Genomic DNA, 42,005 nt, shown 5'->3' with positions numbered 1-42,005 from the left:
GCTCGGACGTGATCGAGCCAAAAAGCTCAGGATCACGGTCAGACAAGGACTGGGTGAAAAATCCGGTGTCACGAAGATTGGCGTTCATGGGCGCTCCACATGGCTGGGTAAGATTCTTGCGGATTTCCTATCGGAAACGGCACATCCGAGAAAGGCTGTAAAGCGACGAATTGGCCCGCTGCGGCGTCAAGTCTGGCCTATCGGGGAAAGGTATGTTTGTTTCGGAACCAAATGCGCAGCACCGGAAACGCAAAACATGACTAAGAGAATCGCCTTCCTCGCCAGCGAAGTCGAAGTGGCCCAATCCGCGCGGGAAAGCTTGGTGGCGCTGTATGGTAATGCGGCACCAAGGGACGCAGATGTCATCGTGGCACTGGGTGGTGATGGCTTCATGCTGCACACGCTGCACAATACGCAGCATCTGAATATACCCGTCTACGGCATGAACCGCGGAACCATCGGCTTTCTGATGAACGAGTATGGGCAAGCCGATCTGATCGAGCGACTGAACGCTGCTGAGGAAGAAGTTATCAATCCGCTGGCCATGACAGCCATGGATCAATCCGGAAAAACGCACCAAGCGCTTGCGATCAACGAGGTTTCGCTACTGCGAGCAGGTCCGCAAGCTGCACGTTTGAAGATCAGTGTCGATGGCCGCGTACGGCTGGCCGAGTTGGTTTGTGACGGTGCGCTGCTGTCCACCCCAGCGGGCTCAACGGCCTACAACTATTCTGCGCATGGACCGATTCTGCCGATCGGTTCAGACGTTCTGGCATTGACGGCCATTGCCGCATTTCGCCCCAGACGCTGGCGCGGTGCTTTGCTGCCCAAAATAGCGCAAGTGCGCTTTGATGTACTTGAGGCTGACAAACGCCCGGTCATGGCAGATGCCGATTCGATATCATTTCCCGATATCGACTGGGTTGAGATTCGCTCGGATTCTTCGGTTCAGCATCGAATACTGTTTGACCCGGGGCATGGGCTTGAAGAACGCCTAATATCAGAACAATTCACATAATTTTCTCAGAAATGCGGGAAATTGCATTGGTTATGTGAACTGGTTCACATGCGCAGGCTTAACAATGAGTTACCGTGATCTTGCCCGGAGAACACGCCAAGGTGGGAGTGAGTGGCCACCAAACGGCGTTTTCGGATGATTGCGCAGTTTTCGTGCTGGCGAGGGTGGGTGGTGCTACGCTCGTTATCTAATCTGGGCATATTTTATTATGCGGACCCCGGGTACAAAAAACCCGGGGTCAATTTTGTTTAGCGTCTTTGTCTGCAGATCAGGATTGGCGGTTTACTCAGTCTTGTCCATTTTGTTCCAAAGCGCCGGTGCCATCTGGCCTATGCGTTCTTCGATCACCAAAGCGGCATCGACAGCCAGGTCCTCGCGCCAGCGTTGAGCTGCGATTTGGACGTTTATGGGCTGCTGCCCCAGGGGCAAATCCGCCAAGCGTGATGGAACGCATGCTGCAGGCAGCCCAAGGAAGTTCATTGCGTAGGAGTAGACTGCGCATCCGAGCACTTCATGCACACCTTCTGCCCCCTCGGTATCTCTGTCCGGTCTAAAGAAAGGCTGCGGCAGGAAGGGGGACAATACCAAAGGGTAGTCCTGCAGGAACAATGACCACTCACGAGCATAGTAGCTTCGTTGCGCCATCATCCGCAGCAGGTCAGTTTCCAGAATGGGTGGGAACTCCTGAAAGTAGACGTCAAAGACATCGCGGATCGTTTGCGATCCGGCAGCTTCGATATCACCCTTCATCATGGTCAGGACTTCACCCATCAACGCGCGATACCCGTTGCGGCCGCACTCGAATACATCGGGTGGGTCAATTTCCTCGACGTGATAGCCCGCATCAACCAACGCCTCGCGCGCCGTGTCCAACGCTTTTTCGACTTCGGGATGCAGGGCATACCCGAATGTGTTTTTGGTGAATGCAACCTTGATCGGCTCCTTCACTGCCTCACCTCGCCAAGGCATGGGCACATGAAACGGGTCGCGTGGGTCAGCAGTAATGAGGCTAGGCATAGACAAATGCAGGTCGGCTGCGGAACGTGTGATCAGCCCCTGCACAGACATGGATTGTGCAAGCAATCCGCGTTCAGCTTTCTGGCTCGGATTCCAGGCCGGGACACGGCCCAGTCCGGGTTTGACGGTAACGGCGCCGTTCGCGGCGGCCGGAAATCGCAGGCTGCCGCCAATGTCGTTTCCATGAGCAAGCGCTCCGATCCCCGCCATCACGGCGGCACCTGCACCACCAGACGAACCGCCGGGTGATATGTGATCTCCCCAGGGGTTGTACGTACGGCCGTGAAGCGGATTGTCGGTGTCGGCGCGAAACGAGAATTCTGGCGTGTTCGTGCGCCCGATCACAATGGCCCCTGCGTTTTGCAGATTGGCGACGATCGGAGCATCGTCCGGTGCGATCACATCCTTAAGCGCAATAACACCGTTGGTAGTGGCGTGACCTCTTTGATCGACGTTGATTTTGATGGTCACGGGCACGCCGTGAAGCGGACCCGTAGGCTCGCCTTGCGCTCTGGAGTTGTCCAGGGCACGCGCACGCTCCAAAGCTTCGGCCCCCAAATCCTCGACCACTGCGTTGAGGGCTGGATTGACTTCGTGCATGCGGTCGAGCGAGCTTTGAACTGTCTCCTCAGCGCTCAGATCACCGTTTCGCGTCAACGCGGTCAGTTCCGTGGCGCTGAGACGCCAGATGTCACTCTGTTCCATGTGCCCTCCAGTTTAGGGGCACAGTAGGAGGTCTGCGGGGCGTTGCAACCCCGCTGCGCAACTGGGGCGGCTGGTAACCGCCCCGAGTTCGATTACTGGGCGTACCCGATGGATTTCAGAGCAACCGAAATCTCATCCAGAATGGCTGGATCGTCGATTGTAGCAGGCATCTTGTAATCCTTGCCGTCTGCGATCGAAACCATAGTTCCCCGCAGAATCTTGCCCGAACGTGTCTTGGGCAGTCGATCAACAACAACAGCCAGCTTGAATGCTGCGACAGGCCCAATCTTGTCCCGAACCATTTTAACGACGTCCTGTACGACATCCGGGTGATCCCGATCAGATCCGGCGTTCAGGCAGAGGAAACCAACTGGCATCTGCCCTTTGAGCTGATCCGAAACTCCGATCACCGCACATTCGGCGACGTCTGGATGGGCGGCCAGAACCTCCTCCATGGCGCCGGTCGACAGGCGGTGACCCGCGACGTTGATGACATCATCGGTACGCGCCATGATGTAGAGATACCCATCTTCATCAATCATGCCAGCATCACCGGTTTCGTAGTATCCCGGAAAATGCTCCAGATATGATTTCTTGAAACGATCCTCTGCATTCCAAAGTGTCGGCAATGTCCCGGGGGGCAGTGGCAGCTTTATCGCAATTGCACCCAACTCGCCCGGCTTCATCGGGTGACCACCTTCGTCAAGGATTTGCACATCGTAACCGGGCATCGGCTTTGCTGGTGAGCCGAGCTTGATTGGCAATTCTTCGATCCCCAGCGGGTTTCCAGCAATCGTCCAGCCGGTTTCGGTCTGCCACCAATGGTCGATGATCGGGACTTTCAGTGCATCCTGTGCCCATACGATGGTGTCCGGGTCCGCGCGTTCACCTGCCAGAAACAACGCTTTCAACTGAGAGAGATCATACTTTGACAGCAATTCTCCTTTGGGGTCTTCGCGCTTTACGGCTCGGATAGCCGTGGGTGCTGTGAAGAAGCTTTTGACCTTATGTTCGGAAATCACACGCCAGAACGTGCCGGCATCCGGCGTGCCCACGGGCTTGCCTTCGAACACAATGGTTGTGTTGCCGTGGATCAAAGGGGCGTAGCAAATGTAGGAATGGCCAACGACCCAGCCAACATCTGATGCGGCCCAGAACACATCACCCGGATCGACGTTGTAGATGTTCTTCATTGACCAGTTCAACGCAACGAGGTGGCCCGCCGTGGGGCGAACAACGCCTTTGGGGGCACCGGTCGTGCCGGAGGTATAGAGGATATAGGCCGGGTCATCGCCTGATACGGGAACGCATTCGGCAGGCTCGACACCGTACTGAAAGCCGTGCCAGTTCACGTCACGCCCTTCGATCAATTGCGCGACTTCCTGTTCGCGCTGGAAGATTACACAGAAATCGGGCTTGTGGCTGGCCATATCGATGGCCCCGTCGAGCAGGGGTTTGTAGTGAACCACACGTCCGGGCTCCATCCCGCACGAGGCGGCAATGATCGCCTTGGGTTTTGCGTCATCTATCCGAACTGCCAATTCGTTGCTGGCAAAGCCGCCAAACACCACCGAATGCACAGCGCCCAGACGGGCACAGGCGAGCATCGCCTCAAGCGCCTCGGGGATCATCGGCATGTAAATGATGACCCGATCACCTTTCCCGATCCCCTTGGCGCGCAAAGCACCGGCGAGCGTGGCAACGCGATTTCGCAGTTCAACATACGAAATTTCGCGCTTGGTATGGGTGATGGGGCTGTCGTAAATAATTGCCGTCTGTTCGCCGCGTCCGTTTTCGACGTGACGGTCGACTGCATTCCAGCAGGTGTTCACTTTGGCGTCGCAGAACCATTCGTAGAGCGGTGCGTTTTCATCGAACAGGGCTTTGGACGGCTTTTCGATCCAGTCGATACCCTTGGCAGCCTCCATCCAGAATGCCTCAGGGTCGCTTTTCCAGCTCTCATATACGTCCTGAAACGCCATGGCTCTCTCCTCCCAAATTCTCTGCGCATCGTGTTAGGCATCCAATCGACATCGGGCAAGCAACTCGAATGACGACGCGTCAGTTTATCGCGAAATATTTGCAGAATTAGGAAATTGGGGTTGCAAATTTTTGCAAAACACCATGGTTAGCAGGAATCTGAGGCAATCTTCCTAACATTTTGCAAATTTGAATAACATAAGGTGCAAATACCCCTTTGAACGAGATTCGGTTCACTCAGCCGATTTAGAATAACGTGGCAGCGTGTCCTGGATGTTCAGCCAATGCAGGTGATCCGAGTGAAACACATGAAAGCGTGGTGGCAGTGTATCAGGATCGTCCAACGTTGCAGTGTAAAGGTGTATGTTCACCTTATCACGTGCATTGCGATAGGCCATTTGGGTGCCACAGGCGCCACAAAACAAACGTTCGACATCATCCGAAGATCGATAAATGTGGGGGGCATTCCCCGACCATTTGACGGCTTCATGCGGCAAGCCAAAAAAGGCAGTCACGGGCGAAGCACAATTGCGCCGACAATCAGCGCAATGGCAATAGCAACTCCATGCGATCTCGGCCTCGCTTTCCCAGCGAACGGCCTTGCAGTGACAATGTCCCTTCATGTGACCTCCCCTAGGGCGGCCACGCCTGTCGCCGCCGAGTTTAACCGTAGTGTGCGACTGGCGTTCCTGCAATTGCTGCCATGTTCAAAAGGCCGCGCGCAGTGATTGAAGGGGTTACGATATGTGCCTTGTTACCCATACCCATCAGGATCGGACCAACCTCGATGCCGTCTGCTTTCATCTTAAGGATGTTGCGAACGCCGCTTGCTGCGTCCGCATGGGCAAAGATCAGGACGTTTGCCGGGCCCTTCAGGCGAGAATTTGGAAAAATACGTTCCCGCAGCTCCGGGTCCAAAGCGACATCCAGATTCATCTCGCCCTCATACATGAAATCGCGAGGTTTGCTGTCCAGAATTGAGATCGCTTCACGTAGGCGCTTGCCCGACCCCTCGGCTTGGTTGCCAAATTGCGATTGTGAGCAGAAGGCTATCTTGGGCTCGAGGCCAAAGCGGCGCACATGACGAGCCGCGCCAAGGGTAATCTCAGCCAGCTCTTCGGGCGTGGGAAGTTGTCGAACGTGGGTGTCGGCAATGAACAGAGGGCCATCTTCAAGGATCATCAGCGACAACGCCCCATGTGGACGCAGATCACCATCGTCCAGCACCTGTTCGACGTAGTTCAGATGCCAGCGATATTCTCCAAAGGTACCGCAAATCATGCTGTCGGCTTCACCCCTATGGACCATGATCGCAGCAATGGCGGTGTTGTTCGTGCGCATGATCGCCTTGGCCAAATCAGGGGTCACACCACGGCGCTCCATCAGCTTGTGGTACGAGTTCCAGTAGTCGTAGTATCGCGGGTCATTGTGCGGGTTGACGATCTGAAAATCTTGTCCGGGCCGAACCACCAGCCCCAGCTTTTCGCAGCGTGCTTCGATGACCTCGGGCCGGCCAATTAGAATAGGCGTTTCCGTGGTCTCTTCGAGTATGGCCTGTGCAGCCCGAAGGACGCGCTCGTCTTCGCCTTCGGCAAATACGATCCGGCGCGAGGCGACAGCGGCCGCTTCGAAAACCGGGCGCATCAGCAGGGCTGATTTAAACACCGTTTGATTAAGGCGTTCTTTATAGGCCTCGAGGTCAGTAATCGGTCGTTTGGCCACACCGCTGTCCATCGCTGCCTTTGCGACAGCTGAAGAAACGACGCCAACCAGGCGTGGATCAAACGGCTTTGGGATCAGATAGTCCGGGCCAAAGGTGAGCTGTTCACCTTTGTACGCTGCAGCTGCCTCGGCGCTGGTTGTCGCGCGAGCCATCTCGGCGATGCCGTCGACGCAAGCGATTTGCATCTCGTCATTGATCTCGGTTGCACCGACATCCAGCGCGCCCCGAAAGATGAAAGGAAAGCAAAGGACATTGTTGACCTGGTTAGGGAAGTCACTGCGTCCCGTTGCGATAATCGCATTCGGGGCGACCTCTCGTGCAGCTTGTGGCAGGATTTCCGGGGTCGGGTTGGCCAGCGCAAAGATAATCGGCCGATCGGCCATCTTCTCAACCATTTCGGGCTTCAGTACGTTTGGGCCTGAAAGACCCAGAAACAGATCAGCGCCGCCGACTACGTCATCCAGTGTGCGCAGATCGGACTTTTGCGCGAATTGATCTTTGTGAGGGTTCATGTCCTCGGCACGGCCTTCATATACAAGCCCGTGAATATCGCAGAGCCAGATGTTCTCACGTTTCACACCAAGCTTTACCAGCATGTTCAGACATGCGATCCCGGCTGCGCCGCCACCAGTTGAAACAACTTTGATATCCTCAAAGCTTTTTCCTGCAACGTGCAGGGCGTTTTTAGCTGCTGCCCCGACCACAATGGCGGTGCCATGCTGATCGTCGTGGAAAACAGGAATATTCATCCGTTCGCGACACAGTTTCTCTACGGTAAAGCAGTCTGGTGCCTTGATGTCTTCGAGATTGATGGCGCCAAATGTGGGTTCCAGCGCGCAGACGATATCCGCCAGCTTTTCAGGATCGGGTTGGTTCACCTCGATATCAAAGCAGTCGATGCCCGCAAACTTTTTGAACAGAACGGCCTTGCCTTCCATTACTGGCTTTGATGCCAGCGCACCGATATTGCCAAGGCCAAGGACGGCGGTTCCGTTCGAAACCACAGCCACCAGATTGCCGCGCGACGTATAGAGTTCGGCGTTGGAAGGATCGCTTTTGATTTCCAGACTGGCCTCGGCCACACCGGGTGAATAGGCGCGGGCCAGATCACGTCCGTTTGCCATCGGTTTGGTGGCTTTGATTTCCAGCTTACCGGGTTTCGGATGCGCGTGATATTCAAGTGCCGCCTGGCGCAGACTGGGTGTATCGGACATTGCAAACCTTCCCGTTCAAAATTTAGTTTAGTGCTAAACTATTTCTGAAGCGGGGGAAACATTGAATTGAAACCGCATGTTTTCAGGCAGTGTCTTGCAAAAACAACTGCCCGCATACACTGTCGCCGCAGAGGAGAATAGCATGACCGACACCATAGCCGAATTCCGCATTCCAACCAAAGAATTACGAGATGACATTCCGTTTTACACCAAGGTGTTGGGAATGCGGATGGACATGATTTATCCGGCTGATGATCCCAGTACTGCGGTCTTTTCCGGTCATGGCTTGCGACTAAGGATTGAGAAGGATGCCCCTGAAGGACCGGGCACCTTGCGTATCCTGACCGAAAACCCGGATGGCTTTGCTGATGGAAAGCGCAGTCTTGTTGCCCCGAACGGGACACGAATCGAGATTGAAGAGCGAAACCCACCACTGGTCATGCCTGAAACAGTTCATTCCTATGTGGTCAGGCGCCTAAAGGATCAGGCCCCCTGGATTATCGGACGTGCAGGAATGCACTATCGGGATCTGGTGCCGGACCGGCTTGGCGGGTCCATCATCGCCAGCCACATCCGCATTCCGGATGGTGGGCCGGTCCCAGACATGGTTCATTTTCACAAAGTCGGATTTCAGCTGATCTTCTGCATTCACGGTTGGGTGGATGTGGTCTACGAGGATCAGGGCCAGAAGATGCGGTTGACTGCTGGAGATTGCTTTATCCAGCCGCCCGAAATCCGGCACCGCGTGCTGGAGGCATCGGATAATGTTCAGGTAATCGAGATCGGCGTACCGGCTGAACACGTGACCGAGATCGATCATGAAATGGAATTGCCAACACCGCATTTCCGGCCTGATCGGGAATGGGACGGGCAACGGTTCGTCTATAATCAGGCAAAAGACGCCGAATGGGTTCCGTTCCGATTGCCGGGTTACATCTGCCGGGACACTACGATTGCCGAGAATACCAAGGGCGTCGCCGGAGTTCAGGTGGTCCGGCGAGGGCAGGGTGATCCGGTTTGGGCCAGCCATGACACAGATATCCACTTTACCTTCGTCATGAATGGCGAAGTGACGCTTGAGGGGGAAAGTCGTGATCCCTATCGGCTTGAGCAGGGGGATGCCTTTGTCATTCCACCGGGAATGCGAACCCGGCTGTCTGATCCGACCGATGACATCGAATTGCTTGAGGTTACATTGCCGGGAACATTCAACACGATGCTGGATTAGGCTGAAAACCGCTGCGTAAAACGGCACCCGGGGGCTTCAAATCCCCGGGTGCTTTCATTTAGGGTATGAACTTCTGACCAGATGATCAAAAAAATGGGGAATCGCCATGTCACTCAAAGATGCCGCCTTGAAAGTGCGCGAGAACGCCCATGCGCCGTATTCAAACTTCAAAGTTGGCGCGGCTGTGCGGTCTGGTTCAGGAACTGTCTATTCAGGCTGCAACGTTGAAAACGTGGCCTATCCCGAAGGAACCTGTGCCGAGGCGGGTGCAATTGCCGCCATGGTCGCTGCCGGGGAAAAAGAACTAACCGAAGTATATGTGGTGGCGTCCAGCCCCCAACCTGTTCCCCCATGCGGTGGATGTCGCCAGAAACTGGCCGAGTTCGGTAAGGGCGATGTGGTTGTTACAATGGCAACCGTTGATGGCGTCGAAACCAAGACAACGATCGCCGATCTGCTACCCGGCGCTTTCAACGCCTCCTTTATGTAAGGCCCAACCTGATGGATGCCCGATCGATCATCGCAAAACTGCGCCGTCATGAGGTGCCGACTGCCAAGGAACTGTCCTGGTTTGCCCAAGGCCTTGCCGATGGTGTCGTAAGTGATGCTCAGGCCGGGGCTTTTGCCATGGCGGTCTGTATGGGTGGTTTGGGCGCGCAAGGCCGTGCCGCACTTACGCTGGCTATGCGAGACAGCGGTGATGTGCTGACATGGGATCTGGATGGCCCGGTGATCGACAAACACTCAACCGGAGGGGTCGGGGATTGCGTGAGCCTGATCCTGGCGCCTGCGCTTGCGGAATGCGGGGCTTTTGTGCCGATGATCTCGGGCCGTGGTCTTGGTCACACCGGAGGTACGCTCGATAAACTTGAAGCCATTCCCGGTGTTAGTACCCAGATTGGGCAGGATCGTTTGGCTCAGATCCTGAAAGAAACCGGCGCTGCGATCGTTGGTGCCACCGCTCAGATCGCGCCTGCTGATAAACGGCTTTATGCGATCCGGGATGTTACGGCGACGGTCGAAAGCCTCGATCTGATCACCGCATCGATCCTGTCAAAGAAGCTGGCCGCCAGCCCGGATGCTCTGGTGCTCGACGTAAAAGTTGGCAGCGGTGCATTCATGAAAAGCATTGAAGATGCGCGCAAGCTGGCAACCGCCTTGAGCGAGACTGCAAATGCTGCCGGCTGCAAGACTTCGGCGGTGATCACCGATATGGACCAGCCGCTGGCCTCTTCTCTGGGCAATGCCCTGGAGGTTTCGGAGGTTATGAAAGTCCTGACGGCGGGGCATGACACGCCCTTAGCTGAGATTTCGGCCGAGTTGGGTGGCGTTTTGCTGGCCGATGCTGGTGTCGTCGCGACAGCTGAGGAAGGTCGTGAGAGGATCGCCGATGTGATCCGCGATGGTCGGGCTGCCGAACGCTTTGGCCGGATGATGGCGGCGGTTGGTGCGCCGTTGGGATTTGTCGAGGATTGGTCGCGCTATCTACCCGAGGCAAGCGTCATTCTCGAAGTACCTGCTCAGGACAATGGCTACATCTCTGCGATTGATGGCGAGGCATTGGGTCTTGCGGTTGTGGCGTTAGGTGGCGGACGTCAGGTGGAAAGCGATGTGATCGACCCAGCAGTCGGTATCTCTGGCATTGTGCAATTGGGGGATCATATCACCAGAGGCGCTCCCCTTGCCGTGGTGCACGCAGCAAGAGAAGACGCAGCGAGGAAAGCCGCAGAAACGATAGTGCGGGCCGTGACGATTGGTTCAGATCCAGCCGAAGCACCAAGCCTTATCCATGAGAGGATAACCGCGTGACCCGTGCATTTCTTGTTGTCATGGATTCAGTTGGTATCGGCGGTGCACCGGATGCCGATCAGTTTTTCAATGGCGACATCCCGGACATTGGCGCAAACACGCTGGCTCATATCGCGCAGGCCTGTGCTGATGGTCGGGCCGAAGATGGTCGGTCAGGCGCATTGCATTTGCCCAATCTCGATAGTCTGGGTCTGGGCGCGGCGGTACGATTGGCGTCAGGTGCAGAAACACCAGGTTTGAACACTCAGTCCACGGGCACTTGGGGCTGCGCGCGCGAGCATTCGCCAGGTAAGGATACGCCTTCGGGACATTGGGAACTGGCTGGATTGCCGGTGCCGTGGGATTGGCATTACTTTCCGGACACCGTTCCCGCATTTCCTGATGATCTGAGCCTCGCATCAGCTCAGGCAGCGGGGGCCGAGGGAATTTTGGGAAACTGCCATGCCTCAGGCACAGCGATTATCGCTGAGTTGGGTGCAGAGCATATGCGCACCGGATGGCCGATCTGCTATACCTCAGCTGACAGTGTGTTTCAGATTGCCGCGCATGAAGACAGCTTTGGGCTCGAACGCCTGCTGGACATGTGCAAGACACTTGCACCGCGCCTGCACGAAATGAAAGTGGGTCGTGTCATTGCCCGCCCGTTTACCGGATCGCCGGAGCAGGGATTCACCCGCACAACCAACCGCAAGGACTTTGCCATCCTCCCTCCCGCGCCGGTTCTGACCAACTGGGTGCAGGATGCCGGGCGCAGGGTTCATGCTGTAGGCAAGATCGGCGATATCTTTTCGATGCAGGGGATCGATACGCTGCGCAAGGGATCGGATGCCGAATTGATGGTCCACCTGTCCAATCTGGTGGATGAGGCCGAAGAAGGTAGCCTGACATTCGCAAATTTTGTAGAGTTTGACAGCCTTTACGGCCACCGCCGCGATATCAGCGGATACGCCCGCGCGTTGGAATGGTTCGATCGTGAGATCGGCTTGATGCTGCAAAAACTGCGACCGGGTGATCTGATGCTACTGACCGCAGATCATGGCAACGACCCAAGTTGGATCGGAACGGATCACACACGCGAACAGGTGCCGGTCCTGATTGCGGGGCATGGGGCAGGCCAGATTGGCCAGGTTGACTTTGCCGATGTCGCCGCCAGCATTGCCCACCATCTGAACATACCGGCGCAAGGACCGGGAAGGAATTTTCTATGACCGTCGCTGACGTTCCCAAGATCGAGCTTCATCTGCATCACGAAGGTGCTGCGCCGCCAGCCTTCATCCGTCAGCTTGCGCATGAAAAGCGTATTGACCTGAGCGGTATCTTTAAACCTGATGGCAGCTATGATTTCCGTGATTTCGCACACTTTCTGAGCGTCTATGAGGCTGCTTGCGAAGTGTTGAAAACGCCCGAGGATTTTCGCCGTCTGACGCTGGCAATTCTGGAAGAAAGCGCCGCAAACGGGGTTGTTTATTCCGAAACCTTCCTCAGCCCTGACTTCTGTGGCGGTGGCGATCTGCATGCATGGCGGGATTATCTGAATGCGATTCAGGATGCTGCGGATGAAGCTGAACGCAAGTTTGACATTACTCTGCGCGGCGTTATCACTTGTGTTCGCCATTTCGGTCCAGAACAGTCCAGACAAAGCGCGATATGCGCAGCCGAAACCGCAGGTGACTGGATCACCGGCTTTGGTATGGGTGGAAACGAATCCGTCGGACGACAGGGCGACTACAAATGGGCCTTTGAATGTGCGCGTGAAGCCGGTTTGCGCCTGACGACGCATGCCGGAGAATTTGGTGGCCCCGAAAGCGTGCGTGATGCTGTACGCGATCTGGGAGTCGAGAGGATCGGTCATGGCGTCCGGGCCATTGAAGATCCGGATTTGGTGCATGAGCTTGTCGACCGGGATGTAACCTTGGAGGTATGCCCGGGATCGAACGTTGTGCTGGGTCTGTTCCCCGACTTTGGTGCACATCCTATTGCGCGTCTTCGCGATGCCGGGGTTAAGGTCACCGTCTCTACAGACGACCCGCCGTTTTTTCATACCACGATGCGGCGTGAATATGAGATGCTGAGCGAAGCATTCGGCTGGACTGCCGAAGACTTTGCCGCACTGAACGATACGGCCCTGAACGCGGCCTTTTGCAACGAAGAGACCCGCGAACGGGTTAAAAAGAGACTGGAGAAGTCATGAGCGAACATCTGACTGTCGTTGATCACCCGCTGGTACAGCACAAACTGACGCTCATGCGGGACAAGGGAACTTCGACCGCTGTGTTCAGGCAGCTACTGCGTGAGATTACCTTGCTGCTGGCTTATGAGGTTACGCGTGAAATGCCTCAGACCACGCGCCACATCGAAACACCGATGGAGGAGATGGATGCGCCAATCCTCGCGGGTAAGAAACTGGCGCTGGTATCGATCCTGCGTGCGGGCAACGGGATGCTGGATGGCGTGCTGGAGCTGATCCCGTCAGCGCGGGTAGGTTTTGTTGGCCTCTACCGTGACGAAGAAACACTGAAGCCAGTGCAGTACTATTTCAAAGCTCCCGAAGGGCTGAAAGATCGTTTAGTCATCGCGGTAGATCCCATGCTGGCAACCGGCAACAGCTCCGCTGCGGCGATTGATCTGTTGAAAGAGGCAGGTGCAAAGGACATTCGCTTCCTGTGCCTACTCGCAGCGCCCGAAGGTGTCGCGCGCATGAAAGAGGCGCATCCTGATGTGAAAATTGTCACGGCAGCTCTGGATCGCGAGTTGAATTCCAAAGGCTATATCATGCCTGGTCTGGGCGATGCGGGTGACCGCATGTTCGGTACCAAGTAGTCGTTTCTAGTCGCCACAAATGTTTTGCAGTTGGACCCAGTCACGGTCCGGCAGAACCTGTTCGAGTGTCCGACCCGCCATAGGGTCGGCCTCGATCAGTCCCAGAACGGTTTCGCCAGTAATATCACGTGCGTATGCGTAGGGTGTCGAGGGCAATGCCGCCTGCGCAAAAACTGCGAGAAGGTCCTCATCCGAAATTTCCGGACGTGGCTCTGCCAAAACCTGTTCAGTATATGTGTCCACAATTGTCGGTGTGAGCTGGCCTGTTGTCAGCAACCTGAATGCCGCTGAAGGTCCGGTGTGATCGAGCAAATCGTCAAGCGGATCGATTTGTTCGGCACGCGCCCGTTCAGCGATGATGTATCCAGCGGCGACCGCCGGATCCTCATGATCTTCGACCAAAGACCGGTTGAGTAACACGGTACCACCCGGCAGGCTGATGCTGTCTTTAACTCCGGCTGGCAGGATGATGATCTGGCGCACACCGGTGCGTTGAGCAAGTTTGTCCAAAGAACCCTGAGCATCATCAGAAGCGCAGGCTTTCCCCGATACTCGTTCGATACGCTGCAGGATCGTGTTGCCGATATCCTGTCGTTTGATTTCAGGCACTACCGATACCACGTGGCTTTGCAGTGCACCCGGAAGCCACAGCAGCAATACGGCTGCAACGGCTGCAACAACCCCTCCAACACTCAGCCAACGCAAGCGGCCGGGGTGGGGGCGGGCCCTGTCGATCGCGCGTTGCAGGCGATCGATCGCTTCGATCATGGTCGTTTCGGTTTCGGCGAGTTCCAGGGTTTCTCCGGGATCGCCGTCCGGGTTGAATATAGCGGGGTAGGTGCCCGGGTTCTGTCGCTCCAAAGCCGCAAGTGACCAGTGGGTCAGAGCACGATCATTGAAATCCGAGATTGTAAGGGTCGCTTCGCCAATCGAGACCACAACCTCGCGCCTTTGATCATCAGGCGAGGGGCGCCACAGACCGGTGGCTTCGATCCGCTGGTACTGTTTAAGTGCCGTCATTGAACTGGTTACTGCTCGTTCTTGTTTGATCAAAGCTTAGCATGTCGTGTTCATGGGGCGCAAACCTGTTGCGCTGAGTTTCGCAAATGTGCTGGATAGCGTGAAGCGTGGATTTGTTGGCCCGATAAACGGCCACATTTGTTTGAGACAAAGAATGCAGACTGACAGTCACTCTTCGCCGATGTTGGCCTCTGTGCTGATGGTTTCATCAATGGCCATCATCGGTGTCATCGATAACTTTGTAATCAGGTTAGCCGAATCCATCGGCCTGTGGCAATTCCATATGAGCCGGGCCATGTTGATGCTGCCCCTGATAGCCGGGTTGTCGCTATTGGGTCTTGGCACTCTGCGGCCTCAGCGCTTTGGCATCGTCGTGATACGAAGCGTTTTGATTACTATAGCGATGCTGTTCTATTTTAGTTCGTTGGCCTTGATGCCAATTGCACAAGCGCTGGCTGGGTTGTTTACTTCACCCATATTCGTTCTTTTGATTTCTGCACTGATGTTAAAACAACAGATCGGCCCCTGGCGCATTCTGGCGGTGATGGTTGGTTTTGCGGGCATTCTGTGTGTGCTGCAACCTGATCCTGGGGATTTTGATGTTTTGACGTTGTTGCCCGTGGCAGGTGGCTTTTTCTACGCGCTGAGTGCGATCGTGACGCGCACACATTGCGCCAACGAAAGTACGGTGGCCTTGTTGGCCGCCATGATCATGACACTTGGGTTGGCCGGTGCGATTGGGCTGGCGTTCTTTACCCTTTTTCCAGCAGTTTCCCCTGAAGGGCCGGATGGATTTGTGACACGTGGCTGGGTGTGGCCGATGGATCTGGCCTTGCCCTGGGTCATGATTCAGGCCGTTGGTTCGACAATTGCAGTGTTTATGCTGATCAAGGCCTATCAGCTTGGCGAACCTTCTTACGTGGCGGTTTTCGAATACTCGGTCATGATCTTTGGTCCGATGTTCGCATGGGTCGCTATGGGGCAAACGATTGGGGTCATGCAGGTTACCGGAATTGGATTGATCGCCACCGCTGGTGTTCTGTTGGGTTGGAGGGCAGGGCGCACATCTGCTGAACCTCAGGAGGGATAGGCTGCGGGCTATCGTTTCGTTGGCAGATCCCGTGCCTGTCCAAACAAAGCCAATCTGTCATACCTACATCCGTTCGGAATATCCCGGGCTTGCGTTGCAGCAGGTCTGCACTTCGGATTGAGAGCGAGAATTCCCCGTTACTTTACAGCCAACGATACAAATTCGTGGAAATGGACCGTGCGGTAGATGCCCGAAGATTCGGATATAGGCCTAAATTACCTGCACATATCGGGTTTCCAATATGGAAATAAACAAAGATATACGAGATTGAATGTGTCCATATGAGTGTTCAATACCCCAGATACAGGCCCAAATCGGGCACAAATATGTCAAAAATAAGTCACCCCACTCATTCCCGTGCTAGCACTTTGTAATCGTTTGTAAGTGCCACAAGGGGGTGAGGCACGTGTTAGAAGTAGTGAGTATTCGTAGTTTTTCAGAGCAGCCTGACAGTGTTGATCAAACATGTTCGCAAAAGGCTGTCACCGCCCGTCGCGGTGGATTTCTGCATGGTACAAAGATCGCGACCACCAGTGGTTGGAAGCTGGTAGAGCAGATTGTCGTTGGCGATCTTGTTCGCACGTTGGATCATGGATTCAGGGAAGTAAGACGTGTCTCAGCCGACCGGGTTGTCATACCGGAAGGGGAAACCCGCGCAGAAAACCTGCCGATCTATGTGCCTGCGCAGGCGGCCTATAACGGACGACCAGTCTGGTTGATGCCGGAACAGGGGGTCGCCTTGGATCTAAGCAAGATCGACTCCGAAGCTGGTGGCTTTTCGGTCGTTCCAGCGAGATTGCTCAGCGGCAAATGTAGACTGAGTTCACAATCGCCTGGGCCGACATTCGAAGTCCGCACGCTGTTCTTCGATGAAGACGAGGTAATTTTTGTTCAAGGTGGCTTGCAGGCGTTTTGCTCGTCTGGGCGCTTTAGCATGCGGCCAAGGCCAAACCGGATAAGCTATCCCGTCGCCGAGGAAGAAGAAGCAGCGGCTTTAACAGAACTGATTGCGAAAAAGGGCGACCTATCTGCCCTTGCAAACCCGTTGGGTGCGCTGCCTGCACCCATCCCGCAGGAACCGATTTTTCCGATCCGCCCCCCTTCGGGGATAAGGCGACCGGGACGTCCTGGCCGGCCTAACTTGCCCGCCTTGTTTCTGCGGCCTGAATGGCAGACCTAACCAAACACCACGAGAATGATGCAGGCGTATGGTATCATGCGCCTGCATCAATTTGTTAAGCGGCTTTTGCCTCGGGGTTGAAGCGACCGTAGAAGCTCTGACCTTTTTCCGCCATCTCACGCAGCAGGGGCGGGCAGGCGAAACGATCACCATACTGTGCTGCCAACTGGTCGCAACGCTCGGCCGCGTAGGGCGTGCCGATGATGTCCAGCCAGCTCAGTGGGCCACCGGACCACGGCGCGAAACCCCAGCCCAGGATCGCACCCACATCGCCTTCGCGGATGTCTTCCAGAACGCCTTCTTCCAGCGCGCGGACCGCTTCCAGAACCTGCGCGAACATCAGACGTTCTTGTACCTCGATCAGATCAGGCTGGTCTTCGGCATGCGGGTACTTCTCCTGCAGGCCCTTCCAGTATTCGACGCGCTTGCCTTTTTCGTCATAGTCGAAGAAGCCCGCGTTTGCCTTGCGACCCAGACGGCCCTGTTCTTCCATCCAGAAGATCAGATCGTCCGACGGGCTTTCCGGGTAGGCGTCGCCCATTGCTGCCTTGGTCGCACGCGCGATCTTGGCACCCAGATCAATAGAGGTTTCGTCGGTCAGTTGGATCGGCCCCACAGGGAAGCCCAGTTGACGCGCCGCGTTGTCGATCAGCACGGGGTTCACACCCTCGGCAATCATCCGCACACCTTCGTTGATGTAAGGAATGATGCAGCGGTTGGCGTAGAAGAAACGCGCATCGTTGACCACGATCGGTGTCTTGCGAATTTGGCGCACATAGTCCAGCGCCTTGGCCACTGCGCGATCACCGGTTTCCTTGCCTTTGATGATCTCGACCAAGAACATCTTCTCGACCGGCGAGAAGAAGTGGATGCCGATGAACTGATCCGGACGCACGGATGCTTTGGCCAGATCGGTGATCGGCAGGGTCGAGGTGTTCGAGGCAAAGATGCAGTCCTCGGGGATGATCGCCTCGACCTTCTTGGTCATCTCGGCCTTGACGCCCACGTCCTCGAAGACAGCTTCGATGATCAGGTCACAGCCTTTGAGGTTGTCCAGATCCGGGGTCGCGGTGATGCGGGCCAGCATGACCTCTTTCTTCTCAGCCGTGACTTTGCCGCGCTTCATGCCCTTGTCCAGATAGGTCTCGGTATAGGCCTTGCCCTTGTCAGCAGCTTCCTGGTCGCGGTCCACAAGAACCACTTCCATACCGGCCTGAGCCGACACCAGCGCGATACCAGCACCCATCATGCCTGCACCCAGTACGCCAATCTTCTTGACCGACTGGTCCGGAACGCCTGCGGGGCGCACAGCACCTTTTTCCAACGCTTCTTTGTTCAGGAACAGCGAGCGGATCATCGCACCCGAGGAGGGGTTCATCAGCACGGAGGTGAACCAGCGCGCCTCGATCTTCAGGGCAGTGTCGAAATCGACCAGCGCACCTTCGTAGACCGCACTCAGCAGAGCTTTGGCCGCAGGGAACGCGCCTTGGGTCTTGCCGTTCACCATCGCCGACGCGCCGACGAAGTTCATGAACCCTGCAGGATGGTAGGGGGCACCGCCGGGCATCTTATAGCCCTTTGCATCCCAAGGTTTGACCAGATCGGCTTCCTTGGCGTTCAGCACCCATTCCTTGGCCGCGGCCATCGGGTCGGCTGCAATTTCGTCGATGTAACCTGCGCCTTTGGCCTTTTTGACGTCCAGCATCTTGCCTTCCAGCAACAGCGGAGCTGCCGCAATCGCGCCAACCTTGCGAACCATCCGCGTGGTGCCGCCCGCGCCGGGGAAGATGCCGACCATAATTTCGGGCAGGCCGTATTTCGCCTTGGGGTTTTCGGCCGCAAAGATGCGGTGTGTGGACAGCGGCAGTTCCATACCAATGCCTGCGGCAGTGCCGGGCAGAACGGTGGCAATCGGCTTGCCGCCCTTCTTGGTCTTGGGGTCCATGCCCGCCAGTTCAATCTTGCGCAGCAGGGCGTGCATTTGCATCGTGCCCTCGAACAGACCTTTAGCTGGGTTGTCGCCCGCCTGTTCTTTCATCACCGCCAACAGATTCAGGTCCATGCCGCCCGCGAAGGAGCCTTCTTTACCAGAAGTGATGATGATGCCTTTGACCTCGTCATCGGCCAGCGCCTGATCGATCTGATCGCTTAGCTGCGCAAGCCCGTCAAAGGACATCACGTTCATGGTTTTCCCGGGCACATCCCAGGTAATAATGGCGACGCCGTCCGCGTCCTTCGTCAGAGTGAAATCAGTCATTGTCATCTCCAATCTGGTCAGCCGTCAGCGGGCTGCCATCCTTGCGGGTGAAGGAGAATCCGTTCTCATCATCCTTCACCATCATGTCTATGTCGCTGTAATAGCCGGTCTCGGTCGGGGTCCGTGTGCCCACCACCAGAAAGGTCGCGGGCGCATCGGTTTTGTTCACAAGGTGGTGGCCGTTGGCCTCACCTGCGGGCCAAGCGGCGCAATCGCCGGGCTGCATCTCATGCTCACCATCGTCATCGATCAGCACGCAGGTGCCGCTGAGCATGATGGCAAATTCGTCCTGCTCCATATGGTAATGGCGCAGCGAAGACATGCCCTGCGGCTCCAGCCGCACGATGTTGACCCCGTATTGGGTCAGGCCGCCTGCATCGCCGACACGCTGCACGAAACGACCCGCGGTCGCCTCGGCCAGTTTGCCGGGATAGGCCGAGCCGCCCTTGAACGGGATCTGAGAGAGATCCAGCTTGGGCATCAGACCCGCTCGATAATGGTTGCTGCACCCATGCCGGACGCGATGCAAAGCGTGGCCAGACCGGTTTCCTTGTCCTGACGCTCAAGCTCATCCAGCAGAGTGCCGATGATCATCGCACCGGTCGCACCCAGCGGGTGGCCCATCGCGATCGAGCCGCCGTTGACGTTGACCAACGCCGGGTCGACGTCGAACGCCTGCTGAAAGCGCAGCACGACCGAGGCGAAGGCTTCGTTGACTTCGAACAGGTCCAGATCGCCGATCTTCATGCCGTTGTCCGCCAGGATCTTCTCGGTCACAGGAACCGGACCGGTCAGCATGATGGTCGGGTCGGTACCGATCTTGGCGGTTGCCTTGATGCGCGCGCGCGGCTTGAGGCCGTACTTCTCACCAAATTCCTTGTTGCCGATCAGAACAGCCGCCGCACCATCCACGATGCCCGAGCTGTTGCCGGCGTGGTGGATGTGGTTCACGCGCTCAAGATGCGGGTATTTCAGCATCGCGACCTTGTCGAAGCCGGGCATCTGCTCACCCATCATCTGGAAGGACGGGTTCAGGGCTCCGAGGCTCTGCATGTCGGTGCCGGGGCGCATGTACTCGTCGCGATCCAGAATGGTCAGGCCATTCTGGTCCTTGACGGTGATGACCGACTTTTCGAAACGGTTGTCGGCCCATGCCTCTGCGGCGCGCTTTTGCGATTCAACCGCCAGCGCGTCAGCGTCATCACGGGAGAAACCGTACTCAGTCGCAATAATGTCGGCTGAGATACCCTGCGGAACGAAATAGGTCTCCATCGCCAGCGAAGGGTCAACGGCAATCGCCGCACCGTCGCTGCCCATGGCCACACGGCCCATCATCTCGACACCGCCAGCGATGTAAGCGTCGCCCGCGCCGCCTTTGACCTGGTTTGCCGCCAGATTCACGGCCTCCATGCCGGATGCGCAGAAACGGTTGATCGCCAGACCAGGGATCGATTCATCCAGGTCCGAGGCCAGAACAGCCGAGCGCGCCAGACAGCCGCCTTGCTCCATCACTTGGGTGACGTTGCCCCAGATAACGTCCTCAACGGCATGGCCTTCGAGATTGTTACGCTCTTTCATCGCGTTCAGGGTCAGGGCGGACAGGCGCACCGAGGTTACCTCGTGCAGGCTGCCATCTTTCCGGCCCTTGCCGCGCGGGGTGCGCAGGGCATCATAGATATAAGCTTCGGTCATAGGTCTTCTCCTTAAGCTCGATCCGACGGGTTGCCGGGCATCAGGTCATAGGGGTGTTTCCAACCGGGCTGCTCGGACAGGCGAGTTAGCCAGGCGTCGATATGGGGCCAGTCGGCGCGGTCAAAGCCGAATGGTTCGGGGTAATAGAGATAGCCGCAACAGCTGATGTCGGCGTTGGTGACACCATTGCCGACAATCCAGTCGCGACCGTCCAGATGATCGTTCAGCACCTGATAGGCCGCCTTCAGTCGCCCCTGATTGAAAGCGATCACATCGGGGTTGCGGTGCTGTTCCGGGAGGAAATTGATCAGGAAACGGGTCAGGCCGGCCATCGAGCTGAGCTTGTGATTATCCCACAGCACCCAGCGCAGAATGTCGTAATTCTCCTCCCGGTCCTTACCGCCAAACTTGCCCGACTTCTCGGTCACATAGGCCTGAATGGCACCGGATTGGCTGGTGCGGAAATCACCGTCGATCAGGACAGGTGCTTCGCCCATCTCATTCACTTCGGCGCGAAACTCGGGCGTACGGGTGACACCTTTGAAGAAATCAACAAAGACCGGCTCCCACTCCAGTCCGGACATTTCCAAGGCCAATGCAGCCTTGTAGCTGTTTCCACTTTCTCCGAAGCAATGAAGTTTGATGGTCATGCGATCGCCCCTCCCAAGGCGCATGGTGCGAAGTCGTCATTTGCGTATTTCGAGAAAGACCAACCATCAGGCAGAATGCCTTTGGTCTGTCTTTCTGAAAACACGCCCACCTGAAACAGGTGGTTGGCGTGGTTAGCGTTTCCGCGCTTCAAGCTCGGAATTGAAAATGCGCAGGCGGTGGGTCAGATTCTCCTCATCAATCACGCTGTTGAAATTCTCGAAGAGAAACGACAGTGCCTCGCCTTCATCCAGACCTGCCTCACGCGAAAATGCTTTGAGTTTGCGATATCCGTCTTCAGTCATCGCAACGGGAAAGCGGCGGGTCAGGCGAAAACGTTTTGGCATGTGGTTCCTCCGGTAAGCTGGGTCCGGGTAATGTTACCCGGACCCAGACTGTGATCAGAAGTTCGCTGCGTCCAGAGCCATGACCGTGTCCGCGCCGGTCTGAATGCGCGAAAGATGCATTGCAGTCGCGGGCAGGCGACGCGCCATGTAGAAACGGCCGGTGTTGATCTTGGTCTCGTAGAACACTTTGTCCGAGGCACCACCGTCCAGCGCTTCCTGAGCGGCTTTAGCCATCTGAGCCCACATCAGGCCCAGGCAGACATGGCCGAACATGTGCATGAAGTCATAAGAACCGGACAGAGCGTTGTTCGGGTTCTTCATGCCTTCCTGCATGAAGTACATGCCAGCGGATTGCAGATCCTTGGACGCTGCTTTCAGCGGTTCGATGAACGCTTTGTCATAGGCTTCGTCCTTGCCACCGTTTTCCTTGCAGAAGGATTTGACCATTTCGAAGAAGGCCATGACATGCTTGCCGCCATCCTGCGCCAGTTTACGGCCGACAAGGTCCAGCGCCTGAACGCCGTTTGCACCTTCGTAGATCATCGCGATGCGGGCGTCGCGGGTGTATTGCGACATGCCCCATTCTTCGATGTAGCCGTGGCCGCCATAGACCTGCTGTGCCTGCACGGTCATATCGTAGCCTTCATCCGTCAAGAAGCCTTTGATGACTGGGGTCAGCAGCGAGATCAGGCCGTCCGCGTCCTTATCGCCCGAGCGGTGCGCCTTGTCGATCATCGTTGCGCCCCACAGGATGAACGCACGTGCACCCTCGGTGAAGCTTTTCTGATCCATCAGGTTACGGCGGATGTCGGGGTGAACGATCAGTGGATCGGCCGGGCCGTCCGGGTTCTTCACACCTGTTACGTCGCGGCCCTGCAGGCGGTCTTTGGCATATTCGACAGCGTTCTGGTACGCAGCTTCGGCCTGAGACAGGCCTTGCATACCCACACCCAGACGCGCTTCGTTCATCATCGTGAACATCGCGCGCATACCCTTGTGCTCGTCGCCCAGCAGCCAGCCGGTCGCCTCGTCATAATTCATGACGCAGGTCGAGTTGCCGTGGATGCCCATCTTCTCTTCGATCTTGCCGACCGAAACGCCGTTGCGCTCGCCCGGCGTGCCGTCTTCGTTGACGATGAACTTGGGCACGATGAACAGCGACACGCCCTTGATACCTTCGGGGCCACCGGGGATTTTGGCCAGTACCAGATGAATGATGTTGTCGGCCATGTCATGATCGCCGGCCGAGATAAAGATCTTCTGGCCCGAGATTTTATAGCTGCCGTCGCCCTGAGGTTCTGCCTTGGTGCGCATCAGACCCAGATCGGTGCCGCAATGCGGTTCGGTCAGGTTCATGGTCCCAGTCCATTCACAGCTGACCATATTGGGCAGGTATTTGTTCTTCTGCTCGTCGGTTCCGTGCGCCAGAATTGCCGACGCCGCGCCGTGCGTCAGGCCCTGATACATGACGAATGCCTGATTTGCGCCCGAGAACATCTCGCCAACAGCGGTACCCAACACATAGGGCATGTTCTGGCCGCCATACTCTTCCGGCATGTCGAGGCCAGTCCAACCACCTTCCTTCATCTGCTCGAAGGCGTCTTTGAATCCGGTGGGGGTGTATACGATACCGTTTTCCAGTCGACACCCTTCGGTGTCTCCAACAACGTTCAACGGGTGCAGAACATTGGAGGCAACTTTGCCTGCTTCTTCCAGAACTGCGCCGGTAAATTCGGTCTCAAGTTCGCTGTAGCCCGGAATATCGGATTCCGAGACTTTTAGAACATCGTGCAGAATGAACTGCGTATCTTTTGTTGGCGCGTTGTAAACGGGCATGTGAAGCTCCCTTAATTCAGATGTCCGGGTGGCAGGCAGGCGAGGGTATTACTCGGCGGCCTTCTTTTCCTGTTTCATCGAGGCGATGACTTTCTCGCCCCAGCGCAACTGTTCCTTCAGATCGTCGATGGCCTGAGTCAGCTCTTCGCGACGTGATTCCATATCAGCCAGACGTTCGCAGGCGATTTCATACGTGCGAGTCATCTGGGTCAGTTGCTGGTCGTCCACGTGGTACAGATCCAGAAGCTGCCGGATTTCCTCGAGGCTGAAACCAAAGCGTTTGCCGCGCAGGATCAGTTTGAGCCTGGCGCGATCCCGTTTCGTGAACAGGCGTTTCTGGCCCTCACGGATCGGGAACAGAAGCTCTTTGGCCTCGTAGAACCGCAAGGTTCGCGGCGTGACATCATATGCCTCGCACATCTCGCGGATGGTCATCAGATCTTCAGTCATAGGTCATACTCTCGGTCACTGGCGTCATGAGATATGAGTTGCGCAGTCGATGCCTGCTTTACAACATGAGAGTGACGTTTACGTAATGCAGACGCTACGTCACAAATAAATTGACGTAACATCCGGTCGCGTAAAGTTGGATTTCGGTAATTTTGTTGCCGTTACGTAAAGGTCGCATCGGGCTTCAAACGTACAACGAAACTTAGCTCACGGAAGACCCGCGAGCCTAAAAACAGCTTCCGCTCATTTGAGGTACTGCGCCGTTAGGCGGAGGCGTCTAGCGCAGCGATTTCGCCGTCTGATCCCGCAGGCGAGTCAGTTCGTCCATGGCTTCGTCCAGTTGCTGCCGTTGTTGGCGCAGTTCTTCCATCTGACGATCAGCCATCTCAACGAAGGTCGCCATTTGGGCCTGGTTTCCCTGATCTTCATAGATCAATAACCACTGGCGAATCTCTTCCAGCGGAAATCCGAATCTGCGTCCGCGCATGATCAGTTTCATGCGTGCGCGTTCCCGAGCACCATAAAAACGGGATCGTCCCTCGCGATCCGGCTGTAGCAGCTCGATATACTCATAGTAGCGCAGGGTACGCGGAGTCACATCGAACTCAGCGCACATCTCTTTGAATGACAAACGGTTGTCGGACATCCCTGTTCTCCTTGCCAGCAACCTATGGTGTCATGAAAGCAAGCGCAACAGGCAGGCTTGCCCTTTGCGTCAACTGAGGCTCATAAAGGGATTAACTCAGAAGGACGCAAACCTATGGTCGACAAGACAGTTCTGGCCCGCCAGTTCATCGAGGCAATCCCGCATGCGCGGGCTTTGGGCCTTACATTGACGCATATCGGCTCAGGCGAGGCTGAGATCACCATGCCCTATAACGAGGATCTGATCGGAGATCCGCGTACAGGCGTGATTCACGGCGGTGCGGTTTCGGCCATGCTGGATACCTGCTGCGGAGCGGCAGTGATGAGCCACCCCTCGGCGCCCGGTGGAACCGCAACCATCGACCTGCGCATTGATTACATGCGTGCTGCAACGCCGGGGCAGATGCTTATCACCCGGGCCAGCTGCTACCACATCACACGCAATGTTGCCTTCGTGCGAGCCACTGCGATGGATGACGATCAGGAACGTCCTGTTGCAACAGCAACAGGATCATTCACCGTGGAGGGCAAGTAAGATGGCCCGCTCCCGTCCCGAACCCATGCAGGTGGTCAAGCAAAGACGTGACGCAGCGCTTCGTGCCCTCGTCGAGGGTGTGCCATACATGCGGTTCCTCAATATCGGGTTCGATCGCCGGGGTGATGAACTGACCGGTGTTTTGAATTTTGACGAAAAACTAATCGGCAATCCTTTTCTGCCAGCCATCCATGGTGGTGTGACTGCTGCCTTTCTGGAGGTAACTGCCGTCATAACGCTCAGTTGGGAACATATGTTTCCACGGATCGAAAGCGGTGAAATCGATGCTGACGATATCATAACGAATGAGAACATCCGCTTTCCAAAGACCATCGACTTTACCGTCGATTACCTGCGATCGGGATTGCCGCGCGATGCCTATGCACGTGCATTCGTCAGCCGATCCGGTCGCCGCTATGCCTCGGTTCGGGTCGAAGCCTGGCAGGACAATCATGCCAAGCTCTTTGCGCAGGGGACCGGACATTTTCTGATGCCGCAGCCTCCGTCCGACAAAGGTTAAGACATGAACGAGGCTTCTGCGCCCATCACGCACAGGCGGGTGCTGAAGATAGCTGCACCCATTGTCCTGTCGAATGCCACAGTTCCGATACTCGGGGCTGTGGATACAGGTGTTGTCGGGCAAATGGGTCAGGCCGCACCGATTGGCGCGGTCGGTATCGGGGCAGTTATTCTGTCCACGATCTATTGGGTCTTTGGGTTTCTGCGGATGGGAACCACCGGTCTTGCTGCGCAAGCGCGCGGGGCAGGAGATACAGCAGAGACCGGGGCGCTATTGATGCGGGGTCTGCTGTTGGGTACAGCAGCCGGCTTGTTCTTTATCATCACGCAAGTGTTTGTATTTGCGGGCGCCTTTGCTTTGTCACCGGCCAGTCCCGAGGTCGAATCGCTGACGCGAGACTATTTGCAGATTCGCATTTGGGGCGCGCCTGCCACCATTGCGCTTTATGCAGTCACTGGCTGGCTGATTGCGGTAGAGCGCACGAAAGGCGTGTTTGTCCTGCAGATCTGGATGAATGGTTTGAACATCATTCTCGACCTATGGTTCGTGCTGGGCTTGGGATGGGGTGTTGAAGGTGTCGCAACGGCCACTCTGATTGCTGAATGGACTGGTTTGGCGCTGGGTCTGTGGCTGTGCGCGGACGCATTCGGTGGCAATCAGTGGCGAGACTGGCCGCGTATCTTTGATGCGGCTCGATTGCGCAGAATGATGCAGGTGAACGGGGATATCATGGTGCGTTCGGTTCTGCTGACCGGTGCATTTACAACATTCCTCTTCGTCGGCTCCGATTTGGGGGATGTCAATCTGGCCGCCAATCAAGTGCTTCTGCAATTTCTTGAGATTACTGCCTTTGCGCTGGACGGCTTTGCCTTCTCTGCCGAAGCCCTGGTGGGTGGAGCAGTTGGTGCAAAAGACCGTCATCAAGTTCGGCGCGCATCGATCATGGCATCTCAGTGGGGCGTTGGAGGGGCTGTTGGACTGGGCTTGGTGTTCTTCGTTGCAGGTCCTGCCTTGATTGATCTCATGTCGACCTCACCTGATGTGCGCATCGCCGGGCGAGAGTTCTTGTTCTGGGCGGCAATCGCTCCAATCATTGGTGTCGCCAGTTGGATGTTTGACGGTATTTATATCGGCGCAACATGGACGCGCGCGATGCGAAACGCGATGATCCAATCTGTTGCGATTTACATCGTAGCCTTGTTCATTTTGGTCCCAACCTTAGGAAATCATGGGCTATGGGCCGCGCTGATGGTTCTCAACATCGCGCGCGGCATCACGCTAGGCTGGCGGTATCCAAAGCTTGAGGCGCAGGTGGCTTAGAGCAGGGTAAGCAGGTTCTCAGGAGGACGACCAATTGCAGCTTTGTCGCCGGATATTCCCAGCGGCCGTTCGATCAGAATCGGGTTTTCAGCCATGGCCTGAATCAAGTCATCCTCTGAACTTGTCTTGGTCAGACCCAGTTCCTTGAACTGCTTTTCACCTGTGCGCATCATTTCGATGGCAGCGAGGCCAAGCCGGGACTGAGCGGAACGCAGTTCGTCGACCGAAGGCGCATCCTCAAGGTATTTTCGCACTTTGATCTCTGCGCCGTTTTCTTCCAGCAACGCCAATCCGGTGCGGGACTTTGAGCAACGCGGATTATGCCAATACTCGATCACAACCAGTCCTTTCGCTTGCTTCCAACAGCCTGAGATACATTGTCAAAACCGTCCCGGGCCAACAAGTCATCCAACCCATGCGCGATATCTGCAGCCAGTGAGATACCGCCATATACCATCGCTGTGTAGAACTGCACTGCCGAAGCGCCTGCACAAATCTTTGCATAGGCTTGTTCGGCTGAGCTGATACCCCCCACACCGATCAGTGGGATAGTGCCATTGGTTAGTTGGCTGAGCTGTGCCAGAACACGTGTCGATCTTTCGAACAACGGAGCACCGGATAGCCCCCCCATCTCATCCTTGTGGGTGCTGAGCAGCCCATCACGGGACAAGGTCGTATTGGTTGCTATGACGGCGTCAACCCCGGTTTCCCGAGCGACAGCCGCGATATCTTCAAGTTCGGCTTCGGTCAGATCCGGGGCGATCTTGAGGAAGACTGGCAAGGGGCGCGCCAGCGCGTCTCTGGTCTCGATCACGCCCCCCAGCAACGCACTTAGCGCGGCTTTGCCTTGCAGATCGCGCAGCTTTTCAGTGTTCGGGGAAGAGACGTTAACCGTGGCAAAGTCCAGATACTCGGCGCAATGGGCCAGCACCTTGGCGAAATCCCCGGGGCGGTCGTCACTGTCTTTGTTGGCGCCAAGGTTCAGGCCGATAACCGCATTCTTCGGGCGGTCGGCCAGGCGCCGGGCCATGACCTCCATTCCCTCGTTGTTAAAGCCAAAGCGATTGATCGCCGCTTTGTCTTCGGTCAGACGGAACAGGCGTGGTTTTGGGTTTCCAGGTTGTGGGCGCGGGGTGACCGCACCCACCTCGATAAAGCCGAACCCGGCACGGGAAAGCGGTGTAAGAACCTCTCCGTTCTTATCAAACCCAGCGGCCAGACCGACTGGGTTCGGCAGCTTTAGCCCGGCAAGTTCGGTTTGTAGTCGAGGCGACGTGATCGGACCGGGGGCAGGGGCCAGTCCTGATTTCAGGGCCTTGATTGAAAGGCCATGGGCCGTTTCAGGATCAAATCGATGCAGGGCGGCGAGCCCGATTTTCTCGGTCAGTTTCATCCGAATGAATTTCCACTTTCGTTCGGTGCACAGCGGATAAGCCGGGATGTTTTCACGGCTGCCTGCCGATGAACCACGGCGGCGCGATAGATTGGATCGGTCACCATCTCCAGAAACGCATGCGCACTGGGGTATCGGGCAATGAACACCTCGTCCCAGCTTTCATCTGCGGGACCGATCAGCGTCGTCTGGAACGCGCCCCTCCAAACAATCGAAGCTCCTATACGTTTGATGATCGGTGCAGTTTCCGCGCCGTAGTTGCGATAAGCCTGTGCGCCGGTAAGCCGGGCATTGGCAAGCTCGTGATCCGATGGGTATTCTGCAATATCGCGAAATTTCACGAGGTTCAGCATTTCGATCGGCTGATCGCGATCCAGACCTTTGAACGCTTCGAATTGCTCCCGTTCCGGATCGACAAACTCTGTCATCCCATTTCCTCCGGGAATTGATGCTTTTCACCATCAAACAGGAGCGGGCGTGACCACACAACGTCACTCATGCGGATTTGGCGATAGAGATGCGGGAATAACGCGTCACCGCGCGATACCTCCCATTTCAGGTCATCGCCCATGGCGTCGGCATCGCATGCCAGCAGTGTCAGATCGCCTACACCGGCAAAGTGTTTGGCTGCAGTTTCCTCGGCCTGTTCAGATGTCGAGAAGTGTACATAACCATCAGCGATGTCGATCGGAGCACCATCAGACGCACCATCTGTCTGCAGCTTGGCCCATTCGTCGGCCCGGAATATCTTGTAAATCAGCATATGGACCTGATGCCCCGCACTGCGGGCGGAATCAAGCCGGATTTCCCCCTTTGACTCTTTGCCGCCCACATCGCACGATCCCCTCAATCAACTACAGGGAGTTTCAATATGTTCACCCGCTTATTGGCATCTGCAGCCGTGCTGGGCCTGACCGCAGGCATGGCGGCTGCGGAATTTAAACTGACCATCTTGCATACCAACGATATTCACAGCCGGATCGAATCTATCAACAAATACGATTCCACCTGTGACGCCGAGGGCGAAGCCGAAGGAAAGTGCTTTGGCGGTGTAGCCCGGCTCAAGACCATGGTGGATTCAAAACGTGATGCCATGGCGGACGAAAATGTCCTGCTGCTGGATGCTGGTGACCCATTTCAGGGCTCACTTTTTTACACAACCTATAAAGGTGCCGCAGAGGCAGAGTTCATGGAAGCCATCGGCTATGACGTCATGGCCGTGGGTAACCACGAATTCGATGATGGTCCGGCAGGTTTGGAGGCATTTATAGATGCCGTAAGCTTCCCGGTGATTTCGGGCAACCTTGATCTGTCATCGTCAGCCGAATTGAAGGACAAGGTGCAAAATCACGTTGTCCTTGATGTCGGCGGTCAGAAGATCGGTATCATTTCGGCATTGGCAACGGATACGGTCGACACCTCGAGCCCCGGGAAAGATATTGTGTTTCAGGATGAAATCGACAGCCTGTCCGCAGATGTAGCCGCCCTGCAGGAAGAGGGCGTAAACATCATCATCGCGCTCAATCACGTGGGTTTGGCCAAGGATCTTGAGATCGCGGAAAAAGTACCCGGGCTTGATCTCGTGATCGGGGGGCACTCCCACACGTTGCTGTCCAACACGGATGAAGACGCGGCCGGACCTTATCCAATGATGGTTGGCGATGTACCCGTTGTACAAGCCTATGCGTACTCAAAGTACCTGGGTGAGATCACTCTGACCTTTGATGATGACGGTAATCTAATCTCAGCCGAAGGTGAGCCAATTCTGTTGGATGCTTCGGTTGAACCGGATGCGGATATCGCTGCCCGAGTTGCAGAGATGGGTGCTCCGATCGAAGAGATGAAGCAGCGCGTCGTGGCCAATGCTGCGGCTCCGATTGAAGGCGACCGTTCCGTTTGCCGTGTGCAGGAATGCGAGATGGGAAATCTGGTTGCCGACGCGATGCTGGCCAGGGTTGCTGATCAGGGTGCTCAGATCGCGATCGCAAATTCCGGTGGTCTGCGCGCATCGATCGATTCCGGTGATGTGACCATGGGTGAAGTTCTGACGGTTCTGCCTTTCCAGAACACTCTCTCGACCTTCGAAATCAGCGGGCAGGGCGTAATTGATGCGCTTGAAAACGGCGTCAGTCAGGTCGAAGAGATCAAAGGTCGTTTCCCGCAGGTAGCTGGCATGACGTTCACATGGGATCCTTCGGTTGCGCCCAATGAAGGCCGCATTGGTGAAGTGATGGTCGCAAGCGGGGATGGGTTTGTGCCGATTGATCCGGCCGCGACTTATCTGGTGGTCACCAACAACTATGTTCGGAACGGTGGCGATGGCTACAAGATGTTCTCGGGTGACGACAAGAACGCCTATGACTATGGTCCTGATCTTGCCGATGTAACAGCCGAGTATCTGGCCGAGAATGCGCCATACCAGCCTTATGTGGATGGGCGCATCAAGCAGAAGTAAGGCTCTTTCTGAGAATGAAGGCCGCGCTTTACCTTAGCGCGGCCGTTTCTTGTTGAGCACTGGTCAAACATTGGCAGTGCCTACCACCACCTTTTCATTCGAACATGCTCGGGGTAGACCCCTGACATGGCTCTGAAAATCTCAAATCTGCCGGAACTTTATGCCCACGCATTCGATACTGTGATCGATGTGCGCAGCCCGGCTGAGTTTGCCGAAGATCACCTGCCCGGAGCTATAAACCTGCCCGTACTGGACAATGACGAACGCGCGCGGGTGGGAACGATCTATGTACAGGAAAGCCCGTTTTTAGCGCGTAAGCTTGGAGCGGCTTTGGTATTTCGCAATGCGGCGAACCATATCGAGAACAGCCTAAGCCATCACGAAGGAGGGTGGCGGCCTCTGGTCTATTGCTGGCGCGGTGGGCAGAGATCCGGATCGTTTACTTGGATGCTGCAACAGATTGGGTGGCGGGCAGAGGTAATCGATGGCGGATATCGCACCTATCGTCGTCTTGTTAACAGTTACCTTTATGACGATCCGCTACCGTTTCGGTTGGTTGCACTCGATGGCTATACCGGTACGGCCAAAACCGAACTTCTGGCGCATCTACAGGGCCAGGGCGTTCAGGTTGTAGATTTGGAAGGTCTTGCCAATCACCGCGGATCCTTGTTGGGCGAGATGCCCGGAGGACAACCCAGTCAAAAGGCATTTGAATCTGCACTGGCAGGAGCCTTTTGCGCACTGGATCCAAATCGACCCGTTCTGGTCGAAGCGGAATCCTCGAAGATCGGCAATCTGATCCTTCCCCCCAGTCTGTGGAACGCCTTACGAGCAGCACCGCGAATTCAGGTGAATGTTCCGATTCAGGCCCGGACGGCCTATTTGACCGAGGCATATGACGACATCCTATCTGATGCGGATCGACTGCGTGATCGTCTGAGCCCGCTGCGCTTTCACAGAGGTCACGAGATCGTGGATGGTTGGCTCGAATTGATTGAAGCCGGTGACAAACGCGCACTCACACAGTCTTTGATGGAGCAGCACTACGACCCGGCCTACACAAAGTCCCGAAGGGCTCAGAAGGCCGATATACTCGCCCAGATCGAGGTGGGGTCACTGGATGATGCCGGATTAAAGCGGGCAGCCTATCAGATTGAGGCCGTCCTTGATCAAATTTGAAGCGAAAGGCCCGGTGTTTCGGTGAGTTTGCCAATAGTCACCGCAGGGTAACCCGCTTCTCGCAACTCTTGGCAAATAATATCCGCCTGATCGGCAGATACTGCGGCGAGCAATCCGCCAGCAGTTTGTGGATCGAACAGAAGGTCCGCTTTGTTACCGGTCGGCAACTCAGGCGCGATTGCGCGATTGTCGTTGAAAATCGTTGACCGGATTCCGCTTTCCGCTAGCTCCAGTGCCCCATCCATCACTGGCACCGCATCGAGATCAATCACAGCCCCGCATGCTGAGGCCTCACACATCCCCTGGAGGTGCCCCACCAGACCGAAACCAGTGACGTCGGTCATCGCGTGAGCGTCGGACAATATTTGAGAGGCTTCGCCTTGCGGCTGAGCCATCAGGCTGAGGGCCTTCGCAACCCATGCACCATTGGCCTGACCCGCCATCTCTGCTGCCATCAGGACACCGCTACCCAATGGTTTGGTCAGGACAAGAACATCTCCCGGACGTCCTCCGGAGAGGGTGATCGGATCGGCGTCAGTCAGGCCCGTCACCGTGAAACCGATGGTCGTTTCATCACCCATTGAGCTATGACCGCCCACGATCCCGGCACCCGCATGCCGCATGATCTCATCGGCAGTGGTCATGATTTCTGCCATTGTACGTTGCTGCAGCTCAGGCAACATGCGAGGCAGAATGACGGTCGCCGTTGCCACTTGCGGTTTCGCTCCCATTGCCCAGATATCGCCCAAGGCATGAACCGCAGCTATCTTGGTCATCAGGACCGGATCATTTGTAAAACTGCGCAAGTGGTCAGAGCTGATGACCTGACGCATCCCTCCGGTTTGAACCAGCGCTGCGTCATCACCCGGTAATGGGGTGATGTCGGACCGTTCTGGTGCGGGCAGCGTATTCAGGGCTGAGCGCAGCGCATCGCGACCTACCTTTGCGCCACAACCACCACACATTGGTTTGCCCCCCAACGCTTCACGCACTCCGGCTGCGTGATTCCGAGGCAGGGGCGGAGCGGGCATCTCAGGTAAATCACGAAACTTGTTCATGAATTTCTGATCAATGTGGTTTTTCCATTTCCACATAACCGGGCCACTAAAGGATGTGCCCAGACGCTCGGCCAGCGCGGATTTGCCACCCAGGGAGATCAGTTTCAGATAGTCTTTTTGCGGCACATAGCCACGCATACGGCCTGACCCCAGCGCCGCGCGCAGATTGTTGAGCAGGATTGGGGCTTCACGCACGGCATAGACACCTGCCTTGGGACGCGGGTTTTCTGACAGATGCGCACAATCTCCGGCCGCGAAAATCGTGGGATCGCTCGACTGCAGATAGGGGTTCACCCTGATAAAGCCACTTTCCAGTTCAAGCCCGGTTTGTTTAATCCAGTCATAGGGACGGGCACCCGCTGCGCCGGTTACAAATGTCGCTGGTATCTGCCTGCCGTCTTCAAGCGCGATGTGATCCTCAGCAACGCGGCTAATACCTGCCTGTTCGATGAGTTCGACACCAAGCGCGTCCAGTGATTGCCTTATCGTGGCTGCGGCCTTGGCCCCGGTTGCCGCCAGTGCAGTTGCAATGTCGATCAATGTGACCTGTGCCTTACGACCGCGTTCACGCAGAGCGTGCGCCATTGCCATGACAAGCTCCACACCGGCCACCCCGCCACCTATGACGGCGACAGATGCGGCACCTGTGCCATTCAGGTATTCTGCCCATCTGGCTGCAAAAGGGCCAAGCGGTTTGGCTGGAACGGCAAACTCGGCAAAACCGGGCATCGCAGGCATATCAGAGGTGATACCCACGTTGACCGAAGCAACATCAAACGCAACGGGTGGACGACCCGCCACGTGAACCATACGCGTGTCTGTATCAATGCCTTCGACTGCACCCAGAATTACGCGTGCACCAGCAAACCGTGCAAGCTTGACCAGATCGATATCCAGTTCCCACCGCTCGTAGTGGCCTGCGACATATCCCGGCAGCATTCCGGAATATGGCGCCGTCGGACCAGGATTGATCACTGTAACCCGTGCGCCCGGCAAGGGGTTCATGCCCCATTTGCGCAGCACCAGCGCGTGAGTGTGTCCTCCGCCAATCAAAACCAGATCGCGGGTCAGGGGCAGCGGAGGTGTATGCATAGGTATTAGTTCGTACTGTGATCAGGGACGTCTTCGACCTGCTCGACCGCGTGGGTGGCCCAGAGCTCATCCTCGCCCGCGCCCGGCAAATCCTGTGGCTTTTCATGGCGATGAATGTGCCACTTGGCAATGAACAGGGCTGTGATCGGGGCGGTCAGGAACAGAAACAGCGTGATCAGCAGCTCGTGCAGCGACAGATGTTGTTCGATCAGAAACGAATGCAGGATTGATGCGATCAACACGCCGCCAACGCCAAGTGTGGTTGCTTTGGTGGGGGCATGCAGACGTGACATCGGGTCTTTCAACTTGATCATGCCGAAGGACCCGACAAAGCCAAAAATGCCTGAAACGATCAGGAAAAAGGCGATCAGAAATTCGAAGATGTATTCCATATCGCCCTCACTCGATGATGTTGCCACGCAGCATGAAGCGCGCGTAGGCAACGGTTGAAACAAAACCCAACATCGCGATGATCATGGCCGCTTCGAAGAATATCTCACTACCAAGCTGGATGCCGTAGAGGATCATAAGCGCAATGGTGTTGATGACCATTGTGTCCAGTGCCAGAACACGGGTGCCGACACCGTCTGCGGTAATGATCCGCCACAGACACATCATGATCGCAGCTCCGAAACAGGCGAAGGCGAAGTAGATGGCGTATTCGATCATTCGAAAATCTCCTTCAGGCGGCGTTCATAACGTTGTTTGATCTGGTCGCGCACTGCCTCGGGGTCGGGGGCGTCAAGGCAGTGCACCAGTAGATTATGCCCCTGGGCCGACAGATCACAACTGACAGTGCCGGGCGTCATGGTGATGGTGCCTGCCAGAACAGTGATCGCCTCGGGCGTGCGCAGTTCCAGCGGGATGCAAATCCAGTTTGGCTGACGATCGGCGTCGCGTTTGAAAAGGATAATCCGGGCAACCGTGATGTTGGCCATGACGATATCCCAAAGTACCACCAGGATATATTCAACCACCATCGGCCAGTTGCGCAATTTGGGGCGATCTGGCCAGTAAGGTTGCGTGATGAACGGAATGATGATCCCGAGTATCAGGCCGAAAACCAGAGAATTCAGAGACGGCGAATTCGCCAACAGCATCCACACCAAGGTCAGCAGAATGGTCAGATGCGGGTGGGGGAATATTCGATGCAGCAGCTTCATTATTCTTCCCTTCCCAAAACGGCCGAGATGTACTGTTCAGGGGTGAACAACTGCTCAGCCGTCTTACTTGTGTATTCCAAAGCGGGTCCGGCGAACAATGTCAGCAGGACAAGACCAAGAACAGCTCCGAACACCGATGTGAATGCCAGCCCCGGTTGTGGTTCAGGGGCGGGTAGATAGGGAATCTCTTCGTCATTTTCCGGATCATGTTCGGTATTGTGCTGAGCATCGTGGCTCTTCCAGAAAATCAGCGAACCCGCTCGTGCAAGACCCACGATGGTCACGAATGAGCCGATCAGGACCACCGCCCAGATGATACTGGCGTCCGGAGCGTCGCGGGATGCGTCCAGTACCAACAGCTTGCCGATGAATCCGGATAATGGCGGCATACCGGCCAGAGCAATTGCTCCGACAAAGAACAATGCAGAGATCAGACCGCTTTGCGGCATGGGAGGTTTTGGTGCGATAGCACCCCCCTGTCGTTCCATGACCATATCAGCCACAAGAAACAGCAGTGCGGTCGCGAGTGTCGAATGGAAGATGTAGTACAACGCTGCGGCCGTGGCATCGGGCGTGAACAGCGATATGGCGATCAGTAGGGTTCCCATCGACGCGATTGCGCAAAAGGCCACCATTCGTGCGATATGGCGTGAACCTAGAATACCGATTGTTCCGATTGCCAGAGTCAGCATCGCGGCAGGTTGCAACCACTCTCCTATCAACCCGTCAGTGACAGCGACGTCCGGACCAAAGGCCAGCGTATAGACCCTGAGGATCGAATAGGCCCCGACCTTGGTCATGATCGCGAATAATGCCGCCACTGGCGGAGGCGCGTTTGCGTAGCTGGCCGGCAGCCAGAAATGCAAAGGCAGAACAGCGGCTTTGATACAGAAGACCAGAAGCAATAGAACCGCACCAACGCGCAGCAAAGCGGTGTCCTCGGGTGGGATCTCGGCCACGCGAACAGCCAGATCCGCCATATTGAGCGTCCCGGTCACGGCATAGATGGTCCCCAGTGCAAACAGGAACAGTGTTGAGCCAAGAAGGTTATAGGCAACGTACTGCACCCCAGCTTTCAACCTTACCGAACCGCCGCCATGGGTCATCAGGCCATAGGATGCGATCAGCAGAACTTCGAAGAAAACGAAAAGGTTGAAAGCATCACCAGTAAGGAAGGCCCCACAGACGCCCATGAGCTGGAAATGAAACAAGGCATGGAAATGCTTGCCCCTGTCATCCCAGCCGGACGCGATGGCATAAAGAACAATAGGCAAAGCCAGCAGCGCGGTCAGCAAGACCATCATCGCCGACATCCGGTCCAGCACGAGAACGATGCCAAACGGGGCAGGCCAGTCACCGAGTTCATAGACCTGAATGTCGCCACCTGACGCCTGTGCGGTGATCGTCAGTGCGATCCCCAAGAGGCCAACGACACCGGCAACCGAGAAGATGCGTTGCAGATCCAGATGGAACCGCAGGACCATGATGATAAAGGGCGCCAGAATTGCGGGCAGAACGATCGGCGCAACGATCCAATGGTTCATGCGTCTTCTCCTGCGCCATCCACGCTGTCCTGCGCGGTCATGTCGATATGGTCATCCTTGGACGACAGATATGCGCTGAGCGCGATCATCACGATCACGGCTGTCATGCCAAACGAGATAACGATGGCTGTCAGTACCAGCGCTTGAGGCAGTGGGTCAGTGTAGGGCACATCTTCGTATTTGTTCAGAACAGCGGGAGCATTCAGAGCCAGCCGACCGGTCGCAAACAGGAAAACATTGACGGCATAGGTCAGCAGCGAGAGACCCAGGATCACGGGAAAGGTTCTGCGCCGCAGGATCAGAAAAATCCCGGCGGCGGTCAGAACACCAACGGCAGAGGCTACCAGCGCTTCCATCAGGCCTGCTCCTTCTTTTCTTGTTCTTCTTCAAGCAGATCATCCCGCAGCGGGTTGATATCCATCGGATATTCCTGCGCCATGCCCGGCTGCCAAGCAAAGCGGGACAGACTGTCGAGCGCCAACATGACAGCACCCAGAACCGCTAGAAAAACCCCGGTGTCGAACAGCATTGCGGTTGCCCACTCGAACTCTTCCAGTGGTGGCCAGTTGATGTAGCCGAAGTCGCTGGTCAGGAAGGGACGCTCGTTGAACCATGCTCCAAGGCCAGTAGCGGCGGCGATCAGCACGCCCCAACCGATGGTGCCATGGTAGTAGAACCTTTGCCGTTCGATAGCCCAAGTATAGCCGCTGGCCATATATTGCATCAGGAACGCGATCGCGACGACCAGACCGGCGATGAACCCGCCGCCCGGCTGGTTGTGACCGCGGAAGAAAATATAGGCCCCGACCATCAGCGCGATCGGCATCATCACACGAGTCACAACCACCATCATAAGCGGGTGCGAGTCGCCCGATTGCGGCCAGTGAGGTTTGCGGTTCAGCAGGTAGCTGCGAACATTCGTGCCCAGAACTGCCTCGGTAAGGGCAAAGATGATCAATGCGGCGATACCCAGAACAATGATCTCTCCGAAGGTATCAAAGCCACGGAAATCAACCAAAATCACATTGACCACGTTGGTTCCGCCACCACCCTTGTACGAGTTTGCAAGATGGAATTCCGAGATAGTCGGAAAGGCAAAATCGCGAAGCATGAGTGCATAGATCAGTCCGCCGGTACCGACACCTGCAATCACTGAGATAACAGCGTCACGCCAACGACGCGGTGCAGTGCTGTCCCACGGTGTTTCTGTTGGCAGAAAGTTCAGGGACAGCAAAAGCAGGATCATTGTCACCACCTCAACCGAAATCTGGGTCAGCGCCAGATCGGGGGCCGAGAGATAGTTGAAAGCCATCGAAACGATGAGGCCAACAACACCGATGAGGACCAGTGACAGAAGGCGATTGCGGTGGAACCACATGATCGCAAGCGTTGCACCGACAAGACAAACCCAGCCGATGATCGGAATGATGGGCGCCGGCAACGGTACGCGTGTTTCGATCCCGATCGTACCTGTGGAATAGGCATAGTAGCCCAGCCCAACAGTGAACGCGATCATGATGATGGCATAGCGGCTGATGACACCGTTGTGCAGCTCATCCGTGACCCAGCGGCTAAGCCCCGTCAGAGCTCCGATCACTGCGTCGAAGATAGTTTTCGCCTCGGGACGCGGCAGAGCATTCCATAGCTGTTCACCACGGCGATGCAATGACAGAAGGAACAAACCTCCCAAAGTTGCAACGACCGACATGTACAGTGCAGGCGTAAAGCCATGCCAGAGCTTCAGTGAGTAGTAGGGAAGCTTCTCACCGCCGATAACGGCACTGGAAACTACGGCTACAAGAGGGCCAACAATCGCGTTCGAGTAAAGCCCGATCAGTACGACCAACACGACAAGGAATGCAGGTGCCAGCCACAACCCGACCGGAGGATCATGCGGATGATGCGGATAATCATCGCGCTCTGGCCCGAGAAAGACATGGCCAACGAAACGGAACGAATAGGCAGCCGAAAACAGGGCGGCCAGCAGCGCCAGCCCAGGCACCAGATAGTGAGAGTTCAGCCAGGTCGTGTGAACCGTTTCCTCGAGCATCATCTCCTTTGACAGGAACCCGTTGAGCGGAGGCAGACCGGCCATAGACAGTGCCGCGATGATGCCGATGGTAAATGTAATCGGCATCAGGTGACGCAGTCCCCCCAGTCGCTTGATGTCTCGTGTCCCGGTTTCGTGATCCACGATGCCTGCTGTCATGAACAACGCAGCCTTGAATGTTGCGTGGTTGATGATGTGGAAAATAGCAGCGACCACGGCAATCTTGGTGCCAAAGCCAAGCAACATGGTCACAAGTCCCAGATGGGACACGGTAGAAAATGCCAGTAGCGCTTTGAGATCATCTTTGAACAGCGCGATCACCGCGCCGATCAGCATGGTGATCAGTCCAGTTGTGGAAACAATATAGAACCAGGCGTCAGTTCCGGCCAAAACGGGCCACATGCGCGCCATCAGGAACAGGCCGGCCTTAACCATCGTCGCCGAGTGCAGGTAGGCCGAGACCGGCGTCGGAGCGGCCATCGCATGCGGCAGCCAGAAGTGGAATGGGAACTGCGCTGACTTGGTAAAACATCCAAGTAGGATAAGGATCAGCGCAGGCAGGTAATACGGCGAAGATTGGATAAGGTCGCGGTTCTGCAAAATGACGCTCAGGTCAAAGGAACCCACGATATTGCCAAGGATCAGCATACCCGCAATCATTGCCAGCCCGCCAGAGCCCGTCACGGCCAGCGCCATGCGTGCACCCTGCCGTCCAACGGGCAGATGTTTCCAGTATCCGATCAACAGGAACGAGCTGAGGGATGTAAGTTCCCAAAAAACAAGCAACAACAATATGTTATCGCTTAGAACGATGCCAACCATCGCGCCCTGAAACAGCAGCAAATAGGTATAGAATTGCCCCATCGGATCTTCGCGCGACAGGTAGAAACGCGCGTAAAGAATGATCAAAAGACCTATGCCAAGGATCAGCAATGCGAACAGAAAGCCCAGCCCATCCAGCATGAAATTGGCATTCAGGCCAAGGCCGGGAATCCAGTCGAACCGGGCAGTTACCACACCACCACCCATCACTGTCGGGATGTGGATCAGCAGGCCTGCCAAAGCCAGGAAAGTCGTCAATCCTGCCGCTGATGAGGCGGCATTTCGTCCTGCGCGGATAAGCAGGGCGGGAAAGACAGCTCCGAGAAAGGGAAGGGCCGCGATAAGGAATAGGGACAAGTGCGATACTCCGGGGCTGGGCGGTCAAAGTGGTATTGATTTTGTAAGGATAATTCTTCGGCTGTCCAGCTATTGTAAGTTTTCGATGGGGTTCTAAGGGATTTACATGCCCCTCTTGATCTTTGGTTCACATGACAAGAACTTGATCCGAAACTGCCATCCAGTGGCAGCGCAAAGAACAGGTCTATGTTAGAACCTACGTGATTTGTAGGAGTGTGCAGCGTGACTGCAAACGTAAATCGAACAAGGCGTTGGGTTTTGATAGGCGGCGGAGTGGTCATCGCTGCAGGGTTCGCCATACGCGAATACCGGTTGATCCCGCCTGATTATACAGGCGGACAGATCACCGTTGCCGAAGCGCACAATCAAGCCACCAAGGGTGAGATCCTGTTGATCGATATCCGAACGCCACGCGAATGGGCTGCGACAGGTATCGGTGAAGGGGCCTATCCGGTCGATATGCGTCGTGAAGACTTTGAACAGGTCCTGGATCAGTTGAGTGATGGTGACCGAAACACCAAAATTGCCTTGATATGCGCACGCGGTGTCCGGTCTGCTAGAATGAGCAATCGGCTGACCGAGGCCGGTTTTACCAACATCATTGACGTGCCCGAAGGAATGCTGGGGTCCGTTGCAGGCCCGGGTTGGGTGCGGACCGGATTGCCGGTCGGGGCATACAAAGAGGATACGTGATGAGCAGAAAGCACTGGCTGGCATTGCCTTTTGTGTTTTTCGGACAGACAGCAATGGCCGATTGCGGAGCCCCTGAAGACATGTGCGAGACCGCATCCGGGGGTTACTTCATCGAACTGCCGGACACAGAGAACCCTCCGATGGTTGTATTCCTGCACGGATATGGCGGAAGCGGGACCGGGACGATGAACAATCGCGGTATGGTCGAACCTTTGCTGGCACGCGGATATGCGGTGATGGCACCCGAAGGCGCGCTGCGCAACGGCCGCAAAAGCTGGAATTTCTTCCCCGGCTGGGAAGGGCGCGACGAGACCGCGTTCCTGACCGAAGTCGTGCAGGACGCAGCCGAACGGTTTGGTGTTGATAGCGATCGGATTGTTTTGGGCGGGTTCTCGGCTGGCGGGTTCATGGTGAACTATCTGGCCTGCGCCGCTCCGGATACGTTTTCTGCCTATGCCCCTGTTTCCGGTGGTTTCTGGCGACCCCACCCGGAGGCTTGCGACGGTCCGGTGCGTCTTTTTCACACGCATGGATGGACGGATAATGTTGTCCCGTTGGAGGGACGCTTTCTGGGTGGCGGGCGTTTCCAGCAGGGCGATATTTTTGCGGGGCTCGAAATCTGGCGTGCAGCTAATGAATGCGTCGACAATCGCCCGGACGCATTTGGCACAACCGATCAATTCATGCGACGGAAATGGACCCGGTGCGCCGAGGGCAGCGCGCTGGAGTTTGCCCTTTTCCCCGGTGGACACACGGTTCCAAAAGGCTGGGCTGACATGATGCTGGATTGGTACGAAGGCTTACCCGGCAGTTAATTACTCTGCCGGGGTCATCACACCCTTGCCCTCGATCACCTTTTTAAGCTCATCACGATGACGGCGCGCCAGTCGTGTAATCGCAGGCTCGTGGAAGTCTTCACGCATGCCAACCATGCGACGCGCGGTGCCTGCTGACACGCCACTTAGTGCGGACAGAGGGATTGCCAGCGCCAGACTGATGGCGATCGGTGCAAGCCAGACAGAAACCAACCCGGCCATGATTCCAGCGCTCAACGCAACACCACTGACGGTTTCAAGCGTGTGGCAAAGGATAAGTGTTCGCAGACCATAAGTCCCGCCATCGCGTGCCTGTGGGGACCAGCCCTT

41 protein-coding genes (1 of these 41 running past the window's edge) are annotated in these 42,005 nt (G+C 56.2%); 16 read left to right on the top strand and 25 right to left on the bottom strand.

The annotated features are described in order from the left end of the window. Positions 1–256: 256 nt before the first annotated feature. The gene (locus tag GOX61_RS16130; RefSeq protein ID WP_155151829.1) at positions 257–1,018 is read left to right on the top strand and encodes an NAD kinase; all 762 of its coding nucleotides are present in this window, start codon (positions 257–259) and stop codon (positions 1,016–1,018) included. Positions 1,019–1,300: 282 nt separating this feature from the next. On the opposite strand, the gene GOX61_RS16125 is transcribed toward GOX61_RS16130, so the two are convergent. The 4 genes from GOX61_RS16125 to GOX61_RS16110 all read right to left on the bottom strand — a co-directional run bounded on the left by GOX61_RS16125 (position 1,301) and on the right by GOX61_RS16110 (position 7,657). Further along, positions 1,301–2,740, bottom strand: a complete 1,440-nt coding sequence (locus GOX61_RS16125; RefSeq protein WP_170335325.1) for an amidase family protein — start codon at positions 2,738–2,740, stop codon at positions 1,301–1,303. Positions 2,741–2,832: 92 nt separating this feature from the next. Further along, positions 2,833–4,722: a propionate-CoA ligase PrpE gene (gene prpE, locus GOX61_RS16120; protein ID WP_170335323.1), complete on the bottom strand. Its 1,890-nt coding sequence runs from the start codon at positions 4,720–4,722 to the stop codon at positions 2,833–2,835. A 231-nt stretch (positions 4,723–4,953) separates the two neighbouring features. Further along, positions 4,954–5,343: a GFA family protein gene (locus tag GOX61_RS16115; RefSeq protein WP_170335321.1), complete on the bottom strand. Its 390-nt coding sequence runs from the start codon at positions 5,341–5,343 to the stop codon at positions 4,954–4,956. A 40-nt stretch (positions 5,344–5,383) separates the two neighbouring features. Beyond that, positions 5,384–7,657 (bottom strand): NADP-dependent malic enzyme, encoded by a 2,274-nt coding sequence (locus tag GOX61_RS16110; RefSeq protein ID WP_155151820.1) that lies wholly within the window; start codon positions 7,655–7,657, stop codon positions 5,384–5,386. Between the two features lie 142 nt (positions 7,658–7,799). Here GOX61_RS16110 and GOX61_RS16105 point away from each other — a divergent pair, with 142 nt between their 5' ends. From GOX61_RS16105 to upp, 6 genes are all read left to right on the top strand, one after another. Next, the gene (locus GOX61_RS16105) at positions 7,800–8,885 is read left to right on the top strand and encodes a cupin domain-containing protein (RefSeq protein WP_170335319.1); all 1,086 of its coding nucleotides are present in this window, start codon (positions 7,800–7,802) and stop codon (positions 8,883–8,885) included. A 106-nt stretch (positions 8,886–8,991) separates the two neighbouring features. Next, positions 8,992–9,375 (top strand): cytidine deaminase, encoded by a 384-nt coding sequence (locus GOX61_RS16100; RefSeq protein WP_155151814.1) that lies wholly within the window; start codon positions 8,992–8,994, stop codon positions 9,373–9,375. 11 nt (positions 9,376–9,386) lie between these two features. Further along, the gene (locus tag GOX61_RS16095) at positions 9,387–10,694 is read left to right on the top strand and encodes a thymidine phosphorylase (RefSeq protein WP_170335317.1); all 1,308 of its coding nucleotides are present in this window, start codon (positions 9,387–9,389) and stop codon (positions 10,692–10,694) included. Then, entirely contained in the window at positions 10,691–11,902 is a 1,212-nt protein-coding gene (locus GOX61_RS16090; RefSeq protein ID WP_170335315.1) for a phosphopentomutase, read from the top strand. Before GOX61_RS16095 ends, GOX61_RS16090 begins: the two co-directional genes overlap by 4 nt. Further along, positions 11,899–12,885 (top strand): adenosine deaminase, encoded by a 987-nt coding sequence (locus tag GOX61_RS16085; protein ID WP_170335313.1) that lies wholly within the window; start codon positions 11,899–11,901, stop codon positions 12,883–12,885. Before GOX61_RS16090 ends, GOX61_RS16085 begins: the two co-directional genes overlap by 4 nt. Next, complete coding sequence (upp, locus tag GOX61_RS16080) at positions 12,882–13,514, top strand: uracil phosphoribosyltransferase (RefSeq protein ID WP_155151805.1); 633 nt, start codon at positions 12,882–12,884, stop codon at positions 13,512–13,514. The genes GOX61_RS16085 and upp overlap by 4 nt, the downstream gene beginning before the upstream one ends. A gap of 6 nt (positions 13,515–13,520) precedes the next feature. Here the strand turns inward: upp and GOX61_RS16075 are convergent, their stop codons facing one another. After that, positions 13,521–14,534 carry a hypothetical protein gene (locus GOX61_RS16075; RefSeq protein WP_170335312.1) on the bottom strand — a complete coding sequence of 338 codons (1,014 nt, stop codon included), beginning with the start codon at positions 14,532–14,534 and terminating at the stop codon, positions 13,521–13,523. A gap of 154 nt (positions 14,535–14,688) precedes the next feature. Here GOX61_RS16075 and GOX61_RS16070 point away from each other — a divergent pair, with 154 nt between their 5' ends. Both GOX61_RS16070 and GOX61_RS16065 read left to right on the top strand, forming a co-directional pair. Beyond that, complete coding sequence (locus GOX61_RS16070) at positions 14,689–15,624, top strand: DMT family transporter (RefSeq protein WP_170335310.1); 936 nt, start codon at positions 14,689–14,691, stop codon at positions 15,622–15,624. Between the two features lie 406 nt (positions 15,625–16,030). Continuing rightward, complete coding sequence (locus tag GOX61_RS16065) at positions 16,031–16,804, top strand: Hint domain-containing protein (protein ID WP_367646974.1); 774 nt, start codon at positions 16,031–16,033, stop codon at positions 16,802–16,804. 55 nt (positions 16,805–16,859) lie between these two features. Here GOX61_RS16065 and GOX61_RS16060 read toward each other — a convergent pair whose 3' ends face one another. From GOX61_RS16060 to GOX61_RS16025, 8 genes are all read right to left on the bottom strand, one after another. Further along, positions 16,860–19,061, bottom strand: a complete 2,202-nt coding sequence (locus tag GOX61_RS16060; protein WP_170335308.1) for a 3-hydroxyacyl-CoA dehydrogenase NAD-binding domain-containing protein — start codon at positions 19,059–19,061, stop codon at positions 16,860–16,862. Beyond that, positions 19,054–19,542 (bottom strand): cupin domain-containing protein, encoded by a 489-nt coding sequence (locus GOX61_RS16055; protein ID WP_170335306.1) that lies wholly within the window; start codon positions 19,540–19,542, stop codon positions 19,054–19,056. The genes GOX61_RS16060 and GOX61_RS16055 overlap by 8 nt, the downstream gene beginning before the upstream one ends. Next, positions 19,542–20,753, bottom strand: a complete 1,212-nt coding sequence (locus GOX61_RS16050; protein WP_170335304.1) for an acetyl-CoA C-acetyltransferase — start codon at positions 20,751–20,753, stop codon at positions 19,542–19,544. Before GOX61_RS16050 ends, GOX61_RS16055 begins: the two co-directional genes overlap by 1 nt. 11 nt (positions 20,754–20,764) lie before the next feature. Next, positions 20,765–21,403 (bottom strand): glutathione S-transferase family protein, encoded by a 639-nt coding sequence (locus tag GOX61_RS16045; RefSeq protein ID WP_170335302.1) that lies wholly within the window; start codon positions 21,401–21,403, stop codon positions 20,765–20,767. Between the two features lie 132 nt (positions 21,404–21,535). Further along, positions 21,536–21,748, bottom strand: a complete 213-nt coding sequence (locus GOX61_RS16040) for a hypothetical protein (protein WP_155151783.1) — start codon at positions 21,746–21,748, stop codon at positions 21,536–21,538. 54 nt (positions 21,749–21,802) lie between these two features. After that, a complete protein-coding gene (locus GOX61_RS16035) occupies positions 21,803–23,584 on the bottom strand; it encodes an acyl-CoA dehydrogenase C-terminal domain-containing protein (protein WP_170335301.1) in 1,782 nt (593 codons plus the stop codon). A 48-nt stretch (positions 23,585–23,632) separates the two neighbouring features. Continuing rightward, entirely contained in the window at positions 23,633–24,034 is a 402-nt protein-coding gene (locus tag GOX61_RS16030; protein ID WP_155151779.1) for a MerR family transcriptional regulator, read from the bottom strand. A 277-nt stretch (positions 24,035–24,311) separates the two neighbouring features. Continuing rightward, positions 24,312–24,680, bottom strand: coding sequence for a MerR family transcriptional regulator (locus GOX61_RS16025; RefSeq protein WP_155151776.1), 369 nt, complete (start codon positions 24,678–24,680; stop codon positions 24,312–24,314). A 114-nt stretch (positions 24,681–24,794) separates the two neighbouring features. Between GOX61_RS16025 and GOX61_RS16020 the strand changes: the two genes are divergently transcribed. Genes GOX61_RS16020 through GOX61_RS16010 form a run of 3 tightly spaced genes read left to right on the top strand, consistent with a single transcriptional unit; the run spans position 24,795 to position 27,054 of the window. Next, a complete protein-coding gene (locus tag GOX61_RS16020) occupies positions 24,795–25,214 on the top strand; it encodes a PaaI family thioesterase (RefSeq protein ID WP_155151774.1) in 420 nt (139 codons plus the stop codon). Between the two features lies 1 nt (position 25,215). Further along, positions 25,216–25,734 (top strand): PaaI family thioesterase, encoded by a 519-nt coding sequence (locus GOX61_RS16015; protein WP_170335300.1) that lies wholly within the window; start codon positions 25,216–25,218, stop codon positions 25,732–25,734. Between the two features lie 3 nt (positions 25,735–25,737). Beyond that, complete coding sequence (locus GOX61_RS16010; protein WP_155151769.1) at positions 25,738–27,054, top strand: MATE family efflux transporter; 1,317 nt, start codon at positions 25,738–25,740, stop codon at positions 27,052–27,054. On the opposite strand, the gene arsC is transcribed toward GOX61_RS16010, so the two are convergent. Genes arsC through GOX61_RS15990 form a run of 4 tightly spaced genes read right to left on the bottom strand, consistent with a single transcriptional unit; the run spans position 27,051 to position 29,210 of the window. After that, a complete protein-coding gene (gene arsC / locus GOX61_RS16005) occupies positions 27,051–27,392 on the bottom strand; it encodes an arsenate reductase (glutaredoxin) (RefSeq protein WP_170335299.1) in 342 nt (113 codons plus the stop codon). The two genes, GOX61_RS16010 and arsC, sit on opposite strands and share 4 nt — an antisense overlap. Beyond that, on the bottom strand, positions 27,389–28,447 hold the full coding sequence (locus GOX61_RS16000) for a quinone-dependent dihydroorotate dehydrogenase (RefSeq protein WP_170335298.1): 1,059 nt from the start codon (positions 28,445–28,447) through the stop codon (positions 27,389–27,391). The genes arsC and GOX61_RS16000 overlap by 4 nt, the downstream gene beginning before the upstream one ends. Beyond that, on the bottom strand, positions 28,444–28,875 hold the full coding sequence (locus GOX61_RS15995) for a DUF1330 domain-containing protein (RefSeq protein WP_170335297.1): 432 nt from the start codon (positions 28,873–28,875) through the stop codon (positions 28,444–28,446). Before GOX61_RS15995 ends, GOX61_RS16000 begins: the two co-directional genes overlap by 4 nt. Then, positions 28,872–29,210, bottom strand: coding sequence for a DUF952 domain-containing protein (locus GOX61_RS15990; protein ID WP_170335296.1), 339 nt, complete (start codon positions 29,208–29,210; stop codon positions 28,872–28,874). Before GOX61_RS15990 ends, GOX61_RS15995 begins: the two co-directional genes overlap by 4 nt. Positions 29,211–29,318: 108 nt before the next feature. Between GOX61_RS15990 and GOX61_RS15985 the strand changes: the two genes are divergently transcribed. Both GOX61_RS15985 and mnmH read left to right on the top strand, forming a co-directional pair. After that, positions 29,319–30,902, top strand: coding sequence for a bifunctional metallophosphatase/5'-nucleotidase (locus GOX61_RS15985; protein ID WP_170335295.1), 1,584 nt, complete (start codon positions 29,319–29,321; stop codon positions 30,900–30,902). A gap of 126 nt (positions 30,903–31,028) precedes the next feature. Continuing rightward, positions 31,029–32,081 carry a tRNA 2-selenouridine(34) synthase MnmH gene (mnmH, locus tag GOX61_RS15980; protein WP_170335294.1) on the top strand — a complete coding sequence of 351 codons (1,053 nt, stop codon included), beginning with the start codon at positions 31,029–31,031 and terminating at the stop codon, positions 32,079–32,081. Here mnmH and selD read toward each other — a convergent pair. The 7 genes from selD to GOX61_RS15945 are packed head-to-tail and all read right to left on the bottom strand — an operon-like array spanning position 32,072 to position 40,167. Continuing rightward, positions 32,072–34,231, bottom strand: a complete 2,160-nt coding sequence (selD, locus tag GOX61_RS15975; RefSeq protein WP_170335293.1) for a selenide, water dikinase SelD — start codon at positions 34,229–34,231, stop codon at positions 32,072–32,074. The genes mnmH and selD overlap by 10 nt on opposite strands. A 5-nt stretch (positions 34,232–34,236) precedes the next feature. Next, complete coding sequence (locus GOX61_RS15970; protein ID WP_155151747.1) at positions 34,237–34,623, bottom strand: Na+/H+ antiporter subunit G; 387 nt, start codon at positions 34,621–34,623, stop codon at positions 34,237–34,239. A 7-nt stretch (positions 34,624–34,630) separates the two neighbouring features. Continuing rightward, positions 34,631–34,900 carry a K+/H+ antiporter subunit F gene (locus tag GOX61_RS15965; protein ID WP_155151743.1) on the bottom strand — a complete coding sequence of 90 codons (270 nt, stop codon included), beginning with the start codon at positions 34,898–34,900 and terminating at the stop codon, positions 34,631–34,633. Then, complete coding sequence (locus GOX61_RS15960) at positions 34,897–35,394, bottom strand: Na+/H+ antiporter subunit E (RefSeq protein WP_170335292.1); 498 nt, start codon at positions 35,392–35,394, stop codon at positions 34,897–34,899. The genes GOX61_RS15965 and GOX61_RS15960 overlap by 4 nt, the downstream gene beginning before the upstream one ends. Next, positions 35,394–36,938, bottom strand: a complete 1,545-nt coding sequence (locus GOX61_RS15955) for a monovalent cation/H+ antiporter subunit D (protein ID WP_170335291.1) — start codon at positions 36,936–36,938, stop codon at positions 35,394–35,396. Before GOX61_RS15955 ends, GOX61_RS15960 begins: the two co-directional genes overlap by 1 nt. Further along, entirely contained in the window at positions 36,935–37,294 is a 360-nt protein-coding gene (locus GOX61_RS15950) for a Na+/H+ antiporter subunit C (RefSeq protein ID WP_155151734.1), read from the bottom strand. The genes GOX61_RS15955 and GOX61_RS15950 overlap by 4 nt, the downstream gene beginning before the upstream one ends. Continuing rightward, the gene (locus GOX61_RS15945; RefSeq protein WP_170335290.1) at positions 37,294–40,167 is read right to left on the bottom strand and encodes a monovalent cation/H+ antiporter subunit A; all 2,874 of its coding nucleotides are present in this window, start codon (positions 40,165–40,167) and stop codon (positions 37,294–37,296) included. The genes GOX61_RS15950 and GOX61_RS15945 overlap by 1 nt, the downstream gene beginning before the upstream one ends. Before the next feature lie 222 nt (positions 40,168–40,389). On the opposite strand from GOX61_RS15945, the gene GOX61_RS15940 reads away from it, so the two are divergent. Then, the gene (locus tag GOX61_RS15940) at positions 40,390–40,860 is read left to right on the top strand and encodes a rhodanese-like domain-containing protein (protein ID WP_367646973.1); all 471 of its coding nucleotides are present in this window, start codon (positions 40,390–40,392) and stop codon (positions 40,858–40,860) included. Further along, a complete protein-coding gene (locus GOX61_RS15935; protein ID WP_170335288.1) occupies positions 40,860–41,675 on the top strand; it encodes an alpha/beta hydrolase family esterase in 816 nt (271 codons plus the stop codon). Before GOX61_RS15940 ends, GOX61_RS15935 begins: the two co-directional genes overlap by 1 nt. Here GOX61_RS15935 and mdoH read toward each other — a convergent pair whose 3' ends face one another. Then, a protein-coding gene (gene mdoH / locus GOX61_RS15930) for a glucans biosynthesis glucosyltransferase MdoH (protein WP_170335287.1) crosses the window boundary here: on the bottom strand, positions 41,676–42,005 show its end. 1,542 nt of this gene lie beyond the right edge of the window; 330 of the gene's 1,872 nt are visible here — the last part of the coding sequence; its start codon lies beyond the right edge, outside the window; it ends in the stop codon at positions 41,676–41,678.

The sequence above is a fragment of the Ruegeria arenilitoris genome (genome assembly GCF_013030265.1).
Lineage (GTDB): Bacteria > Pseudomonadota > Alphaproteobacteria > Rhodobacterales > Rhodobacteraceae > Ruegeria > Ruegeria arenilitoris_E.
Note: the sequence above shows the minus strand (reverse complement) of the source record. Positions and strands in the feature narration are given on the sequence as shown.

What these genes read in the sequence shown, in the direction of transcription:
- GOX61_RS16130 (WP_155151829.1), top strand. Translation starts at nt 257, where the DNA reads ATGACTAAGAGAATCGCCTTCCTCGCCAGCGAAGTCGAAGTGGCCCAA.
- GOX61_RS16125 (WP_170335325.1), bottom strand. Translation starts at nt 2,740, where the DNA reads ATGGAACAGAGTGACATCTGGCGTCTCAGCGCCACGGAACTGACCGCG.
- prpE (WP_170335323.1), bottom strand. Translation starts at nt 4,722, where the DNA reads ATGGCGTTTCAGGACGTATATGAGAGCTGGAAAAGCGACCCTGAGGCA.
- GOX61_RS16115 (WP_170335321.1), bottom strand. Translation starts at nt 5,343, where the DNA reads ATGAAGGGACATTGTCACTGCAAGGCCGTTCGCTGGGAAAGCGAGGCC.
- GOX61_RS16110 (WP_155151820.1), bottom strand. Translation starts at nt 7,657, where the DNA reads ATGTCCGATACACCCAGTCTGCGCCAGGCGGCACTTGAATATCACGCG.
- GOX61_RS16105 (WP_170335319.1), top strand. Translation starts at nt 7,800, where the DNA reads ATGACCGACACCATAGCCGAATTCCGCATTCCAACCAAAGAATTACGA.
- GOX61_RS16100 (WP_155151814.1), top strand. Translation starts at nt 8,992, where the DNA reads ATGTCACTCAAAGATGCCGCCTTGAAAGTGCGCGAGAACGCCCATGCG.
- GOX61_RS16095 (WP_170335317.1), top strand. Translation starts at nt 9,387, where the DNA reads ATGGATGCCCGATCGATCATCGCAAAACTGCGCCGTCATGAGGTGCCG.
- GOX61_RS16085 (WP_170335313.1), top strand. Translation starts at nt 11,899, where the DNA reads ATGACCGTCGCTGACGTTCCCAAGATCGAGCTTCATCTGCATCACGAA.
- upp (WP_155151805.1), top strand. Translation starts at nt 12,882, where the DNA reads ATGAGCGAACATCTGACTGTCGTTGATCACCCGCTGGTACAGCACAAA.
- GOX61_RS16075 (WP_170335312.1), bottom strand. Translation starts at nt 14,534, where the DNA reads ATGACGGCACTTAAACAGTACCAGCGGATCGAAGCCACCGGTCTGTGG.
- GOX61_RS16070 (WP_170335310.1), top strand. Translation starts at nt 14,689, where the DNA reads ATGCAGACTGACAGTCACTCTTCGCCGATGTTGGCCTCTGTGCTGATG.
- GOX61_RS16060 (WP_170335308.1), bottom strand. Translation starts at nt 19,061, where the DNA reads ATGACTGATTTCACTCTGACGAAGGACGCGGACGGCGTCGCCATTATT.
- GOX61_RS16055 (WP_170335306.1), bottom strand. Translation starts at nt 19,542, where the DNA reads ATGCCCAAGCTGGATCTCTCTCAGATCCCGTTCAAGGGCGGCTCGGCC.
- GOX61_RS16050 (WP_170335304.1), bottom strand. Translation starts at nt 20,753, where the DNA reads ATGACCGAAGCTTATATCTATGATGCCCTGCGCACCCCGCGCGGCAAG.
- GOX61_RS16045 (WP_170335302.1), bottom strand. Translation starts at nt 21,403, where the DNA reads ATGACCATCAAACTTCATTGCTTCGGAGAAAGTGGAAACAGCTACAAG.
- GOX61_RS16040 (WP_155151783.1), bottom strand. Translation starts at nt 21,748, where the DNA reads ATGCCAAAACGTTTTCGCCTGACCCGCCGCTTTCCCGTTGCGATGACT.
- GOX61_RS16035 (WP_170335301.1), bottom strand. Translation starts at nt 23,584, where the DNA reads ATGCCCGTTTACAACGCGCCAACAAAAGATACGCAGTTCATTCTGCAC.
- GOX61_RS16030 (WP_155151779.1), bottom strand. Translation starts at nt 24,034, where the DNA reads ATGACTGAAGATCTGATGACCATCCGCGAGATGTGCGAGGCATATGAT.
- GOX61_RS16025 (WP_155151776.1), bottom strand. Translation starts at nt 24,680, where the DNA reads ATGTCCGACAACCGTTTGTCATTCAAAGAGATGTGCGCTGAGTTCGAT.
- GOX61_RS16020 (WP_155151774.1), top strand. Translation starts at nt 24,795, where the DNA reads ATGGTCGACAAGACAGTTCTGGCCCGCCAGTTCATCGAGGCAATCCCG.
- GOX61_RS16015 (WP_170335300.1), top strand. Translation starts at nt 25,216, where the DNA reads ATGGCCCGCTCCCGTCCCGAACCCATGCAGGTGGTCAAGCAAAGACGT.
- GOX61_RS16010 (WP_155151769.1), top strand. Translation starts at nt 25,738, where the DNA reads ATGAACGAGGCTTCTGCGCCCATCACGCACAGGCGGGTGCTGAAGATA.
- GOX61_RS16000 (WP_170335298.1), bottom strand. Translation starts at nt 28,447, where the DNA reads ATGAAACTGACCGAGAAAATCGGGCTCGCCGCCCTGCATCGATTTGAT.
- GOX61_RS15995 (WP_170335297.1), bottom strand. Translation starts at nt 28,875, where the DNA reads ATGACAGAGTTTGTCGATCCGGAACGGGAGCAATTCGAAGCGTTCAAA.
- GOX61_RS15990 (WP_170335296.1), bottom strand. Translation starts at nt 29,210, where the DNA reads ATGCTGATTTACAAGATATTCCGGGCCGACGAATGGGCCAAGCTGCAG.
- GOX61_RS15985 (WP_170335295.1), top strand. Translation starts at nt 29,319, where the DNA reads ATGTTCACCCGCTTATTGGCATCTGCAGCCGTGCTGGGCCTGACCGCA.
- mnmH (WP_170335294.1), top strand. Translation starts at nt 31,029, where the DNA reads ATGGCTCTGAAAATCTCAAATCTGCCGGAACTTTATGCCCACGCATTC.
- selD (WP_170335293.1), bottom strand. Translation starts at nt 34,231, where the DNA reads ATGCATACACCTCCGCTGCCCCTGACCCGCGATCTGGTTTTGATTGGC.
- GOX61_RS15970 (WP_155151747.1), bottom strand. Translation starts at nt 34,623, where the DNA reads ATGGAATACATCTTCGAATTTCTGATCGCCTTTTTCCTGATCGTTTCA.
- GOX61_RS15965 (WP_155151743.1), bottom strand. Translation starts at nt 34,900, where the DNA reads ATGATCGAATACGCCATCTACTTCGCCTTCGCCTGTTTCGGAGCTGCG.
- GOX61_RS15960 (WP_170335292.1), bottom strand. Translation starts at nt 35,394, where the DNA reads ATGAAGCTGCTGCATCGAATATTCCCCCACCCGCATCTGACCATTCTG.
- GOX61_RS15955 (WP_170335291.1), bottom strand. Translation starts at nt 36,938, where the DNA reads ATGAACCATTGGATCGTTGCGCCGATCGTTCTGCCCGCAATTCTGGCG.
- GOX61_RS15950 (WP_155151734.1), bottom strand. Translation starts at nt 37,294, where the DNA reads ATGGAAGCGCTGGTAGCCTCTGCCGTTGGTGTTCTGACCGCCGCCGGG.
- GOX61_RS15935 (WP_170335288.1), top strand. Translation starts at nt 40,860, where the DNA reads ATGAGCAGAAAGCACTGGCTGGCATTGCCTTTTGTGTTTTTCGGACAG.